This window comes from Bacillus sp. KS1 (genome assembly GCF_020075515.1).
Lineage (GTDB): Bacteria > Bacillota > Bacilli > Bacillales > Bacillaceae > Bacillus > Bacillus velezensis.
Genome location: NZ_JACAWW010000018.1, coordinates 1 through 56217, shown reverse-complemented (window position 1 = coordinate 56217; position 56217 = coordinate 1). Strand labels below are relative to the sequence as shown.

The 56217-nt window shown below is 46.0% G+C and carries 56 protein-coding genes, 2 tRNA genes, 1 rRNA gene, 3 pseudogenes and 1 riboswitch; of the genes and pseudogenes, 32 read left to right on the top strand and 30 right to left on the bottom strand.

Translation table 11 applies throughout. The features are described from left to right. Positions 1 to 54 precede the first annotated feature (54 nt). Both HWY38_RS12765 and HWY38_RS12760 read left to right on the top strand, forming a co-directional pair. Complete coding sequence (locus HWY38_RS12765) at positions 55 to 996, top strand: cation diffusion facilitator family transporter (protein ID WP_224181971.1); 942 nt, start codon at positions 55 to 57, stop codon at positions 994 to 996. A gap of 53 nt (positions 997 to 1049) precedes the next feature. After that, the gene (locus HWY38_RS12760) at positions 1050 to 2087 is read left to right on the top strand and encodes a flavin-containing monooxygenase (RefSeq protein ID WP_224181970.1); all 1038 of its coding nucleotides are present in this window, start codon (positions 1050 to 1052) and stop codon (positions 2085 to 2087) included. A 98-nt stretch (positions 2088 to 2185) separates the two neighbouring features. Here HWY38_RS12760 and HWY38_RS12755 read toward each other — a convergent pair whose 3' ends face one another. Further along, entirely contained in the window at positions 2186 to 2818 is a 633-nt protein-coding gene (locus tag HWY38_RS12755) for a hypothetical protein (protein ID WP_224181969.1), read from the bottom strand. A gap of 474 nt (positions 2819 to 3292) precedes the next feature. Here HWY38_RS12755 and HWY38_RS12750 point away from each other — a divergent pair, with 474 nt between their 5' ends. From HWY38_RS12750 to HWY38_RS12740, 3 genes are all read left to right on the top strand, one after another. Then, complete coding sequence (locus HWY38_RS12750) at positions 3293 to 3826, top strand: cupin domain-containing protein (RefSeq protein WP_044802987.1); 534 nt, start codon at positions 3293 to 3295, stop codon at positions 3824 to 3826. Between the two features lie 448 nt (positions 3827 to 4274). Beyond that, positions 4275 to 4658: a hypothetical protein gene (locus tag HWY38_RS12745; RefSeq protein WP_108654910.1), complete on the top strand. Its 384-nt coding sequence runs from the start codon at positions 4275 to 4277 to the stop codon at positions 4656 to 4658. A gap of 114 nt (positions 4659 to 4772) precedes the next feature. Next, a complete protein-coding gene (locus HWY38_RS12740) occupies positions 4773 to 5735 on the top strand; it encodes an arsenic resistance protein (RefSeq protein WP_224181968.1) in 963 nt (320 codons plus the stop codon). Positions 5736 to 5793: 58 nt separating this feature from the next. Here the strand turns inward: HWY38_RS12740 and HWY38_RS12735 are convergent, their stop codons facing one another. Continuing rightward, positions 5794 to 6843: an NAD(P)-dependent alcohol dehydrogenase gene (locus tag HWY38_RS12735; protein ID WP_007609682.1), complete on the bottom strand. Its 1050-nt coding sequence runs from the start codon at positions 6841 to 6843 to the stop codon at positions 5794 to 5796. 159 nt (positions 6844 to 7002) lie between these two features. Between HWY38_RS12735 and HWY38_RS12730 the strand changes: the two genes are divergently transcribed. Both HWY38_RS12730 and HWY38_RS12725 read left to right on the top strand, forming a co-directional pair. Then, positions 7003 to 7407, top strand: coding sequence for a MerR family transcriptional regulator (locus HWY38_RS12730; protein ID WP_224181967.1), 405 nt, complete (start codon positions 7003 to 7005; stop codon positions 7405 to 7407). A 225-nt stretch (positions 7408 to 7632) separates the two neighbouring features. Continuing rightward, a complete protein-coding gene (locus HWY38_RS12725) occupies positions 7633 to 8922 on the top strand; it encodes a Na+/H+ antiporter NhaC family protein (protein ID WP_101670048.1) in 1290 nt (429 codons plus the stop codon). 30 nt (positions 8923 to 8952) lie between these two features. On the opposite strand, the gene HWY38_RS12720 is transcribed toward HWY38_RS12725, so the two are convergent. Further along, a complete protein-coding gene (locus HWY38_RS12720) occupies positions 8953 to 10335 on the bottom strand; it encodes a PLP-dependent aminotransferase family protein (protein WP_224181966.1) in 1383 nt (460 codons plus the stop codon). Positions 10336 to 10453: 118 nt separating this feature from the next. Here HWY38_RS12720 and HWY38_RS12715 point away from each other — a divergent pair, with 118 nt between their 5' ends. Continuing rightward, positions 10454 to 11074 (top strand): FMN-binding negative transcriptional regulator, encoded by a 621-nt coding sequence (locus HWY38_RS12715; protein ID WP_224181965.1) that lies wholly within the window; start codon positions 10454 to 10456, stop codon positions 11072 to 11074. A gap of 47 nt (positions 11075 to 11121) precedes the next feature. Here HWY38_RS12715 and HWY38_RS19195 read toward each other — a convergent pair whose 3' ends face one another. Both HWY38_RS19195 and HWY38_RS12710 read right to left on the bottom strand, forming a co-directional pair. After that, entirely contained in the window at positions 11122 to 11484 is a 363-nt protein-coding gene (locus HWY38_RS19195; protein WP_317986221.1) for a hypothetical protein, read from the bottom strand. Positions 11485 to 11698: 214 nt separating this feature from the next. After that, positions 11699 to 12889 (bottom strand): MFS transporter, encoded by a 1191-nt coding sequence (locus tag HWY38_RS12710; RefSeq protein ID WP_130571567.1) that lies wholly within the window; start codon positions 12887 to 12889, stop codon positions 11699 to 11701. Positions 12890 to 13156: 267 nt separating this feature from the next. On the opposite strand from HWY38_RS12710, the gene HWY38_RS12705 reads away from it, so the two are divergent. Beyond that, positions 13157 to 13735 carry a TetR/AcrR family transcriptional regulator gene (locus HWY38_RS12705; RefSeq protein ID WP_021495037.1) on the top strand — a complete coding sequence of 193 codons (579 nt, stop codon included), beginning with the start codon at positions 13157 to 13159 and terminating at the stop codon, positions 13733 to 13735. A gap of 77 nt (positions 13736 to 13812) precedes the next feature. On the opposite strand, the gene HWY38_RS12700 is transcribed toward HWY38_RS12705, so the two are convergent. After that, complete coding sequence (locus tag HWY38_RS12700; protein WP_224181964.1) at positions 13813 to 14697, bottom strand: DMT family transporter; 885 nt, start codon at positions 14695 to 14697, stop codon at positions 13813 to 13815. A gap of 126 nt (positions 14698 to 14823) precedes the next feature. Here HWY38_RS12700 and HWY38_RS12695 point away from each other — a divergent pair, with 126 nt between their 5' ends. Continuing rightward, a complete protein-coding gene (locus HWY38_RS12695; protein WP_224181963.1) occupies positions 14824 to 16212 on the top strand; it encodes a PLP-dependent aminotransferase family protein in 1389 nt (462 codons plus the stop codon). Positions 16213 to 16277: 65 nt separating this feature from the next. On the opposite strand, the gene HWY38_RS12690 is transcribed toward HWY38_RS12695, so the two are convergent. From HWY38_RS12690 to HWY38_RS12670, 5 genes are read right to left on the bottom strand one after another with little or no spacing between them, the layout of a single operon-like run. After that, positions 16278 to 16577 carry a spore coat protein gene (locus HWY38_RS12690; protein WP_014417026.1) on the bottom strand — a complete coding sequence of 100 codons (300 nt, stop codon included), beginning with the start codon at positions 16575 to 16577 and terminating at the stop codon, positions 16278 to 16280. Positions 16578 to 16592: 15 nt separating this feature from the next. After that, positions 16593 to 16790 carry a hypothetical protein gene (locus HWY38_RS12685; protein WP_029974162.1) on the bottom strand — a complete coding sequence of 66 codons (198 nt, stop codon included), beginning with the start codon at positions 16788 to 16790 and terminating at the stop codon, positions 16593 to 16595. 18 nt (positions 16791 to 16808) lie between these two features. Further along, a complete protein-coding gene (locus HWY38_RS12680) occupies positions 16809 to 17945 on the bottom strand; it encodes a zinc-dependent alcohol dehydrogenase (RefSeq protein WP_003156072.1) in 1137 nt (378 codons plus the stop codon). Positions 17946 to 17963: 18 nt separating this feature from the next. Further along, positions 17964 to 18332 (bottom strand): spore coat protein, encoded by a 369-nt coding sequence (locus tag HWY38_RS12675; protein WP_032873082.1) that lies wholly within the window; start codon positions 18330 to 18332, stop codon positions 17964 to 17966. 17 nt (positions 18333 to 18349) lie between these two features. Continuing rightward, positions 18350 to 18595 carry a hypothetical protein gene (locus tag HWY38_RS12670; protein ID WP_015416919.1) on the bottom strand — a complete coding sequence of 82 codons (246 nt, stop codon included), beginning with the start codon at positions 18593 to 18595 and terminating at the stop codon, positions 18350 to 18352. A 412-nt stretch (positions 18596 to 19007) separates the two neighbouring features. Between HWY38_RS12670 and HWY38_RS12665 the strand changes: the two genes are divergently transcribed. The 3 genes from HWY38_RS12665 (at position 19008) to HWY38_RS12655 (ending at position 23105) form a co-directional block, all read left to right on the top strand. After that, entirely contained in the window at positions 19008 to 20225 is a 1218-nt protein-coding gene (locus tag HWY38_RS12665; protein WP_317986220.1) for a sensor histidine kinase, read from the top strand. After that, positions 20218 to 20853, top strand: coding sequence for a response regulator transcription factor (locus tag HWY38_RS12660; protein ID WP_224181962.1), 636 nt, complete (start codon positions 20218 to 20220; stop codon positions 20851 to 20853). The genes HWY38_RS12665 and HWY38_RS12660 overlap by 8 nt, the downstream gene beginning before the upstream one ends. 98 nt (positions 20854 to 20951) lie before the next feature. Then, positions 20952 to 23105 carry an MMPL family transporter gene (locus HWY38_RS12655; RefSeq protein WP_224181961.1) on the top strand — a complete coding sequence of 718 codons (2154 nt, stop codon included), beginning with the start codon at positions 20952 to 20954 and terminating at the stop codon, positions 23103 to 23105. Between the two features lie 33 nt (positions 23106 to 23138). Here the strand turns inward: HWY38_RS12655 and HWY38_RS12650 are convergent, their stop codons facing one another. The 6 genes from HWY38_RS12650 to HWY38_RS12625 all read right to left on the bottom strand — a co-directional run bounded on the left by HWY38_RS12650 (position 23139) and on the right by HWY38_RS12625 (position 29693). Further along, on the bottom strand, positions 23139 to 23861 hold the full coding sequence (locus HWY38_RS12650) for a gamma-glutamyl-gamma-aminobutyrate hydrolase family protein (RefSeq protein ID WP_045206881.1): 723 nt from the start codon (positions 23859 to 23861) through the stop codon (positions 23139 to 23141). 301 nt (positions 23862 to 24162) lie between these two features. After that, positions 24163 to 25581 (bottom strand): MFS transporter, encoded by a 1419-nt coding sequence (locus tag HWY38_RS12645; protein ID WP_224181960.1) that lies wholly within the window; start codon positions 25579 to 25581, stop codon positions 24163 to 24165. After that, on the bottom strand, positions 25581 to 26051 hold the full coding sequence (locus HWY38_RS12640) for an Rrf2 family transcriptional regulator (protein ID WP_224181959.1): 471 nt from the start codon (positions 26049 to 26051) through the stop codon (positions 25581 to 25583). The genes HWY38_RS12645 and HWY38_RS12640 overlap by 1 nt, the downstream gene beginning before the upstream one ends. Before the next feature lie 234 nt (positions 26052 to 26285). Continuing rightward, complete coding sequence (gene abc-f, locus HWY38_RS12635; protein WP_224181958.1) at positions 26286 to 27914, bottom strand: ribosomal protection-like ABC-F family protein; 1629 nt, start codon at positions 27912 to 27914, stop codon at positions 26286 to 26288. 277 nt (positions 27915 to 28191) lie between these two features. Further along, positions 28192 to 28719: a GNAT family N-acetyltransferase gene (locus HWY38_RS12630; protein WP_224181957.1), complete on the bottom strand. Its 528-nt coding sequence runs from the start codon at positions 28717 to 28719 to the stop codon at positions 28192 to 28194. A gap of 116 nt (positions 28720 to 28835) precedes the next feature. Further along, positions 28836 to 29693: a YitT family protein gene (locus HWY38_RS12625; RefSeq protein WP_007609718.1), complete on the bottom strand. Its 858-nt coding sequence runs from the start codon at positions 29691 to 29693 to the stop codon at positions 28836 to 28838. A gap of 282 nt (positions 29694 to 29975) precedes the next feature. On the opposite strand from HWY38_RS12625, the gene HWY38_RS12620 reads away from it, so the two are divergent. Together HWY38_RS12620 and HWY38_RS12615 are read left to right on the top strand one after the other, a co-directional pair. Beyond that, positions 29976 to 31109: a glycerol dehydrogenase gene (locus HWY38_RS12620; RefSeq protein ID WP_014304447.1), complete on the top strand. Its 1134-nt coding sequence runs from the start codon at positions 29976 to 29978 to the stop codon at positions 31107 to 31109. A gap of 146 nt (positions 31110 to 31255) precedes the next feature. Next, positions 31256 to 32467, top strand: coding sequence for a Bcr/CflA family efflux MFS transporter (locus tag HWY38_RS12615; RefSeq protein WP_224181956.1), 1212 nt, complete (start codon positions 31256 to 31258; stop codon positions 32465 to 32467). A 28-nt stretch (positions 32468 to 32495) separates the two neighbouring features. On the opposite strand, the gene fabF is transcribed toward HWY38_RS12615, so the two are convergent. Next, on the bottom strand, positions 32496 to 33731 hold the full coding sequence (gene fabF / locus HWY38_RS12610; protein WP_224181955.1) for a beta-ketoacyl-ACP synthase II: 1236 nt from the start codon (positions 33729 to 33731) through the stop codon (positions 32496 to 32498). A gap of 108 nt (positions 33732 to 33839) precedes the next feature. On the opposite strand from fabF, the gene HWY38_RS12605 reads away from it, so the two are divergent. Continuing rightward, positions 33840 to 34679, top strand: coding sequence for a helix-turn-helix transcriptional regulator (locus HWY38_RS12605; protein WP_014417044.1), 840 nt, complete (start codon positions 33840 to 33842; stop codon positions 34677 to 34679). Positions 34680 to 34720: 41 nt separating this feature from the next. Here the strand turns inward: HWY38_RS12605 and HWY38_RS12600 are convergent, their stop codons facing one another. Next, positions 34721 to 35464 (bottom strand): sulfite exporter TauE/SafE family protein, encoded by a 744-nt coding sequence (locus HWY38_RS12600; protein WP_015416927.1) that lies wholly within the window; start codon positions 35462 to 35464, stop codon positions 34721 to 34723. 158 nt (positions 35465 to 35622) lie between these two features. Then, positions 35623 to 36081, bottom strand: coding sequence for a GNAT family N-acetyltransferase (locus HWY38_RS12595; protein WP_224181954.1), 459 nt, complete (start codon positions 36079 to 36081; stop codon positions 35623 to 35625). 123 nt (positions 36082 to 36204) lie between these two features. Between HWY38_RS12595 and HWY38_RS12590 the strand changes: the two are divergent. The 3 genes and pseudogenes from HWY38_RS12590 to HWY38_RS12580 all read left to right on the top strand — a co-directional run. Beyond that, a pseudogene (locus tag HWY38_RS12590) lies at positions 36205 to 36303 on the top strand (MerR family DNA-binding transcriptional regulator); the annotation flags it as partial. 142 nt (positions 36304 to 36445) lie between these two features. Beyond that, positions 36446 to 37064 (top strand): annotated as a pseudogene (locus HWY38_RS12585) (NUDIX hydrolase). Positions 37065 to 37099: 35 nt separating this feature from the next. Continuing rightward, positions 37100 to 37882, top strand: coding sequence for a class I SAM-dependent methyltransferase (locus HWY38_RS12580; RefSeq protein ID WP_224181953.1), 783 nt, complete (start codon positions 37100 to 37102; stop codon positions 37880 to 37882). Between the two features lie 47 nt (positions 37883 to 37929). Here the strand turns inward: HWY38_RS12580 and HWY38_RS12575 are convergent. Further along, a pseudogene (locus tag HWY38_RS12575) lies at positions 37930 to 38085 on the bottom strand (tartrate dehydrogenase); the annotation flags it as partial. Between the two features lie 234 nt (positions 38086 to 38319). On the opposite strand from HWY38_RS12575, the gene HWY38_RS12570 reads away from it, so the two are divergent. Continuing rightward, complete coding sequence (locus tag HWY38_RS12570; RefSeq protein ID WP_022552677.1) at positions 38320 to 39006, top strand: GntR family transcriptional regulator; 687 nt, start codon at positions 38320 to 38322, stop codon at positions 39004 to 39006. Positions 39007 to 39146: 140 nt separating this feature from the next. Then, entirely contained in the window at positions 39147 to 40340 is a 1194-nt protein-coding gene (locus HWY38_RS12565; protein WP_224181952.1) for a macrolide family glycosyltransferase, read from the top strand. 57 nt (positions 40341 to 40397) lie between these two features. Here HWY38_RS12565 and HWY38_RS12560 read toward each other — a convergent pair whose 3' ends face one another. Continuing rightward, positions 40398 to 40652: a hypothetical protein gene (locus HWY38_RS12560; protein ID WP_224181951.1), complete on the bottom strand. Its 255-nt coding sequence runs from the start codon at positions 40650 to 40652 to the stop codon at positions 40398 to 40400. Between the two features lie 231 nt (positions 40653 to 40883). Between HWY38_RS12560 and HWY38_RS12555 the strand changes: the two genes are divergently transcribed. After that, positions 40884 to 41153, top strand: coding sequence for a hypothetical protein (locus HWY38_RS12555; RefSeq protein WP_224181950.1), 270 nt, complete (start codon positions 40884 to 40886; stop codon positions 41151 to 41153). Between the two features lie 136 nt (positions 41154 to 41289). Beyond that, positions 41290 to 42648: a beta-lactamase family protein gene (locus HWY38_RS12550; protein ID WP_224181949.1), complete on the top strand. Its 1359-nt coding sequence runs from the start codon at positions 41290 to 41292 to the stop codon at positions 42646 to 42648. Between the two features lie 52 nt (positions 42649 to 42700). Here HWY38_RS12550 and HWY38_RS12545 read toward each other — a convergent pair whose 3' ends face one another. Beyond that, entirely contained in the window at positions 42701 to 42874 is a 174-nt protein-coding gene (locus HWY38_RS12545; protein ID WP_224181948.1) for a hypothetical protein, read from the bottom strand. A gap of 196 nt (positions 42875 to 43070) precedes the next feature. On the opposite strand from HWY38_RS12545, the gene HWY38_RS12540 reads away from it, so the two are divergent. Then, the gene (locus HWY38_RS12540; RefSeq protein ID WP_224181947.1) at positions 43071 to 43637 is read left to right on the top strand and encodes a YdhK family protein; all 567 of its coding nucleotides are present in this window, start codon (positions 43071 to 43073) and stop codon (positions 43635 to 43637) included. A gap of 51 nt (positions 43638 to 43688) precedes the next feature. On the opposite strand, the gene HWY38_RS12535 is transcribed toward HWY38_RS12540, so the two are convergent. Further along, entirely contained in the window at positions 43689 to 44849 is a 1161-nt protein-coding gene (locus HWY38_RS12535) for an MFS transporter (protein WP_224181946.1), read from the bottom strand. A 54-nt stretch (positions 44850 to 44903) separates the two neighbouring features. Beyond that, a riboswitch (purine riboswitch) is annotated at positions 44904 to 45003 on the bottom strand. A 177-nt stretch (positions 45004 to 45180) separates the two neighbouring features. Here HWY38_RS12535 and HWY38_RS12530 point away from each other — a divergent pair. From HWY38_RS12530 to HWY38_RS12520, 3 genes are all read left to right on the top strand, one after another. Continuing rightward, a complete protein-coding gene (locus HWY38_RS12530) occupies positions 45181 to 45897 on the top strand; it encodes a GntR family transcriptional regulator (RefSeq protein WP_224181945.1) in 717 nt (238 codons plus the stop codon). 121 nt (positions 45898 to 46018) lie between these two features. Further along, complete coding sequence (locus HWY38_RS12525) at positions 46019 to 46705, top strand: FadR/GntR family transcriptional regulator (RefSeq protein ID WP_007609773.1); 687 nt, start codon at positions 46019 to 46021, stop codon at positions 46703 to 46705. Further along, positions 46695 to 47909: a CynX/NimT family MFS transporter gene (locus HWY38_RS12520; RefSeq protein WP_012116961.1), complete on the top strand. Its 1215-nt coding sequence runs from the start codon at positions 46695 to 46697 to the stop codon at positions 47907 to 47909. The genes HWY38_RS12525 and HWY38_RS12520 overlap by 11 nt, the downstream gene beginning before the upstream one ends. Positions 47910 to 47968: 59 nt before the next feature. On the opposite strand, the gene HWY38_RS12515 is transcribed toward HWY38_RS12520, so the two are convergent. The 6 genes from HWY38_RS12515 to HWY38_RS12490 form a co-directional block, all read right to left on the bottom strand. Next, entirely contained in the window at positions 47969 to 48283 is a 315-nt protein-coding gene (locus tag HWY38_RS12515; protein WP_003156024.1) for a DMT family transporter, read from the bottom strand. After that, positions 48283 to 48612, bottom strand: a complete 330-nt coding sequence (locus tag HWY38_RS12510) for a DMT family transporter (protein WP_003156023.1) — start codon at positions 48610 to 48612, stop codon at positions 48283 to 48285. Before HWY38_RS12510 ends, HWY38_RS12515 begins: the two co-directional genes overlap by 1 nt. Before the next feature lie 76 nt (positions 48613 to 48688). Next, positions 48689 to 49270 carry a TetR family transcriptional regulator gene (locus tag HWY38_RS12505; RefSeq protein ID WP_044803144.1) on the bottom strand — a complete coding sequence of 194 codons (582 nt, stop codon included), beginning with the start codon at positions 49268 to 49270 and terminating at the stop codon, positions 48689 to 48691. Positions 49271 to 49386: 116 nt separating this feature from the next. Next, complete coding sequence (locus HWY38_RS12500) at positions 49387 to 50949, bottom strand: APC family permease (protein WP_007409293.1); 1563 nt, start codon at positions 50947 to 50949, stop codon at positions 49387 to 49389. 237 nt (positions 50950 to 51186) lie between these two features. Beyond that, positions 51187 to 52041, bottom strand: a complete 855-nt coding sequence (locus HWY38_RS12495; protein ID WP_032873144.1) for a manganese catalase family protein — start codon at positions 52039 to 52041, stop codon at positions 51187 to 51189. Positions 52042 to 52152: 111 nt separating this feature from the next. After that, on the bottom strand, positions 52153 to 52620 hold the full coding sequence (locus HWY38_RS12490; RefSeq protein WP_224181944.1) for an SRPBCC family protein: 468 nt from the start codon (positions 52618 to 52620) through the stop codon (positions 52153 to 52155). 127 nt (positions 52621 to 52747) lie between these two features. Here HWY38_RS12490 and HWY38_RS12485 point away from each other — a divergent pair, with 127 nt between their 5' ends. The 5 genes from HWY38_RS12485 to HWY38_RS12465 form a co-directional block, all read left to right on the top strand. Continuing rightward, positions 52748 to 53749: an NADPH:quinone oxidoreductase family protein gene (locus HWY38_RS12485; protein ID WP_007409291.1), complete on the top strand. Its 1002-nt coding sequence runs from the start codon at positions 52748 to 52750 to the stop codon at positions 53747 to 53749. Positions 53750 to 54169: 420 nt separating this feature from the next. Further along, positions 54170 to 55588 carry a sugar porter family MFS transporter gene (locus HWY38_RS12480; protein ID WP_174738628.1) on the top strand — a complete coding sequence of 473 codons (1419 nt, stop codon included), beginning with the start codon at positions 54170 to 54172 and terminating at the stop codon, positions 55586 to 55588. A 302-nt stretch (positions 55589 to 55890) separates the two neighbouring features. Continuing rightward, positions 55891 to 55967: transfer RNA gene (locus tag HWY38_RS12475), tRNA-Arg, on the top strand. Between the two features lie 8 nt (positions 55968 to 55975). Further along, positions 55976 to 56049, top strand: a tRNA-Gly gene (locus HWY38_RS12470). 98 nt (positions 56050 to 56147) lie between these two features. Next, a 16S ribosomal RNA gene (locus HWY38_RS12465) occupies positions 56148 to 56217 on the top strand; the annotation flags it as partial.

Genomic DNA, 56217 nt, shown 5'->3' with positions numbered 1-56217 from the left:
TCATAACAGAAAAGAAATAATAAATGCAGTGTATGAGATAAGGAGGAGATTTTTATGGGGCACAATCACAATCACGCTGGCGGATCCAATAAGAAGGTTTTATTGATCTCTTTTATCGTGATTACAGGTTATATGATAATAGAAGCGATAGGCGGATTTTTAACCAATAGTTTAGCGCTTTTATCAGATGCAGGCCATATGCTGAGTGATTCAATCTCATTAATGGTTGCTCTGATTGCTTTTAAATTGGCCGAAAAAAAGGCAAGTCATCATAAGACATTCGGCTACAAACGATTTGAGATTCTTGCAGCTGTGATAAACGGTGTTGCATTAATATTGATTTCCCTTTATATCATTTATGAAGCAATCAAACGTTTCTCTCATCCGCCAGAGGTAGCAACAACCGGCATGCTGACGATTAGTATCATCGGGTTAGCTGTAAATATATTGGTCGCTTGGATTATGCTGAACGGCGGAGATACAAAGAATAACCTGAACATAAGAGGGGCTTACTTACATGTGATAAGTGACATGCTCGGATCTGTAGGTGCCATACTGGCTGCGATCCTTATCATCTTCTTCGGGTGGAGCTGGGCAGATCCAGCGGCCAGTGTCATTGTGTCTATTCTTGTTCTGAGAAGCGGTTACCATGTGACGAAAGACTCCATCCACGTATTAATGGAAGGAACTCCGGAAAATATCGATGTCACTGACATCATTCATACAATTGAAGAGACAGAAGGAATTCAAAGCATTCATGATTTGCACATATGGTCTATCACAAGCGGATTGAATGCTCTTTCCTGCCACGCTGTTGTTAACGATCAACTGACCATTTCAGAAAGCGAAAGTATTTTACGCAAAATTGAACATGAACTTGGAGATAAAGGCATTACACATGTAACCATTCAAATGGAAACAGCAGCGCATAATCACGACAATACGATTCTTTGTCAGGCCCAAACTGAGAATCCGCGTGACCATCATCATCATTAATAGGGGTTCACTTTGTCTGCTGACAATTAAGCTAAAACCGCGGGGGGATTCATATGTACGACACGATAGTAATCGGAGCTGGTCAGGCAGGAATCTCAGTAGGATATTATCTAAAGAAGTCGAAACAAAAGTTTATCATTTTGGATAAAAGTCATGAAGTGGGAGAAATCTGGAAAAACCGGTATGACTCATTGGTTTTATTTACTTCTCGAATGTACAGCTCTTTGCCTGGAATGCAGCTTGAAGGAGACAAGCATGGACTCCCTTCAAAAAATGAAATTGCTGCTTATTTGAAAAAATATGTTGAAAGATTTGAAATCCCGATCCAATTACGAACAGAAGTAATAAGTGTCCAAAAATTAAAGAACTATTTCTTAATAAGAACAAGCCGGGAAGAATATCAAACGAAGAATCTTGTGATGGCCGCAGGTCCTTTTCATACCCCTAACATTCCATCAATATCAAGGGATGTAGCCGATCATATTCATCAATTACATTCTTCACAATATAAACATTCAAAACAACTGGCGCCTGGGAATGTACTGGTAGTCGGCGGCGGGAATAGCGGGGCTCAGATAGCTGTTGAATTATCCAAAGAAAGAGTTACATATTTGGCTTGCAGTAATAAACCGGTTTATTTCCCTTTATGGATTGGAAAAAGAAGCATCTTTTGGTGGTTTGATAAATTAGGAGTTTTACATGCAAGTCATACATCAATATTAGGCAAGTTCATTCAAAAGAAAGGCGACCCCATCTTTGGGTATGAATTAAAACATGCAATAAGACAGAAAAAGATCATCTTAAAACAAAGAGTCATAGCCGGAAAGCAAAATGAAATCATTTTTAAAGACTCATCTTCATTAGAAGTAAACAATATCATTTGGGCAACTGGTTTTAAGAATCCGCTTTGTTGGATGAAAATAGAAGGTGTTTTGGATAAGGAAGGCCGAATTATACATCACCGGGGTGTTTCAGCTGTGGAAGGATTGTACTTTATTGGTTTGCCTTGGCAGCATAGGCGAGGTTCAGCGCTGCTTCAAGGTGTAGGAAATGATGCTGAATACATTGTAAAACAAATGAACGGTGGATAGACTGAGGAGAGCAGTAACTTATGGGTTTACTGCTCTTTTTTGTGTTGAATAAGTCCGGTTATGTGACTGTGTAAAGCCGAAATAATCTTTTGGCTTAATTAATAAGAAGATCCCTGACTCATTGATTGTGCAACATTCTGACGTACTTCCCGAGCTAACTGCGCGGCACGTAAGGAAGCCTGCCAAATAGCCGGACTCACTGCAGATTGACTGATAGATAATGCCTGTTGTGTAGCTGGAACCATTGGTCTTAGGAGATTTTCCGCCTCGTCTACAGATGACGCGTATTGGTGACCGGCTGCTCTTCGCAGGTCTGCTATCGCTGCGGGGAAATTTGACCATAGACGAAGTATTGAATTCATGCAGCCAATCATAAGAGGAAAATGAGGAGCCCGGCCTTGTCCGGAGGCGAGAAGCTCTGCCGCGCCTAAAGCGGAATAAACGTGATAGCTCAACGGAGTAAGGTATTTCGCGTGTACAATATGAAGTTCTCGTAATCCCCAAGTGTCTGGAAGAAATCTGAATTCTGAACTCATACCGCATCCCAGAGCGAGTGCTCTGCTGACAGCCTGCAAGTGTTTCACTACCGCAGCCATTGATTGTTGAAAGGAGGATGAGTGTATTGGAATTTGTTGAATCGCAGATAAATGGCTTCGCATTTTATGATTTGCCTGACTTAAATCAGGCTGCTGTCTGTAATCATATACATAATACGGATAATAATAATACATATCTAAACTCCCTTTATGAATGACTTTTAGGAGCAGGATATGCACCCAGATTGTTTTTGATAAGGGCATGTGCCTAAATTATCCATCAGTGCAACTATTTTAGTTCGCGCATATTCAGTTTGAACTAAATGGATTCACATGGAGCGCGTGCTTCACTCCTCGTTCAGACTCACTAATTTAATTCTTTCAAGCAAAAGTCGAAATAGCCCAAATAACAAGCCAGAAAACACACTATCTCTTGGTTGTCTGGACTGGTGAGTGCATACCCCGGGCAGGTTCAAGTTTCTCGGCTGCATCAGTGTTATCAAGAGTTGCAGACCTTTGGTATTTTTTATGCAAACGGATTTTGTGGCCAAAACGTTTCTGCTAACTTAAGTCTTTTAGGCTGAACAAGGGAATTCCTTAGTGTGGCACACTCTCATTACAAAAAGCATAGGATAATATCACAAAAATTTAAAATTGCGGGGATGAAAAATGTATTATATACCTTTTTCGCATCAATGTTATTATTGTGTGAATGTACCGATGTATAGCGATGGAAGATCTGTTTATTGGACTGTTCCAAATAACTATGATCCTTCATACGAAGATAGAAACCTTCTCTTGAAAGATTATGGACCAAAACCATTTGTCGTGAATATCAATAAAGCCGCAAAACAAAACAATACGTTCCGTACGGCCCTATGGACAGGAGAGCATTTCCAAATTACTTTGATGAGTCTTGGTATTGGAGAAGATATCGGTTTGGAGATCCATCCTCACGTAGATCAATTCTTACGGATTGAGCAAGGCCGAGGGATAGTTAAAATGGGCAAGAGTAAAAATAATTTAAGTTTCCGAAGAAATGTCTATGATGATTATGCCATTGTTGTCCCTGCCGGCACTTGGCACAATGTTATTAATACGGGTAATACGCCGTTAAAACTATATTCAATTTATGCTCCTCCCAACCATCCGTTCGGTACAGTTCATGTGACAAAGGCCGATGCAGCGGCTGCGGAAGATTAGTATAGGATTCCAGAGGGCTTTGCTGCTGCAAAGACTATAGAAAAAATGGTATTGGGACAGCATGATGAAATGGCTGAAACACAAAATATTAACGTTTCAGCTTGTCATAGTGCAGTTGATGCGATGCTTTATTCCACAACTTTTCAACAGCAAATGTGGTTTTTTGTCTGACCATTTTAATTGATTGGCAGTCAGTGAAAATAAACAATCCGCAGGGAATTTGCAGTGAATTCCTTTTTTATCCTGATAAGGCGGATAGGCGGATGTAATGTCAAGGTTTCTGTTTCTCTTCAAACCATTTGCTGATACGACTTCACGGAAGAAAATGACACGCTTTATTATGATTCATTCATCAATTGACTTCATATTATTTCATTTGATAACATAAAATGGTTATCGCGATTTTAAAAAAAGATACCCGTTTTTATAAAAAAAGGAGTCAAAAACGTTGCTGAAAAGGTTTTTTCTTGTTTTTCTTACGCTGATAATGTCTATATTTGCTGTATTTGCGGCTGCTGAAGAGTCTCCCGGCGATCGTGTCATTTCTTTTGACGAGCCTATGATTTTATTGATCTCACTCGGGATCATCTTATGTTTGTTCATTCCGCCATTCGTCATGTCCTTTTTTGGCAGCTTGGTTGTGAGAATCATATCCGGAGTCTATCAATGTTTTATCGTCCTCACGTTTGCGGGGCTCATTCCGATTGGATTTCTGATTCCCAATGGCTTTTTGACAATTCTTGCTGCCGTACTGGGGACTTTGGTCAGTTCAGCCAGTGTTGCGGCCACCTTATTCGTTGGCAGGACAGAGAACACAAGTAAACTTTCATAAGCGGTTTTGACAACAATAACACGCGTTCCAAAAACACCAAGTGTCACAGACCCTTGGTGTTTTTTAATTCCGGCAGAAAAGAAGGTATAATGGGCGGGGAAGAGGTGTCAGCCAATGAAAATAACCAGAGAGACATTAGAAAAACAGCAAATTTGGATATATGGTGTGACTCTTGTGATCGGAGGAATAGCGGGGATCGCCGGGAAAGATTCAGGACTTCGCTGGGGATGGACGATATCACCGCTTATCGCTGTTCTCATGTATGCCATGTTTGCCCAAATCCCATTCTTGAAGCTGAGGGAAGCCATGTCAAACCTCAAGTTTATGGCGGCTTTGCTGATCGGTAATTTCTTAGCTGTACCTGTTGTTGTATGGGGATTAACCGCCATTTTTCCTCAATCTCCTCCTATATTATTAGGGGTTTGTTTGGTATTGCTTACACCTTGTATTGATTACGTCATCGTCTTTACTCAGCTCGGCAAAGGAAATGAGAGATTAATACTGGCTTCCACGCCGGTTTTGTTCGCCGTTCAGATGGTATTGCTTCCGTTATACCTGTGGCTGTTTATCGGGAAAGAAGTGATAGGGGCTGTTCATGCGGGACCGTTTCTGGAAGCATTCTTATTGTTAATAGCAGTGCCGTTGCTGGCGGCGGTGATGACTCAATTATGGGCTGATAAGAAGCCGGCGGGAGAAAAGGTGTTGGAATGGACGGCGTGGCTGCCTGTTCCTTTTATGGCTCTGGTCTTACTGGCGGTCGTCGCCACACAAATCGGCAAGGTCATCAGTGATGCTGACATCATTATACGTGTGATCCCAATCTATCTGTTATTCCTGCTCATTATGCCGTTTGTTTCCCGGTTTATCGCATATGTATTCCGTCTGGATACAGGCGAAGGAAGAGCATTGATCTTCAGCACGGGCACAAGAAATTCTCTCGCAGTCCTTCCGTTAGCACTGGCCTTGCCGGATGCTTGGGCCTCATTAGCCGCAGCTGTTATCGTCACACAGACGATCGTTGAATTGATAGGCGAGTTGATTTATATAAAAGCGGTGCCCGGGTGGCTGCTGAAATAAAAAATAATCTAAACATAAAAAAACATACCAACAAATATTGGTATGTTTTTTATGTCGTTTATAAAGTTGAAATATCAATGACGAAACGGTAGCGGACATCGCTTTGGAGAACCCGTTCGTACGCTTCGTCGACTTGATTGGCGGGTATCACTTCAATTTTAGGAGCAATGCCGTGCTCGGCGGCGAAATCAAGCATCTCCTGAGTCTGCGGAATACCGCCGACGAGTGAACCCGCAATGCTGCGGCGGCCCGTGATTAAGGAGAATACACTGTATGAGTCCGGCTTAGCTGGCGCTCCCACATTTACCAATGTACCGTCAATTCGAAGCAGAGATAAGTAGGCATCTACGTCAAGGTTCGCGGATACTGTATTTAAAATAAGATCAAATCGTCCGGCCAGCTCAGTAAATGTATCCGGATCGCTTGTTGCAAAGTAGTGATCGGCTCCAAATTCAAGTGCTTCGTCTTTTTTGTTCATTGAGCGGCTGAGGACGGTGACCTCTGCGCCTAAAGCGTGCGCGAATTGAACGGCTAAATGTCCGAGCCCGCCCATTCCGACAATCGCCACTTTTTTGCCGGGGCCGGCATTCCAGTGTTTCAGCGGAGAATACGTGGTAATGCCCGCGCACAATAGCGGGCTGGCAGCATCCAAATCCAGCTGATCCGGAATCCGGACAACGAATCTGTCAGTGACAACTATTTTCTGGCTGTAGCCGCCGTACGTAGGGTTTCCGTCGTAGTCCAGGTTATTATAAGTTTGAACAACGCCTTTTGTGCAATATTGTTCGTCTCCGTTAAGGCAGTATTCACATTCCCCGCAGGAGTCTACAAAACAGCCGACACCCACACGGTCGCCGACGGCAAATGTGGTGACTTCTTCACCCACGGCTTCCACAACTCCGGCAATTTCGTGCCCGGGAACCATCGGAAAGATTCCGCCGCCCCATTCATCGAATGCGCTGTGGATGTCTGAGTGACAAATCCCGCTGTACTTAATATCAATCAGGATATCGTGCGGCCGTAATGCTCTTCTCTCAATCGTCGTCCGCTCAAATTTAGCTTTTGCATGCGGAGCGCTTAATACACGAGTTGGATGATTATTACACATGGTTATCTTCCTTTCCAAGATAAAGTGATGAATCCTCTGTTCGATTTTACTTTAAATGTTAAAGCGGACTTTAAGTCAAGGAGTTTGGTTTATTTTTTTATGAAATGATATTCTATAATGGCACGCTTATGAAAGGTTTGAAGGACGGGTGATAAGAATATGAAGATTGCGCAGGCTGCAAAGCAGGTTGAGTTATCCGCCGCAACACTTAGGTATTATGAAAGTATAGGACTGATTCCTCCGGTAAAACGCGATGAAAGCGGCATCCGCGATTATGATGAAGATGATGTGAATTGGATTCAATTTATAAAATGCATGAGAAGTGCCGGGCTGTCGATAGAGGCGCTGATTGAATATACCGCTTTATTTATTGAAGGAGCCGATCATACGATTGAACCGCGAAAAAACATCCTTATAAATGAAAGGAAAAGGCTGACGGAGAAACAGAGGGAAATTAATGAAACCATAAAACGATTAAACAGGAAGATTGAGGATTACGAAGATATCCTTGAAAATGAAGCGAAACTTAAAAACAGATTGAAAGCTGAATGTATTTCTGAATGAAGAGAAGGTGTCCCGGACGCCGGGCCGCATGAAATGTACCAAGGGAAACGAGCCTTGGTTTTTTTTATTTTCTAAAGAGAGGAAACAAAACAGCTTTTTCTATCTTATCAATCTTTACTTATCCTTTTTTTCAGCTTGACTTTTTTACTGCAGACTTTTAAAGTGTGAAATGTTGCTTAGACTGTGATTAGCGACTTTAATGCTGAAAAGAGGTGGTTTACCCAGATGAACAATAAAAAGAACCCGTGGGCGTTATTGCCTTTAGTCTTATTCGTAGGGCTTTTTGTCGGCTCTGGTCTGGTGACCGGAGATTTTTATAAATTGCCGATCTTGATTGCCGCGATCATTGCGTCAGCTTTTGCGCTGTTATTTAACCGGAAGAAATCGCTCAATCAAAAAATAGAATGGTTCGCTTCCGGTGCGGGACATCCTGATATTATCATTATGGTTATGATTTTTATATTGGCAGGTGCCTTTGCTTCAGCGGCTGAAGCGATGGGGGCGGTGCATTCAACTGTCAATCTTGCTTTGAGCTTTATCCCGCAGCAGTTTTTGCTGCCGGGGCTGTTTATCATTGCTTGTTTTATTTCTATATCGATGGGAACATCAATGGGCACGATTGCGGCGGTTGCGCCGATCAGCGCGGGTTTGAGCGGCGAGCTTGGCATCTCCGCCGCGATTCCGATTGCGGCTGTGGTCGGCGGAGCTATGTTCGGAGATAATCTTTCTTTTATTTCCGATACGACCATTGCGGCAGTCCGGACGCAAAAAACACAAATGAGGGATAAATTCAAAACGAACTTTCTGATTGTTTTGCCCGCTGCCATTGTGACTGTTATTATCTTATTTTTTATTCCGGCAGGCCACGCCGTCCATACGGGAACTGCATCTTACAGCTGGATTAAGGTGCTTCCTTATATCGCCGTGTTGGTTTTTGCGTTAATCGGTATTAATGTGATGGCTGTCATATTCGGCGGATTGATTTTGACGGGAATCATAGGGTTAGCGTGCGGCAGCCTGACGTTTGATTCTTATTTTAAGGCGATTACGGATGGAATTGCCGGAATGAGCGATCTGATCATCCTGTCCATGCTGATCGGCGGGATGGTCGGCGTGATGAAACAAAACGGCGGGATCGACTTTTTACTGGAGTTCATCACGAAACGAATCCGTTCGAAAAAAGGAGCCGAAGCCGGCATTGCCGGACTGGTCAGTGTGACGAATCTGGCTGCGGCCAATAATACGATCTCGATTATCGCAGCCGGGCCGATTGCAAAGAATATTGCTGATAAATTCAACATCGACAACAGAAAATCGGCAAGTATTCTGGATATCTTTTCGTGCATGATACAAGGATTGATTCCTTACGGCGCGCAGCTGTTATCAGCCGGGAAATTCGGGAATATTTCACCCGTCAGCATTCTGCCATACTCTTTCTATCCCGTTTTAATCGGAATCTGCGGCATCGCCGCCATCATATTTGGACTGCCGAAATTCACAAGAAATACGAAATAAAAAAAGGCGCCGTTCGGCGCCTTTTTTCTTTCATGACAGCCAAGCATTTCTCAAAAGCTGTACGCCCTGTGTGATCTGATCCGTATCGAGATGGGCGAAACCTAGCTTTATGATCGGCGGTTCGGGTTTTTCGGCAACGAAATAAACGGCGGTAGGATATACCTTCACTCCGTACTGAAAAGCGCGTTCGATTAATGTTTCTTCTGTATAATTCAGGTGAACTCTCACCAATATATACAATCCCGACTGCTCGCCGATGATCGTCACATGATCGCCGAACTGCTGCTTGATATGTGAAGTCAAGTGCTGCATCTTACGCTTGTAGACAATGCGCATGCGCTTAATATGGCGGGTCCATTCACCGGCCTTCATCAATTCAGCCATGGTCAGCTGGTTAAGCGAAGAAGCGGTGCTTTCGAAATGAATAAACCGTTTTTTATACCGGTGCAAAAGGCGCTGCGGCAAAACCATATAGCTTATGCGGATGCCCGGAAGAAAGGATTTTGAGAAATTCCCTAAATAAATCACCCGGTCTGATTGAATTGAAGCAAGAGCGGGAAACGGCTGCTGTGTATAACGGAATTCACTGTCATAATCATCCTCAAGAATATAACCCTCTCTATGATTCACCCAATTAATCAGAGTTTGGCGCTGCTGAATGGACATGCTTACGCCGTAAGGGCTGTGATGGGATGGGGTCACATAGATTAATTTTTCCTTCATTGCATGTAATTGAGAAAAATCAGCTCCGTTTTCATAGACAGGCATCGTTTCCAGAGAAAGCCCGTGAAATTGAAATGCCGCTCTGGCACCGTCAAATCCCGGGTCTTCAACGATCATTCCCGAAAAATCCTCTTTCAGAATCCGGCTGAGATATATCAGCATCTGCTGCGTGCTGCTGCCGATGATAATGGAATTCGCATCTGTTTTCACTCCGCGGGATTCCAAGAGATAAGCGGCAATTTGTTCACGCAGGTCTCTCTCGCCGAACGGTTCACCGTACAGGAAGCTTTTCTCTGATATCAAAACTTGATTGTATAATTTTCTCCATGTTTTCAGAGGAAAATGCTTTTGATCGACGGCTCCGGCGCGAAAGTCAATCAAGACTGGCTGAGTTGATTCGGTTTTCTCTGCGTGAACAATATCGTTTTCTTTTTGAAATATAGAAGGTTCTACTTCATTTGCAAAATAACCTTTGCGTGTTTCTCCGCGAATGTATCCCTCCGCTAAAAGAAGATCATAAGCCATCAGCGTTGTATTACGGCTTACCCGCAGGGAATCTGCCAGCTCCCGAATCGAAGGCAGCCGCTCATCTGCCTGAATATTTCCCTGCTCAATCAATGTTTTAAATTGCTCGTAAATTTGTTTGTATTTCGGGGTGTCGCTTCCGAAAGCGAAAATCATATTTTTCATCAGATGTTCTCCTCTGACATGTATATTTATTCAAAACTGTATCTTTTTAAATGTCAGTTGATACCTTATTATAGCGGAAAGCGCTTTATCAATCCATGTTCAGAGAGGAGAGTTTTGTATGTATATTCCGGCTCCATTTCAGCTGAGTGAAGCTGAAGCGTGTGATGTAATCAAAGAGTATGGTTTCGCAGCATTGTTTTCAACGGCGGGAGACATGCCGTATGCAACCCACCTGCCATTGATGATGAGTAAGAATAACGAATGCTTATACGGTCACTTTGCATTGCCGAACCCCCAATGGAAAGAGATTGATGGCCAAAACGTGTTAGCCGTTTTTCAAGGGCCTCATTGTTATATCTCGCCTAAATGGTATGAGACGAATCAGGCTGTTCCCACATGGAATTATGTGGCGGTTCATGTTTACGGAGAAGCGGAGCTTTTGGATGAGGAAGAAACCGTGCAGTCGATGAGTGATCTCGTATTGAAATACGAAAGCCCCGACAGCCCGTACAAATTAGAGGATGTCGATGCGAAATTGCTGGCAGGCATGAACAAAGGGGTAAAAGGCTTTAAAATCAAAATCAGCAAAATAGAGGGGAAAGCAAAGCTAAGTCAAAATCATTCAGCTGCAAGACAAGGGCTGGTCGTACAACAGCTCAAACAGATTCCTCATACAAACGAACAGCTCATTTCCGGCTTGATGGAAGAAAACATCAAACGGATCACTGCGAACAACTGACAAGCATATTAAAAACATACCGGCAGCATACGGTATGTTTTTTCAGGTTATGAAGCTTTTCTCAGGATGAATAACGACTCAAACAGCACATAAATCAACGGCGCTATTAAAATGAAGAAAGAATGAAAAATAGCATACGGTATGAGTAAGTAAACGATAAGTTTCAATAGAATGGTAGACGGTTTATTGAATGTCCAGCGGTTCTTCAAGATATCAGTCATACAAGCTAAAACAAGGCCGACCGTCAAATATCCGGCTGCTATGTACAGATAAATAAAAAGGTAAAACGGGTAAGAAGACAACGGCGGTGTGTCCTCTTGTGTCATTTTTAAACTCACGTAAAAGACTAATAAAAAGCAAACGGACGAAACGAGAGCTAACAAAAGGTGTTTATATAAATACTTCTTCATGTGTTCACCTGCCTATGGCGCAATTATTTCTTAACATATTATGACATGGTTTTACCGCTGCTGAAAGAATTGGAAGTCCGGCTATATGAGCGGGGCGTAAAGAATCAATATCATCTTTTCATGAATCCGGATTTTTTGTTCGGATGGATGTAAAGAAGAATACACCAAAAAAAGCTGTCAGCTTGGTCCTGACGGCTTATTTTTGGGGAAAGGCTTATTTCTCCGTGGTGAAATAAAGCAATGCTATGACCGGAAAAGCGATTCCAATCCATAATGTGATACTCCACCCGCCTGAGGCGTATGCCCATCCTCCGATTGATGATCCTGCAGCGCCGCCCAGAAAGAAGATTGCCATGAATAATCCGTTTAATCGGCTGCGGAATTCAGGTGCCAACGAAAAAATGGCACGCTGACTGAGTACGAGATTGGCAGATACCCCCATATCCAACAGGATAGCTGCGGCCACCAGAACTGCTATTCCGACGGGGGAGCTGCTCTGAATCATGAGCGGGAGTAATAAAGAAACGATGACAACACCGAGAGCGATTCCGGTGGCAAGCCGGGTCAAGCCGCGATCAGCCAGACGGCCGCCTATCGGTGCAGCCGCTGCACCCGCAATGCCCGCTAATGCATACAGCGCGATTGCCTTTTGAGAAAAATGAAAAGCAGGACCGGACAATAATAAAGGTACAGTCGTCCAGAACAAGCTGAAAGCTCCAAATACAAACGCATGATAAATGGCACGGCGGCGTAGGACCGGAGTCGTGCGCAGCAGCTTCCACATTGAACCGAGTAAGACGGTGTAGCTTGTGTTTGCTGTTGGTTTTCTGGCAGGAAGCACTTTTGATAAGACGATTGCCAGGACAACACTTAACGCGGCGGATAAAGCAAATATGGCATTCCACCCCCATATATCAGCGACCAGACTGGATATCGGACGGGAAAGCATAATGCCGAGCAGCAGGCCGCTCATCACATTGCCGACAACCCGGCCGCGTGCGGCGTCTGGTGCAAGGTATGATGCGAACGGGACTAGCACTTGGGCTGCAATTGATCCCAGTCCGATGAAAAACGCAGCGGCTAAAAACAGTGTTCCATGCTTTGCAAATGCTGTCAGTGTCAAAGCGGCTGCGCTTAGAAGGAGCGATACAACGACAAGTTTTTTGTTTTCGATAATGTCTCCCAAAGGGACGAGAAACAGTAAGCCGGCAACGTATCCGATTTGAGTCAGCGTGACAATCAATCCGGCGCTGCTTGGAGAAAGCCCGATTGCCGCACTGATGAATCCTGCCAAGGGCTGTGCATAATAAAGATTAGCGACAATGATACCGCATGCCGTTGCGAGAAGAAGGGTTAAACCAGGTGAAATTCCCTGATCTGCTGTTTGTTTGGTTTCTTTAGCCATATGAATGAACTCCTTTTTAAGTGGTTTTTATAATGCTTGATAAATGATTTGCTGATTCATCTCCTTTACGCAGCGGCTTTTGGAGTCTGCATTTCAACAAGACTTCCCTCAAGTAATTTTGTAAACTAAACGTTTAGTTTTTTGTTATAAGCAAATAATATACTAAACGTTCAGTTTTGTAAATGGGTTTCTGTTTTCTGTTTTCTTTTTTTATACAGGTTAAGTATACTGAACGTATCGTTTATAATTCGGGAAGGAATGATTCATGTGCAGAGTAAACGAGGACGGCCGCGCGATGAAGGAACACATAAGGCAATTCTTTCTGCAGCGTATGACCTATTGTTGGAAAATGGCTTTGACGCGGTGACAGTCGATAAAATTGCTGAGCGTGCCAAAGTGAGTAAGGCAACGATTTATAAATGGTGGTCAAACAAGGCTGCCGTTATCATGGACAGCTTTCTTTCGACCGCTACGGACAGATTGCCTGTGCCCGATACAGGATCAACAGTGCAAGATATATTGACCCACGCCACGAATTTAGCAAGGTTTTTGACGAGCCGGGAAGGAACCGTTATTAAGGAATTAATCGGTGCGGGGCAGCTGGATGCAAAATTGGCGGAAGAATATCGCACGCGATTTTTCCAGCCCCGCCGCCTCCAAGCGAAAGGCCTTCTGGAAAAGGGAATTCAAAAAGGTGAATTAAGAGAGAATCTTGATATTGACGTTAGCATCGATCTCATTTACGGACCGATTTTCTATCGCCTGTTGATCACAGGTGATGAGGTGAATGATTCTTATGTGCATGATCTGGTGATGAGTGCGTTTAAGGGAGTTCAGCCTGCCTGAAAAATACCCGGATCATGTGAAAGAGATGCAGACTTTTGCTGCCTATGGGCGGAATATAATGAAAAGGCCGAACAAGTTCATTGTTCGGCCTTTTCTGATTGACTTGCGAACCGCCGGGCGGCCGCCACGCAAGCGATAACGCCGGCATTCACCGCCGCAAGTTCCCATCCTGCTTTTTCATGGAGAATCATGGCGGCCAGTAACAGTCCGAAGAAAGGCTGCAGAAGCTGCAGCTGTCCGACCGCGGCGATGCCTCCCTGGGCGAGTCCGCGATACCAGAATACGAAGCCGATCAGCATGCTGAATATTGAGACATATGCAAGACTGAGCAGTGCGGGCGCGCCGATGTTTGACCATGAGTCCGGCATGAAGCAGAAAGACAGGACGAACATAAGGGGAAGCGATAAAACGAGTGCCCAAGAGATCACCTGCCAGTTGCCAAGCCGCCGGGAGAGGCGGGCGCCTTCGGCATAACCGAGACCGCACACGATAATAGAAGCGATCATGTACGTATCACCGAGCGGAGAGGATTCTCCTCCTTGCAGCAGAGCATATCCGGCTACGAGGATGCTGCCGGCAGCCGAGAAAATCCAAAAGACCGGCCTGGGCCGTTCGCCTCCTCGCAGTACGCCGAAGATCGCCGTCGCAAGCGGAAGAAGCCCGATGTAGACAATGGCATGAGCGGATGTGACATGCTGAAGCGCTAATGCTGTAAGCAGCGGGAAACCGATCACGACGCCCAGCGCTACTGTTATTAGTGAAATGATGTCGCTTTTGGCAGGGCGTTTCTCCTGAAAAATGAGGAGCAGAGCGCCTGCCAATATACCGGCTATCGCGGCGCGGCATACGGTGAGAAATACCGGGTCAAATTCCGCTACAGCCAAGCGGGTCGCGGGAAGCGAGCCGCTGAAAATGAGCACGCCGATAAATCCGTTAATCCAGCCGTTTGCGGCTTTATTCATTCCAATCACTCCAATATATATTTCTAAACCCATTTTCAAAGTTTATAATGACTATAAACTGAAATTGACCTTATACAAATGGCCAGTTTTTATAAAAAGAAGAATGCCAGTTTGGAGGGAGTAAAAATGGATATCACGCCATTTTTAAATAGAGATCTGGATATTCCGCTTTATCAGCAGCTTTATCGGCATTTTAAGGAAAATATGCATCAGGGCCGTCTTCCTAAAGGACTGAAGCTTCCTTCAAAAAGGCTTTTGTCAAGTCAGCTTTCCGTCAGTCAGACGACTGTGGAGCGTGCCTATGAACAGCTTGCCGCCGAAGGCTATATTGTCAGTAAGCCGAGAAGCGGATGGTTTGCCGATTATGACTCGGACGCCGTCTATGTGAAAAAGCCGGGCGCTTCGCCTGTTCAAACAAAGGCGAAGGAAGACCGCCATTGGATTGATTTTCACTACGGCACTGTGGATGCCGCTCATTTTCCTTTTTCGGCATGGCGCAAAAGCATGGTTGCAAGCTTAGATCAATACGGGCATGAGCTTTATCGGCCCGGGGATGATTTGGGCGAGCTTGAACTGAGAACGCTCATTTCGGAGTACTTATATCAGTCGCGCGGGGTGAATTGCCGTCCCGAACAAGTGATAGTCGGCGCCGGGAACCCTGCTCTTTTGCAAATGCTGTGCAACATATTTAAAGCAAATCTATCCATCGGATATGAAGATCCGGGTTATCCGAGAGCGAGGGAGATTTTTAAAGCCAATCACATGAAGATCATTCCGATACCCGTCGATGATGAAGGAGTCTGTATCCGGAAGCTGAATGAAGAGCGGCCGCGTCTTGTATATGTCACGCCTTCTCATCAATTTACGTTAGGAACGATTATGCCGGTAAACAGAAGGATTCAGCTGCTGAAATGGGCGAAGGAACATCAATCGTACATTATAGAAGATGATTATGACGGAGAATTTCGATACACCGGCCAGCCGATCCCATCATTGCAGGGGCTTGATCAGCATCACCGTGTGATTTATATGGGAACGTTTTCCCAATCTCTGCTTCCTTCGCTGCGCATCAGCTATATGATTCTTCCATTGCCGCTTATCGAAAAAGGCAGGGGAATCGCTTCTTTATATAAACAAACCGTCTCCTGCCACAGTCAGCTGACGCTGGCTCAATTTATTAAAAGCGGAGAGTGGCAGAAACATATTAACAGAATGAGAAAGCTGTACCGGAAAAAAAGAGCGGTATTATTAGAGGCCGTGCGGCGCGAGCTGGGACAATACGTCAGGATTCGCGGAGAAAATTCCGGGCTGCGGATTTTACTTGACGTTCATCTGCCTTTCAGCGAAAAAGAGCTGATTGGAAAGGCGGAGGAACAAGGCGTCAAAATCTATCCCGTGTCTCTTACCTATCAAAAACAGGTCCCTGAAAAAACAGTTTCCCTCGGATTCGCGGGGGTTTCTGAAACCGATATACAAGAAGGCATAAAAAAACTGAGAGCTGCCTGGGCGCTGTAAAAGGCAGCTCTCAATTTGAAATACTGAAGCTTGAGTCAGGGGTGCTGTCTCAGCAGCAAAACGATTTATAGGACGGGCAGGCGGAGCGCAGTATCAATATTTTGCAAATTGAGACGGACTTGTTCATTTGTGTTCCACGGGTGATACCAGCCTTTTTCCATCATATAGCGTGAGATTTGCTCGTGCATGTCAAGGGCTTCTTCTAAGTGCCGGGTGAGGATCGCTTTCACTTCAGGCGTTCCGGCTTCCGTCGCCGCCATCGCATAGTTTCTGACACCGCTTTTTGCCGAATTCAATAAATCCATTGCGACAATTTGGTCTGTCAGCGCATTCATTCCCGTCAAGTATTCAATAATCGGATTCATTCGTCATTCATCTCCTCATTCATGCTGTGCATCAGATAAAATTGAGGCAAATTCCTGCAATTGCCTTGTTGATGTATCCACATCCTGCTGCATGATTTCTTTCAGCTGCGGATCGGATACGAGCGCTTTCATGGTTTTAGATTTCGTCAGACAAAGTGACTTAAAAGAAGCCATCTCCTGAATTTCGAGTAATTCATGTAAGGCGCTGGTCATTTCTGCAGCCTCCGTTCTCTAAGGTTTGAGTACAACTTTAATACAATCATCTGTTTTCGTGTCAAACATCTCATAGCCGTGCTTCGCTTCACTAAGCGGAATGACATGGCTTACAACATCGCCCGGATCAATTTTGCCGGTTGACACCAGTTCAAACATATACGGCATATAGTGGATGACCGGAGCTTGTCCTGATCGGATATTGACGTTTCGCTGCATGATATCGCCAAGGGGAAACCCGTTGTATCTGCCGCCGTACACACCCGTAATCTGGATCGTTCCGCCTTTTCGCACCGCTTGGGACGCGATGACCAATGCGCTCATCGCCCCGCCCTGAAGTTTTAATCCGCTGGCGAGGAACTCAAGATCCGTCATTTTTCCGTCCATGCCGACGGCGTCAATGACCACATCAGCGCCGCCTTTGGTGATTTCCTTCAGGTAGCTGCCCGTATTTTCGTGGTCTTCGAAGTTCACGATTTCCACTTTATTCGTCCGTTTCGCATGCTGGAGACGGTAGTTGACATAGTCTACGGCTATTACGCGTTTCGCTCCCTTTAACCAGCAGAATTTTTGAGCGAAAAGGCCCACGGGCCCGCAGCCGAGAACGATGACCGTATCGCCTGCTTTTACGCCGGCATTGTCAACGCTCCAAAAACCGGTTGTCATCGCATCAGCAATAACACTCAATTTCTCATCCGGTTCTTCGCATGTTTCGGGGACTTTAAAATGGGTAAAGTTCGCAAAAGGGACGCGCAAATATTCGGCCTGGCCGCCCGGATAGCCGCCGGTACTCCCTGAATAGCCGAAATAAGCGCCCATATCGCCGTTTTCATTTGATTGATCACATTGGCTTTCCAGGTGATTTTTACAATAAGTGCATTCTCCGCAGGCGATATTAAAAGGAATAATGACACGGTCGCCTTTTTTGACTTTCGTCACGCCGGGACCGGTTTCTTCCACAATGCCCATCGGTTCATGCCCGATAATATAGTCTTCCTGCAAGTTCGGAATGAGTCCGTGGATTAAATGTAAATCTGATCCGCAAATTGCCGTACTTGTGACTTTTATAATCATGTCATCGTGTTTTTCAATCTTCGGATCAGGCACGTCTTTGACAACGACGTTTTTCACTCCTTGATACGTTACGGCCTTCATGCTGTAATACCTCCAGTGTTAGTGTTCATCAGGTGTGCGGTCAAACATCCCTTTTCTGTTTGTTTCAACGGGAAACAGGTTCATGCTTCCGACCATGAGGGTATTTTTCGCAGAGAGCTGATCCAATTTATACTGTTCGCTCAGATCATGCGGGTGAAACCACTTTTTGCTGACCATCAAGTCTGTTATCTCCTGATGCATCGCGATTCCCTGCATGAGCTGTTTGCGCAGCAAAGCTCTTACATCAGGTGAAGCGGTTTCTGTTAAAGCGACGGCGGTATTTCTGACGCCTTCTTTTGCCCGTAAAAGAAAATCCATTGCGAATGTCATATCTGCGAGTTCAGGGACGTGTAATGAATTGATCGGATCTAAATGGTCATGATTCAATGATGCTTACCTTCCTTTCAATTGATGATCGAAGTCGGCCGGTTTTGAGGAACGGGAGCCTGAAACGTTGCCCGTTCATAAACCGCTTGCAGATCAGCCAGGTCTTGAGAGGCTTGCTGAACGTCTTTTTCCATTAACGTTTTCAGATCCTGATCAAACACAAGCCCTTGCATGAGCTTGGATTTCGCGACACAAAGCGTCTTGAAGTTAATGATTTCATGTAAGTCCAGCGACTCGTGAGCCGCTAATTCACGCTTATCCATAATCGTCTGAAACCTCCCTTTGTAGAAATACGTAGTTAATTTCCCCTGAGAAAAGAGGTCTAGTCTTACAAATTTTGTTTATCAGAAAAAGCGGAGAAAAAGCCTGACGGTGCATCAAAAAAAGGAAGAAGCACAATCGCTTCCTCTTGTTCACATGGAATGGCTGTTGGTGTCCTGAACGTTTTTCTGATGCGGGCGGTTTTGCCGCGCGGGAGACGAGCCCGCTGAAACCCGGGAAAGGTCATAAAAAAGATATGAACAAAAGCAGCTTGCACACAATCCCGCAGGCTGCTTTTTCTTTCACCCGTCATGCAGGAACAGAAGGGGAAGGTGAGAAGAAGGCACTTATGGTATGATGACAAATAGAATAAAACCTCGTGAGGCCGGTCGGCTAAAAGGAAGTGGACAGAGATTGTTTGGTACAAAACATCAAGAAGACTACGTCTCCCGTGACAGACGCTCATTGCATATGCTTGCGCTTCGGGTGCCCGGTCTGGCGTTTATTTTTATGGTATATGCCGCATCAGTCTCTTTGCAGTACATTTATGAAAGCTGGACGGTTTTTTTGCTGCTGTTATTCACGATATTGATCGTCATTTTTACCGTGCTGCACTGGCATTCCCATCGCTGGGTCAAGAAAAAAACGTTTCTTTATTTCATCATACAGGGATTTATCATATATACATCGGCTAACTTGATGGCCGGCGGTTATATCGCGGTAGTCGTCGGTCTCTATGCCTTTTTAATCGGGCAGATTATCGGAATGGCGGATAAGGGAAAAACGCTGCTCATACTCTATCTTTTCATTTTAATGTCCATAGCAGCCCTGCACCAGGAGCATCCGCATCACCTGCTGCGTTTCATCGTTATCGCCGCTCCCATCATGATTGTGATTATCACGTATGCGGCCACATTTTTCGCGCAAGTTGATGAAAAAATAAAAACACAGATGACGCTTGAAAAATTAGAGCTCGCTCACCGGCAAGTGAAACAGCTGACGCTTCAAAACGAAAGGCAGCGGATGGCGAGAGACTTGCACGATACGCTTGCCCAAGGATTGGTCAGCTTGCATATGCAGCTTGAAGCGGTGCAAGTTCATCTTTCGAAAGATAACACTGACAGAGCGAAAGACATCATCAGCCAGTCAATGGACAGAGTGAAGGGCACATTGGCTGATGCGCGCTCGGCCATTGACAACCTTCGCAGCAAATCAGAAGAGATCGGCTTCTTAAAAGAAAGCATCACTGAACAAATCAACCATTTTACAGAAGCCTCCGGGCTGTCTTGTTTTTTAGAGTACAGCGTGCATCATGTGCTTGACGTTCATACGGCGGAGAATTGCCATTACATGATCGGAGAAGGCCTGACAAACGCCGCCAAGCATGCAGAAGCAAAGAATGTCTGGGTATCCGTTCAGGAAGAAGAGGGACAGGTCCGCATAACCGTCAAAGATGACGGGAAAGGCTTTGATGCCGGAACAGAAATGAGAAAAAGCGGACATTACGGGCTGCTTGGGATACAAGAACGCGTCAATATGATGAACGGCATTTTCCGTATAACAAGCGCCAGATCAGCGGGAACTCAAATTGAGATCATCATACCAATTCAAGGAGAAGCGGAACATGTATAAAGTGTTAATAGCAGATGACCATCTTGTCGTCAGAGAAGGTCTGAAGCTTTTGATAGAAACAAATGACCATTACACCATAACGGGAGAGGCGGAAAACGGGAAAACCGCCGTCCGCCTCGCAGAAGAACTAAAGCCCGATGTCATTCTCATGGATCTGTACATGCCGGAAATGAGCGGGCTGGAAGCCATTAAACAGATAAAAGAGCATTCTGATGTGCCGATCATTATTCTGACGACCTATAATGAAGATCATCTGATGATAGAAGGCATCGAATCAGGCGCGAACGGTTATCTGCTGAAGGACACAAGCTCAGAAACCTTATTTCATACGATGGATGCGGCGGTCAGGGGAGAAGTGCTTCTGCAGCCGGACATCTTGCGGCGTTTCCGGGAAAAGAAAATGGAACGGGCAAATGCCAATGAAACACAGCTGACGGACAAGGAAATCATAGTTCTGGAAGCCGTTGCGAAAGGACATAAAAGCAAAGCGATCGCCTTCGATTTAGGAATCTCAGAACGGACGGTAAAAGCGAGATTAACATCGATTTATAACAAATTAGGCGCTGATTCGCGGACGGAAGCCGTCACCATTGCCATGCAAAAAGGCATTCTGAAACTGAATATATAATGAAAAACTGCCCAAACGTACATGCCCCTATGTACGTTTTTTTTATGTGAATGTGAACTACAATTAGGCAGAAAGTAATGATTGGAGAGGAGTATTCGATGTCTGGTTTTTTATATAAATTAGGGGGATGGTCTGCCCGCAATCGATTAAAAATGATCAGTGCGTGGCTCGTGATACTGATCGCTTCGGTTGTGATCGCCATCTCGTTAAAACCTGCTTTTTCTGATGATATGTCAATACCTGACACACCTTCTGAAAAGGCAATGGATATGATTCAAAAAGAATTTTCAAAGGGTCCCGATAAAGGAAGCATCCGGGTTATTTTCGGAGCTGAAGACGGGCAGAAATTGACGTCAATATCGGAAAAACAAGCGATTGAAGAGACATTAAAGAAGATCAAAACAGATCATTCAGTCGCTTCGATTGCAAATCCTTTTGAAACAGGAACCATTTCTAAAGACGGATCAGTGGCATATGCCGATATTACGTACAAAAAAGCGGCGGATGACATTTCGGCCGCGTCTGTTTCACATATCAAACACAGTCTGTCTGCCGCAGGAGACAAGGGTCTGCAGACGGAGCTCAGCGGTGATGTGCCGGGGGCCGGTGTTGAAGTCGGCGGTGTATCAGAAATTATCGGCGTTGTGCTGGCATTCATCGTACTGGCTATTACGTTTGGTTCATTAGTCATAGCGGGGCTGCCGATTGTCACGGCTCTGATCGGATTAGGCGTAAGCGTCGCGCTGACGTTAATTGGAACACAGTTCTTTACGATCGCTTCAGTCAGTCTCTCATTATCCGGAATGATCGGACTGGCCGTCGGGATTGATTATGCGCTGTTTATCTTCACGAAGCATCGTCAGTTTTTGGGCGAAGGTTTACAAAAAAATGAATCGATCGCTAAAGCCGCGGGAACGGCAGGCAGCGCCGTCGTTTTTGCGGGACTGACCGTGATCGTCGCGCTTTGCGGATTGACCGTTGTCGGCATTCCGTTCATGTCTGCCATGGGGTTGACAGCAGCACTCAGTGTGCTGATGGCTGTATTGGCATCAGTAACGCTGGTGCCCGCAGTGTTATCGGTCGCAGGAAAACGGATGATTCCGACATCAAATAAGAAGAAAGAAAAGAAAAGCGCCGGCACGAATGCCTGGGGGCGCTTTGTTACAAAGAGGCCTATTCTGTTAAGCATTTTCAGCATTATTCTTTTAGCCGTCATCAGTCTGCCGGCCATGCATTTAGAGCTGGGGCTGCCTGATGCGGGAATGAAAGCGAAAGACACCCCGGATCGCCGCGCCTATGATCTTTTGTCTAAAGGATTCGGCGAAGGTTTTAACGGCAAGCTGACAATTGTTGCCGATGCAAAAGATGTTAAGGGCAATAAAAATGAAGCATTCCAAGACGCCGTGAAAGAAATGAAGGACTTGCATAATGTGGCGAGCGTCACCCCTGCCATGCCGAACGAAAAAGGGGACTATGCCATCATTACGGCAGTGCCTGAAACCGGGCCGAACGATACGGCAACGAAAGAGTTAGTGCAGGATATACGGAAACTGTCAGACAAAAACGGCATCCGTCTGCTCGTCACCGGGTCAACCGCGGTGAACATTGATATTTCAGATCGGTTAAACAATGCCATTCCGGAATTCGCCATTCTTATTGTCGGGTTTTCATTTGTATTGCTGACCGTCGTTTTCCGTTCTCTTCTCGTGCCGCTTGCGGCCGTTCTTGGCTTTTTGCTGACAATGACCGCAACACTCGGGTTATCGGTATTCGTCCTGCAGGATGGACATTTCACCGGCTTGCTGAGCATTCCGGAAAAAGGCCCGATTCTTGCCTTCCTGCCTATTTTAGCAATCGGTATTCTTTTCGGACTGGCGATGGATTATCAAGTATTCCTTGTCAGCAGAATGAGAGAAGAATATGTCAAAACAAAAAATCCGGTACAAGCCATCCATGCCGGATTGAAACATAGCGGACCTGTCGTAACAGCGGCGGGGCTGATCATGATTTTCGTCTTCGCGGGATTTGTTTTCGCTGGGGACTCTATGATCAAATCCATGGGATTGGCAATGACCTTCGGTGTTCTTTTCGATGCGTTCATTGTAAGAATGACCATCATTCCGAGTGTCATGAAGCTGATGGGACATGCGGCCTGGTACTTGCCGAAGTGGCTGGATAAAATCATTCCGAACGTGGATATCGAAGGCCATAAGGCGACACAAGGCAAAACACCGGAGAAACCGGAAGAATAAAATGAAAAAGCAGATCGTTTTGATCTGCTTTTTTTATGTGCTGACCGCATCCATGAAAAGAGAAAAAAGCTTTTTCATGTCCTCATGTTTTTTTGTCAGCATTTCGGGATGCCATTGCACGCCGACGACAAATAATTCACCCGTCCGTTCAATCGCTTCAATGGCCCCGTCTTTCGCATAAGCCGCGGCTTTAAACGAAGGCGCCGTCTCTTTTATGATCTGGTGATGGAATGAATTCACCCGCGCTGAATCGCCAAACAAAGAATGGAGACGTGTCCCTTTTTCAAAAGAAACATGATGAGTTTTTAACGGCGGATCTTTTTCTTGATCATGCTTAATGTCAGCAAATGAAGCGTGTGTCAGGTCTTGATATAAAGTTCCCCCGTAAGTGACGTTTAACATATGCATCCCCCGGCAGATGGCCAGAATCGGCTTTTCTAAAGCAACCGCCGTGAGAATCAGCTCCTTCTCGTAGGCGTCCCGATCAGGAAAGGTCTTTCTTAAAGCCTGTAAAGGTTCTTCGCCGTAAAACAGCGGGTCTATATCCTGGCCGCCGGACAGAATGATCCCGTCAACATGAGAGACCTGTTCCTTTAAAAGCGCCGTCTCTTGAATCACCGGCAATATAAACGGCACACCGCCGGCCTCAGAAACAGACTGAATATAATCATTATTGACATAAGCCCGATTATAACCCGGGAAAGGGCCGGATTGATCAGCCATAATGTTTCCCGTAATTCCAATGCGTTTGGCCATTCTTCGCCCCCCTGAACCATGCTCATAATTAATCTGAACGTAGGTTGTACAAATCAGTTTGAAATTATTCTTCTTAATTGCGGAATCATTGTTTTAGAAAAAAGATTGACCGTACTGATGTAAGGGTTTCAGTTAGGATGAGTCTCATTTGATTTTTGTTTATAAAAAACACACCGGTCCCGTTGAAGGACGAGTGTGTGATGTACCGTGGTTTCACCCAAGTTTCCGATAAACGCTATTTATCGGCTCGATGCGGTAACGCAGCATGACGGTATCGGATACTTGATTTCACCGATACGACTCAAAGGCGGTAAGCCGCTTTCCTTTTTTTCTGTCGGGCATTGCCGTTATGGGCCGTCAGAAACAGCCATACAAGCAATGCGGCGAGACTGTACGCCGCTCCCATCATCAAAAACGTAAATCCGGCACCGGCGTACCAAGTGGCGGACAGATGAATGATCACACCGGAAACTGCTACGCCGACCAAGGCTCCGATTTGCCGGTTTGCATTTAATGCGGCACCGGCGATATTCGCATGCTGTTGTCCGGCAGCCTGCATGATCACAGTTGTCATAGCAGGAACTGTAATGCCGGTGCCAAGGTTCATAACAGACATCAAGACCGCCAGCTGCCAATAAGGAAAATCAGGAGAAACAAGCACAAACAACATCAATGCAATAATACAGCTGGCCGCCATTGACATCAACATAAGCTGTCCGGCTTCAAACCGATTCGCCAGACGGGCAAACAGCATATTGCCGATCACGAAGACCGCCATCATCGGCAGCAGCTCAACACCGGCCATAAAGGAGCTTGCGCCTCTTGCCTCCTGCAAAAAAAGGCTAAGCATAAACATGCCGCCGAAAAGGGCAAAATTCAGTAAAAACCCGACGAATTGAGCAGCTGAGAATCGGCCGTTTTTATATAAGGACGCCGGCAGAATCGACGTTTCCGCAGAGATTTCCCGCAGTAAAAACAGCACAAATGCCAAAAGCGCCGCCGCGAATGCGCCAAGAATTACGGGTGAGCGCCAGCCCGCTGAAGGCCCCTGTATCAAGGCAAAGGAAAGAAATCCGAGCGCCGCCACTCCAAGCAGATGCCCTGTCATATTTACGCGGCTGCTTTTTCCCGGCACTCGGCCAAGTATTCGGTGAGCTGAGATGAGTGCAGCAGCCCCTAACGGCACATTGATCAGAAAAATACTCTGCCAGCCTGCGGTCTGTACCAACACGCCGCCGATAAAGGGCCCAAGGCCTGAAGCAGCGGAAACAAGGGCGGCCCATAGTCCAAATATTCTTGCCCGCACCCGCTCATCTGGGTAAGAGGCAGCCAAAAGGCTGAGTGAGCTCGGCATAAACAAAGCCGCGCCAATCCCTTGCATGAGACGTCCGGCAATCAGCATCTGGCCATTAATAGATACGGCGCATAGGCAAGAGGCCAGGACAAAAACGGCCAAGCCCAGTATGTATATCGCCTTCGAGCCAAAACGGTCTGCCAAGGCTCCGCCCGCCAGCAGAAGTGACGCAAACGTAAGGATGTACCCGTCCACAACCCACGTCACACCTGAAAGTGACATTGAAAGGGTGTTTTTCATATCAGCCATCGCCACATTCACGACGGTTACATCAAGAGTTGCCATGAGGAAACCAAGTGCGAGCACGATCAGCACGGATAGGCCTGTTGATGATTTTGATTTTTGAAAAGACCCGCTGTTTGTCATTACAATTGCCCTTTCACTTGCTTGTTTACCCAATCATCTATTTTTTCAAGATCATACAGTTCCCCGACTCTGTTCATGACATGCTGCAAGGATTCTTCTCTCATGAGATTGGTCCATTTATCCTCGATTTCCCCCATGACTGTCTCCAGCACACAGTTGCTTTCATCCTCGAATACGGATTGCAGAAGGCCCTTTCCTTGATACATCGAACCTCTGCCTTCGACCGCCTGATAAACATCATAGAGCGTAATGTCCGCCAAAGGCTTTGTCAGGGTAAAACCGCCCTTGGTCCCCGGTATGGATTCTGCCAAATCGGCCTGTACCAATGTTCTCATCAGCTTCTTCAAATAAGACGGAGACACGCGTAAACGCTGGCTGATTGCCTCTGACGTTAAAGAAGACTGTACGGGCAGCCGTGACAATAACAGCAGCACAGAAACCGCCTGCTCCATTCCTGATTTCATTTTCATCCTATTCACTCCCGATTCATTATGGATAACCATTATCCACAATAGATCTCTTAGCAGCTTTTGTCAATAAAAAAAGCAAAAGAAATGGATTATTTCTTTTGCTTGGTATGGTTAACAAATCTGCATGTATTGAAGCGATTCGTCACTATAAGTCATCTATTGAAACATTAAAACCTTCGGAACAAACCCGTAAAGAAAACTCAAAAAACCCGTGACAATCATGGGTTTTTACATTCATTTCAATTTCTTGATTTTTTCCGTCAGCTCTTTGAATTTTTGATCAAGCTCACGATATTGTTTATCAGCCGGAGTCATGAAGCTGAGTTTTCCGAGGACTTCCTGCCGTTCGGTTTCAAGCTTTAATCGCAGTTCTTCAGCATCGTCCCTGACGGAGGGAGATTCTTTCCATTGTTTTCGGACGCTGCCGTTTGAGATATCAAGCCGGATGTCCGTCGTCTTTTCGACAAAGTAACGATCATGAGATACGATGATGAGCGTTCCGTCGTATCGGGCCAAAGTGTCTTCAAGCTGCTCGCGTGACGGCAGATCAAGGTGGTTTGTCGGCTCATCCAGAATCAGCACATCTTTCTCCTCCAGAATAAACGCCATCAGTTTGCATTTGACCCGCTCTCCCATGCTCATCTTGCCGATGGGTTCCGTCCATTGCGCTGCGGTAAATCCTAAATGCTTCATGAGGGATTGAACATTTCCCCTTGCTTCGAACGTTTCTTTGTAAAAAAGCTGTTCGGGGGTTTTATCAAGCGGAAGGTCGAATACTTCCTGGGTTAGATATCCGACATTTGCAGACGAAGAAATCCATATGCCGCCCTGCGCTTTTTCTTGACCGAGGATGACCTTTAATAATGTTGTTTTCCCGCTGCCGTTCGGGCCTGTAATCGCGATCTTTTCACCGTGCATCACAGTGAAATTCACGTTTTTAAAAAGCGTTCGTCCGTCATATGACTTTGTGACATCCCTTACTTCTAAAAAACGCTTTCCCGCTTTTTTGCGGTGCTCAATGGAAAAACGGACTTCATACTCCGCTTCAACCGGTTCTGCTTTCGCTTTTTCAAGCTCTTTTTCAAGACGCTTCTGCTTTGATTTAATCTGGGCGTCCGTGCGTTTTGCTTTTACACGATGGTATTCTTTAAAGCCTTCTATTTTCGTTGATTGGGCGTGGGCTTTTTTCGACCAGGCGCTCAGCTCGTTCATTTGAGCTTCAATCCGTCTGATCATATGCTGCTGATTCTCATATTCCCGCTGCTGTGTCAGCCTTCTCTGTTTGCGGACCTCCATATAGCTTGAATAATTCCCTTTATGCTCAATGAGTTTCTTTTCTTCGATGGCCCAGATTTTTGTCGCCGCTGCATCTATAAAAGCACGATCATGCGAAACAAAAATAATGGTGCCTTTGTAATTCTTGATCTGATTTAGCAGTATTTCTAAACTGTGCTGATCGAGGTGGTTCGTCGGCTCATCTAATAACAAAAGGCTGCTTGAGGAGGAGAAACCTTTAGCAAGACGGGCTTTCAATTTTTCTCCGCCGCTTAATTGCGAAAAGGCGCGTGCGGGCACGTTCCACTTTTCTAACAAGGCTGCCTCCGCAGGCTCGGGATGGCCGGAATCATAAGCTTCCGTTTCTTGTTCCACCATATATATGTTCACATCTTGCATCATTTGGATCTGTCCTTGTGACGGCGCTTTTTGATTGCAGATCAATTGCAGCAATAAAGATTTGCCGGCGCCGTTTTTACCGATAACGCCGATGATGTCACCTTGCTGAACGCTCGCGCTGATCTGTTCAAAAAGGGGAACGCTGTTGATTTCATAACTGATGCCGCTTAACTTTAACATTTCTTTCATATGTCAATCCCTCGCTTTTAAGGGAGGACAAAAAAAATCCTCCCAATTGATTTGGAAGGATTAGCCGTACCTGTGCATGATCAAATAAGCTATTTTCACATAGCTTTCGTATCGTATAGAAAATGGGCAGACTAATCCTATTTTTTCTGATTTGAAATATTTGATTTCAAACGGTCAAAATAAGATTAGTTAATCATTGTCCACCCATCATCCCTTCGTATTTGTTACGAACAGTGTAGCACACACTTATCTGTAAAAGCAAAGGGTATAAGCCTTTTTATTCCAGATTGGAGACTTCCCACTCTTCTTTTAAAACGGCATAATAATATTCATCCCACCATTCATTATCATGGGGGATGCATTTTTTAAAAAAGCCTTCCCGTCTCATCCCGATCTTTTCCATCACCCGGTGCGAAGCCGTGTTTTCCGGCTGACATGTCGCAATGATCCGGTGTAATTTCATCTTGTTAAACCCGAATGCCAGCACGGCGCGCGCCGCCTCTGAAGCATATCCTTTGCCCTGATATTCCGGGTGAAACACCCAGCCGATTTCATACGTATGATCGCCAAAATACTGAAAAAAAACAATGTGGCCAATGACCGTTTTCTCATCCTTCAATAAAACGGGAAACTTCCCGGCATGTTCACCGCTGTTTTCAGTAACGAATTTCCTGGCATCATCTTCGGTAAAGACACCCTCTGGTATGTATTTCATGACATTCGGATTTGAGGTGTACGCATAGACATCCTGCCAATCTTCCGGTTCAAATGTGCGAATGACGAGCCTGTCAGTTTTGATATTCATTTTTTATGTTCCTCCATCAAAAAAGGTTTCATTTAATATTTCGATTGAAAGATGTAAAAACCTTTGAGCGGGGAAGAGCCGAATAAAAAAAGCCTGCAGCTATACACTGCAGGCGGTTATTTTTCATTTGCGGCGGCGGGCAGGTTTGTAAACCCGAATTGCCCTCCGACAGCTTCTTTTACTTCATGAATAACGATAAATGATTTCGGATCAATTTTTTGAACATGTTTTTTGATTTTCAGCAATTCGTTCTTTTTAATGACGACATAGATAATGCGCTTGTCTTTGCTGCCGTAATACCCGTATCCGTAAAAAATCGTCGCCGCGTTTCCGTACTCGGAGGTGATGGCTTTGGCGATTTCTTCGTATTGGTCAGACATAATGGTGAGGGCTTTTTTATTATGGAAACCCTCAATGACAATATCGACGATTTTGGCGCACAGATATACGAATATAAACGTATACAGCATATGATTGAGGCCGATCGCTAAAACGGATGCGAAAATGATGACACAATCCATATAAAACATGCTTTTCGAGATGTTAAAGCCCTTTGTGTAATTTAATAAATACGCCAAAAGCGTGGTCCCGCCGGTAGATCCGTCAGCGATAAAGATCAATGCCAGCCCCGCTCCCATCAGCAGAGCGCCGAATACAATCCCGAGCACCATATCGTGCACGCCGAATGGAATAAAGCTGACGATGCTGAGAAAAACAGAAGTCATTCCCGTACCGAGTATCGTGTATAAAATCGTTTTTTTCGTTAAAAATTTATAAGCCAGCCCGATAAAAATCAAATTTACAACCAGAGTCGTAATACTTGCAGGTATATGGAAAAGATAATATAACACGAGAGCGATTCCCACGGTGCTGCCGTCCCCTAAATGATTCGGGATGACGAAAAATTCCACGGACGCCGCGATAAGAAAGGCTCCGGCCATAATCATCAGTATATCCTTGCAAATGTTCTTCATGTGCAAACCTCCTCCGCAGTCAAAAATATATATAAAACAAAAACGCCTCAAAAATTATCCAGAAGAACTAAATAATTTTTAAGACGAATCATTCACAATCTCGTTTGTTCATTCAGTAAAGAATGATCAGCTTCAATATCGAAGATTATATAGACACCTTCACATCTTGTCAATGCCGTGAAAATTGATTTTTCTGCAGTGTATATGAGGTTTAAATCAAGTTAAAACGAGGAATTATATCAGAAGAGTTTTCATTTCTGCTCTATTAATAAGAGAAATGTAATGAGAGACAACGAAGAAGGGATGATGACATTGGAACGAATTTTTATCAGTCCGGCCAAATACGTGCAGGGGAAAAACGCCATTGAAACGATCGGCGGACATCTGGAGGGCGTTGGTGAAAAAGCCGTCGTCATCGCGGACAAAACCGTATGGGATATCGCGGGCCACAAGGTGACGGCTGAATTAAAGAAAAGCAATATCTCTTCTGAAGAGGCGGTTTTCAATGGCGAAGCCTCCCAGGAAGAAATGAAAAGAATTGCCGGCATCGCAGAAAAAGCAGGCGCGACTATTGTCATCGGAGTCGGCGGCGGTAAAACGCTTGATACGGCCAAAGCCGTATCAGATGAAATAAACGGCTATACCGTTATCGTGCCGACGGCCGCTTCAACGGATGCTCCGACAAGCGGGCTGTCTGTCGTGTATTCTGAACAAGGCGCGTTCGAAAACTATCGTTTCTATCATAAGAATCCTGACCTGGTTCTGGTCGATACGAAAATCGTCGCGGAAGCTCCGCCGCGCTTTTTAGCATCAGGGATTGCCGATGCGATGGCGACGTGGATAGAGGCGCGCAGTGTCATCGCCAATGGCGGTAAAACGATGGCAGGCGGAATTCCGACAATCGCCGGAGAGGCTATCGCGGAAAAATGTGAAGCGGTATTATTCAAATACGGCCGTCTCGCTTATGAGTCTGTGAAAGCGAAAGCCGTTACGCCCGCATTGGAAGCGGTGGTTGAAGCCAATACACTTCTGAGCGGACTGGGATTTGAAAGCGGCGGCTTAGCTGCGGCGCATGCCATTCATAACGGATTTACCGCGCTTGAAGGTGAAATCCATCACTTGACCCACGGTGAAAAAGTGGCATTCGGCACGCTCGTTCAATTGGCGCTGGAAAAACGTTCGCTTGAGGAAATTGAGCGGTATATCGCGTTTTATATCAGCTTGGGGCTGCCTGTCACACTTGAAGACATCAAATTGAAAGACGCATCTAAAGAGGACATTATGAAAGTGGCAGAAGCCGCGACGATTGAAGAAGAAACAATTCATGCCGCTTTTGACGTGACGGCTGACGACGTGGCGGATGCCATTATAGCGGCTGATCAATACGCAAAAGCATTTAAAGAAAAACACGCGTAAAACCTTTTATCGCGTGACCCGGAACCAAGGGCTGTTACAGCCCTTGGTTTTTTTTATGCCCTTTGAAAACTTTTAAAAATAAAGAAAAAATTATGATACAATATACAAATGTTTTGAGAGATTGACAAAGGAAAGGTGGGAACGATATGCTGCATAATCCGACCGGTAAGGAGCGGCTTGCGCTGGCTTTTCTTCTCGGAATGCTTGCGATACTGGGGCCGCTCAATATAGATATGTATCTGCCGAGTTTCCCTGAAATCGCTGAAGATTTAAGCGCCCGCGCTTCGCTTGTCCAGCTCAGTTTAACCGCATGTCTGATCGGACTGACAATCGGACAGGTTGTTGTCGGTCCGTTAAGTGACGCGAAGGGAAGAAGAAAACCGTTATTACTATGTATTTTTTTATTTGCGTTGTTTTCTCTGTTTTGCGCACTTGCACCGAACATTGCAACACTAGTGATTGCCCGTTTTCTTCAAGGATTCACCGCTTCGGCAGGACTCGTTTTATCCCGTGCAATCGTCAGAGATGTGTTTACGGGAAGAGAGCTTTCTAAATTTTTCTCGCTGCTGATGGTCATTACCGCCGTAGCGCCGATGGTGGCGCCGATGACGGGAGGCGCGATTTTACTGCTTCCGTTTGCATCATGGCATACGATTTTTCTCTTTTTAACGTTTATCGGTTTTTTGCTTGTAATCATCATTGCGCTCAAGCTGATAGAAACCCTGCCGCCGGAAAAGCGGATTCCGAGCTCCATCGGAAATTCCGTGCGGACAATGGGAAGCCTGCTGAAGGATCGGTCATTTATCGGCTATGCGCTGACGGTCGGTTTTATTCACGGCGGGAGCTTTGCGTATGTCTCCGGAACGCCTTTCGTGTATCAGGATATTTACGGAGTATCGCCTCAGGTATTCAGTGTATTATTCGGCATAAACGGTCTGGCGATCATTACCGGAAGCTTTATCATCGGGCGTTTCGGCGGGATCATTCACGAAAAAAGCCTGCTGAGAATCGGCGTGATTACAGCGATGACGGCGACTGCCGTTCTGCTCGTCATGACGATCATTCACGGGCCGCTTGCGGCACTGGTGATTTCAATTTTTATTTATATGATTACGATCGGCATGACGCTGACAAGCACCTTTACATTGGCGATGGAAAAGCAGGGACACCGCGCGGGAAGCGCAAGCGCACTGCTCGGCATGCTTCCGCTTCTTCTCGGTTCCATCGTGTCGCCGCTTGTGGGGATGAATGAAGCGACGGCCGTGCCGATGGGGGCAATTATGTTCACGACATCCGTTATCGGTTCCATCGCTTTTTTCGCCTTAACAACAAAACCGGAGAAAGCAAAAAAGGAGTGAAATGATTCACTCCTTTTTTTGATGCCCGCTATTCATATTTCTTCAGCACGATCGCCGAATTATGCCCGCCAAAGCCGAATGAGTTGGAAAGGCCGATCGTTAACGATTGATGGCGGAGTCCTTCTGACACATAGTCCAAATCACATGCCGAATCAGGGTGCTGCAGATTGATCGTCGGCGGAATGATGCCGTGTCTCAAGCTTTCTGTCAGAGCGATGGCTTCAACTCCGCCTGCCGCGCCAAGCATGTGGCCGAGCATTGATTTGTTGGCCGTAACCGGAATGTCATACGCAAGCTCCCCGAATAATGTCTTGATGGCCAACGTTTCAGAAAGATCTCCGGCTTTTGTGCTTGTCGCATGGGCGCTTACGACATCAATGTCTTCCGCTGAAACGTTCGCCTTTTTCAAAGCGTTTTTCATCGCCAGATATGCGCCCGTTCCTTCCGGATGGGAGGCCACCATATGATAGGCGTCAGAGCTCGCGCCGTAGCCGAGCACCTCACAAAGGATCGGGGCGTTTCGGCTGATTGCGCTATCCAATGATTCCAATACTAAGATGCCCGCGCCTTCACTCATGACAAATCCATCGCGATCCGCGTCAAACGGCCGGCTTGCCGCGGCGGGGTCTGCGTTTCTCGCTGACAGCGCGTGGGCATTGCCGAAGCTGGCTAATGACAAATTCGTAATCGCCGCTTCCGCCCCCCCGGCAAACATGATATCTGCGTCATCATTCCGAATGGCGTTGAATGCTTCCCCGATCGACGTATTGCCGATGGAACACGCGGTGACGGGAGAAAGTGAGGGGCCGAGCGCGCCTAATCTGATGCTGATTTGAGCGGCGGCCGCGTTTGAGATCATCATGGGGACAAGGCTCGGGCTCACTTTTCGCGCTCCCCGTTCATTTAAAGTATGAACGTTATCAATCAAAGTCGTGATGCCGCCGATTCCCGAGCCGACGTACACGCCGAGGCGTTCACGGTCAATCTGATCGAGCTGAATCCCGGAGCTTTCAAGCGCCTGTTCCGCTGCCGCTAGAGCAAATTGGCTGAAACGGTCAAGCCGTCTCGCTTCTTTTCTGCCCCATCTTTCTTCTGCGTCAAAATCACGGACGGTACCGGCTATTTTTGTCTTTGAGCCGGAGACATCAAACGAATCGATGAAAGAGATTCCCGATTTTCCTTCCGTCAGGTGTTTCCAAAATGTATGCACATCATTGCCGAGAGGTGAAATCACTCCCATTCCGGTGATCACAACTCTTTTCATGGTCATTCCTCCTTCGGTATGTATTTATTGTAACTCGCAATTATCCTATTACAAGTTGTAGATTATCCTAGTATAATGAATACCAGGGTAAGAGAGGAGAGATTCGGTATGATACCAGAAGGAAGATTGCAGGCGCTCTCAGAGTTTTTAAAAACGCAGCGGGCCAAAATTTCTCCGCAGATGGCCGGGCTGCCGATGGGCACACGGAGAAGAACGCCCGGACTCCGAAGAGAAGAGGTCGCGCAATTAGCCGGCGTAAGCACCACGTGGTATACGTGGCTGGAGCAGGGCAGAGACATTAAAGTGTCCGCAGCCGTATTGGACGCCGTTTCCGATGCGCTGCAGCTCAACAAAGATGAGAGAAATTATTTATACGCGCTTGCCATTGAGGAGGGCGTGAAGCAGCCGTTTACCGCGGAGGAAGAAGCGGTTATCAGCCCGTCGCTTTCAAAAATCCTACAGGAGCTCCGTTATTGTCCCACCATTATCTCGGACAGGCGGTGTCATATCGTGGGATGGAACCAGGCCGCGGCTCACGTGTTTTTAGATTTTGAACAAATTCCTCCTGAAAAACGGAATCTCATAGAGCTATTGTTTTCCAGAAAAGAATTAAGAAGTTTAGCCGTGAACTGGGAGCACTTTGTGAAAGGATTCATCGCCATTTTCAGAACGTATTACGGCCAGTATGTAGCTGATACGTGGTATTCTCAGTTTATAGAAGAAATGGAGAAAACGTATTCGGAATTTCATACGCTGTGGAATGAGAGCGAAGTCAGCTCGGCACCCGAAGTATTAATTGAGTTCCGCCACGCGAAGGCGGGAAAAATGGTCTTTAACCTGACTTCATTTCAGGTTCAGGGCAACAGTGATCTGCGCTGCAGTGTGTATACGCCGGTAGATCATACCGAAACGGAAGCAAAGCTGAAAAAGCTCTTCGAAAACAGATGAAGAACAGAAAAAAACGGGAGGCGGCCGCCTCCCGTTTCAGTTTAAAATAAAAGCATGAGACCGGCGATGGCCGGTGTTAAAAAGATGGCTGATTTCAGAATGACTTTCGGCACGAGGTTGGTGAATTTCGCTCCGACATATGCGCCGCACATCGTTCCGATCAGCACTTTGACCAACAGCATATAATCGACAAATCCTTCCGTCACATAACCGAGTCCTCCGCCGACCGCAAGCGGAATAATGACAAGCATGGTGGTGCCGACCGACTGGCGGATGGATAAGCGTAAAAGAATCATTAAGCCGATCTGGATAAAAGGGGCAGAGCCGATGCCGAACGTTCCGGACAAGATTCCTGCGATGACACCGAGTACAACGGCTTTCACCCATATATTCAGATTGCTTTGCTGTCCGGAATCTTCTTGTGTTTCTTTTACAATAAATAACCGGACTAAAATAAGCAGAGCAGATAAAAACAGCATGCCCGCCGTCAAGTAATGCAGCAAATCTGCGGGGATAAGGGAAGTAAGCCTTGCCCCGAAAAACGAACCGAATGCCGCAAAAACGCCGACGATGAGACCGATTTTCATCTGAATATTGCCTTCACGGTAGTGGCTGAAAGCCCCCGATAAACTTGTGAAAGCCATTCCGGCAAGGGAGGTGCCTAAAGCCGTATGAATCGGTACGTGAAACAGTATAGTTAAAAGTGCAATGACAAAACCGGCTCCCCCGGCGCCGATAAACCCGAGAATAATCCCGAGAAGAAACATAACGAGTATAATAAGCACAATCTTCTCCTCCATTTAGATGCCTGATCACCATGTTCCGCTCCGCTGTATCAGGTTCTAATAATCGACCGTAGTCCGTCGACCGTCGTCTAATATCTTTTATGTTACCTCAAATTTAAGGTATTGGCAAGAAGCCGAATCGCTTTTATACAGAGGGTTTACAGCTCTTTCACCATCACTTTTTCCCCGTTTGAGTCCAGCTCTCCATTGAATAAGAAGCCGAATTTTTGATAAAGCCGCAATGCGTGCACGTTATCTTCAAACAGGCTTAAATAAATCCGTCTGCAAGCATATATTCGAACGAGATGGCGGATAAGGGCATCAAGCAACAGCTTGCCCAATCCCCGTCCCTGATAGCGTTCATCAATAAAAAAACGATCAAGCCACACTCTGCCGTTTTCATTTTCCTCATCATATTCCGGAAACCATCCGTACATGGCAAAGCCGACCAATTCCCCGTTAACATAAAGACCGGCCGGCTGATAATGCCGGCAATCCTCAGCATCTTGTAAGCACTCTTCCGCGGTTTCAATAAATGAAGTCTGGCTTTCACTTACATGAAGCGCCAGTATATCGGCACGGTTTTCTTCTGTGACTGCTCTGATTTCAATCGTCATACTTGATACTCCTCTTCCGCTTTTTTTGAGACGGTAAAGCTTTCATTGCGTAAGCCATTTGTGAATCAGCCTTCTCAATGATCATCATAAAGGATATGGTTACCGTATAGTCAAGGAGGCATTATGAGCGAAGACGTCAGAAAATACTTCACAACGGGTGAATTTGCAAAACTGTGCCGCGTAAAAAAACAAACCCTGTTCCATTATGACGAGATCGGCCTGCTTTTTTCTGTTTTCCCGGCAGGATTCGCCCCTCCATAAACAGAAAACAAGGAGCAGAAACGGATCATGGGCACCGGTACTCTCAAGGTGCAATACCCGGACCCTCAGGGTTTCGTCAATTAACATAACGGGCGGTGAAAAAATGGAGCCAAAATGGCTAGATTGGGCAAAACAGCTTCAATCCGCGGGCGCAAGCGGGGCTGGCTTATTCCAAAGACATATATGATATTGAGAGATTTGAAGAAATAAGAAAAATAAGCGTGGATATCATGGCGCATTATACCGGCATCGACAAAAGAATCATTAAAGACGTATTCGCCGGTGACATGGGCTACCCCACTCCGAAAGTTGATATCAGAGCGGCAGTTTTTAAAGATCAGAGCATATTAATGGTAAGAGAGAAAAGCGACGGCAGATGGGCGCTGCCGGGCGGATGGGCTGATATCGGGATTTCTCCGGGCGAGACCGCTGTCAAAGAAGTAAAAGAGGAGTCGGGAATCGACGTAAAGCCCGTTAAACTGTTAGCTGTAATGGATAAGAAATGCCATTCGCATCCGCCGTCCGCCGTCCACGTTTACAAAGTGTTTATCAAATGCGAGATCATCGGCGGCCGGCTCAGGGAGGGAACGGAAACAAGCGCGGCAGGCTTTTTTGCGGAGACGGAACTGCCGCCGCTATCTGAAGCCCGCAATACGGAAAGGCAGATTGAAAGGATGTTTGCATATCTCAAACATCCGGACGAACCCGTTTATTTTGATTAAGGCAGCAATCAGAAAGAAAAGGGGGTCCGAGTATAATGAAGGATTCAATTAAACAGCAGGCGCAGCGGCAATTTGCCAAAAACGCCGCGAAATATGTGACTAGTCCAGGACACACTGCAGGAGAGGATTTGGCGTATCTCGTTTCAGCTTCCGGTGCCGAAAAGCATATGGACGTGCTGGATATCGCGACGGGAGGCGGACATACGGCTAACGCTCTCGCTCCTCTCGTACGCTCGGTTATCGCATATGACCTCACGGAAGAAATGTTAGCCGCCGCTGAAGCATTTATAACCGGAAACGGAAGGACGAACGTGTCATTCGAAAAAGGCGATGCTGAAAAGATGCCGTTTTCCGATGCTGCTTTCGATATCGTCACATGCAGAATCGCGGCGCATCATTTTCCCGATGTCAGAGCCTTTGTTCATGAAGCGTTTCGGGTTGTCAAACCGGGCGGCAGACTGCTTCTCATTGACAATACCGCACCTGAAAAGGATGAATATGACCATTTTTATAATGACATTGAAAAGAAACGGGATCAGAGCCACTTTCGGGCGTGGAAAAAAACAGAATGGCTCCGTTTTCTGGAGACAGCCGGCTTCCGGATTGAATCCGCTGTCTGCTTTTTGAAACCATTTCAATTTACCGGCTGGTGTGAACGGGCAGGCCTGACTGAAGAGAAAGCCGCATTACTGGAAAAACAGATGCTGGATGCTCCTCGTGATATACAGCGGTTTTTTTCTGTAGAAAAGGATCAATCAGGCCGTATTGCGGGCTTCACAGGTGAATCGGCCTGTTTCTGCGCGATCCGTCCCGTCTGAGACGAAAAAAACCGCTGTGCAGTTTTCCTGCCCGGGGTTTTTTCGTTTTATCCGTTCTTGATTTGAGAAATAATAGCGGATGTGACGTCTTCCGTTGAATGTTTTCCGCCGACATCAGGAGTCAGGATGCCATTGTTTGTGACCGTTTCAATGGATTGTAAGAGGAGATGGCCCAGTTCCTCTTCTCCGAATGAATCGAGCATTCATTTGAAATCAAAGGCAATGCCCATGTAATTCGGCGATCGCGTTCAACACCCGCTCCGCTTGCGGAACTGTTTCTGTCCCCACACCGTCCCCCGGTATGCTGGCAATCTAGTATATTTCATGTTTCCAGCACATCCGATATGCTGACAAGCTCGGGAATGTTGCTTCCATAGATAAACTGTTATATGATCTTGGTAACAATAAGGCCTAAATTGTATGAAGAGGTAGGAAAGATGGATAATTTTAAATTAGATAAGCCAATCCCGTATTATCTGCAATTTTATTCCCAATTGAAAAAAATGATATTTGACGGGATTTTTAAACCGGGTGAACGGCTGAATGAGACTCAGCTGGCCAAGGATTTCGGAGTCAGCCGGTCGCCGGTCAGAGAAGCCATGCGGCTCCTTGAAAAGGACGGGCTTTTGACGGCAGACGATCGAAACGGCTTTGTCATTTATTCTTTGTCCGTTAAGGATGTTGAAGAGATTTATAAAATCAGAATGTCACTTGAATCACTGGCGGTCGAACTGGTTATTGATGAAGCGGCTGAGAGTGAAATTGACCTCATTGAAAAACAGCTGCGGGAAACGGAAGAAGCCATCAATAAAGGCGTCAAAGAGACTGAGATTATTTCCTTAAACGAGTCGTTTCATCGGCTCCTTGTGGATTTCAGCCGCAACAGCCGGCTGGCCATGCTGCTTGAGCATGTCAATGTGCTGATTCATTTTTGCAGAGTTCTTAATTTTAAAGGCGATGACCGTGCGGAGGTTATCCTGCATGAGCACCGGAAAGTCTTTGAAGAAATAAAAAAGGGCGATAAAACAAAAGCCGTGCAATATATGACGGAGCATCTCAAGCATGATGAAGAACATCTGAAAGGCGTGCTCAAAGCGGGAGAAACAGACGAATCATCACGATAGACAAGGTGAAAAGCCTTGTCTTTTTTTGCCGATGTCATCGAACCGTCATAAAGACCTGACGGATGTTCCTTGCATGATTTTTTCCGCGTCATTTATGATGGATATGGAAGAGACGCAAAAAAGGCAAAGGAGTTTGAAAAATGGCGAAACATATTCTGATGATCAATTTTCCCGCAGAAGGACACGTAAACCCGACTTTGGGTATGACAAAGGCCTTCAGCGAACGGGGCGATCACGTTCATTATATCTCAACGGAAAAATACAAAAGCAGGCTGGAAGGAGTAGGGGCGAAAGTTCATCTTCACAGCGATCTCCTCAGAATGACACCCATTGATCCCGGCAGTCCGTCCGGCATACTTGCATTTTTAAAGGTTCATATCAAAACGTCACTGGAGATTTTACATATTGTGCAGCGGCTGGCAGAGGACATTCAATTCGACGCCGTCTATTATGATAAATTCGGTGCGGGAGAGCTGGTGCGGGATTATCTCAACATCCCCGGCATCTCTTCTTCTGCATCCTTCCTGTTCAATGAAGACCGTCTGAAAATACTGCCGCTCCATCCGGAATCGGGCGTGCCGTTTCAGCCGGACAGGGAATGTGAAGAGCTGTTGGCCGAGATGAAAGACAAATACGGTGTCGCCCCTGACAGCGTGGTTCAATTTATGAACAACACAGGTGAATTGAACGTCGTCTATACAAGCAGATATTTTCAGCCCGAAAGTGAGACATTCGGAGATGAGTATTTATTTATCGGCCCGAGTTTTCCGAAGAGAAAAGGGCGCGTCGACTTCCCGATTGACTCATTAAAGAATGAAAAAGTCATTTATATCTCCATGGGAACGGTGCTCGGGGACACGGAAGCTTTTTTCAATCTGTGCATAGACGCGTTCTCAGATTTTGAAGGAAAAGTAGTCATTGCCGCCGGGGAAAAAGCCGATCTGTCGAAAATCAAACAGGCGCCGGAAAACTTTATCATCGCTCCGTACGTGCCGCAGCTTGAAGTGCTGGAGCAGGCCGACGTGTTTGTCACGCATGGCGGAATGAACAGTGTAAATGAAGGCATTCATTATCAAGTGCCGCTGGTCGTCATCCCGCACGATAAAGACCAGCCGATGGTTGCGCGCCGCCTGACTGAATTGGATGCAGGCTATACAGTGCAAAAAGATGAAGTAAGCGCTGAAAAGGTAAGGCTTGCCGCGGAAGAAGTGCTGCATAACGGAAAATACAAACAAGGCATTCAAGCCATTAATGAAAGCTTTAAAGAATGTACGGACATGAAGGATGTCCTTGCCCGGATCGACCGGTTTATTGAACAAAAACATGCTCAATAATATATGGAAAAAGCCTGTTTCCTCTGCCAAAGGGAAACAGGCTTTTTATAATGGCTTTTAGATGATGTGATGTTCTTCATTTGCAAGTTTCACAAGAGTCAGAAGAGATTCTGCCTCACGTGCGTCGAGTGTTTTTGCCAGACGGTTTTTTTCAAAGATCTGCTGGCCGAAGACGTTCACTGACGCCTGGTCAACCGCCGTGTGCCAGTCCTTTTGTGAATGATTCTCAGAAAAAGAGAAAACGAACACGGCAAAGACCGTTATAAGCATCGCCATGACCCAAAATTTTTGCCGATTTCCTGCTGCTGACATAGGCCGCCTCCTAAACATTTTACTGGTATTAGATCATATATGAGCTGTTTTTAACAGAGTAAAGAAGTCATTATTTCATGTAGTCCAAATGAAACGGAGCACAGCCGAAAGCCCGCGGGTCAGGCCGATGAGCCAATTCATATTTTGTTCATATTTTATTAAAAGTTTATCCAAGCTTGTCCTTTACAGTAGATATAACCACAAAATGCCGCTGAAAGGAGCCTTTAAAAAATGCATATTCATATGATCAACAAAAACCAGTTTGAGAGTGACTTGGAGGCGGCCGGCTTCAGCCGTCAGGCAGATGATATTATCGGCAAAATGAAAGAGTACGTAACGGAATACGCGGCTTCATCCGAACGGTTCCTGATTGAAATTCAAACCGTCATGAACGAATACAAAGCCGTCGTCTGCGCCATGTTTTCGACCATGGAAATTGCCGGTGCAAATAAAGACGAGAAGCATGTTGAATTTGAAGCCTGCACAGTATTTTGTGAATAAAAGACATTCATCAAACCTCCGCGGCTGCCTGAATGGCAGTATACCGACTGGTGTTTTGAGAAGGGAAAATATTGAAACTTCTAAAGCGGCCGTTCGTATAAAAGAGTGAATCAGCTTGTATACGGAGGTTCGTGAAATGAACGATAAGAAAAAACAAGCTTTTGAACAGCTTTTCAGCACTTTAGACGAAAGACATGAAATAAACGGCGCTGTATTGGCAGCGGAAAACGGCCGCATCTTATACCAGGGTTCATTCGGCGCTGCAGAACTGAAAACAAAGAGGATGCTGAATGACCAATCGGTCTTTGAATTGGCCTCAGTATCCAAGCCGTTTACAGCTTTAGGCGTTATCATTTTAGAGCAGCAAGGGAAGCTGCGTTATGACGATATGATAGAGCGGTGGCTTCCTGATTTTCCTTATCCGGGCATTACCATTCGTCATTTACTCCATCATACGTCAGGATTGCCGGACTATATGGAGTTGTTCTTAACACATTGGGACCGGGACAGAATTGCCGTTAATCAAGATGTGATCAATATGCTTAAGCAGCATAAGCCGGAAGCTTATTTCCCGCCGGGCAAGGAGTGGCTTTACAGTAATACGGGGTATGTGGTGTTAGCGGTTATGATAGAAATTGTATCAGGCATGAGTTTTGCTGAATTTATGAAACAAGCCGTATTTCAGCCGCTTCGTATGCACGATACGCGGATTTATAACAGAAGGCTGAGTAAAGAAAACATTCCGAACTATGCATATGGCTATGTGTATGATGTTCATTCCGGAGAATATGTGCTGCCGGATGAACTTGAGGAAACCGATTATGTCGTCTTTCTTGACGGGATTCAAGGTGACGGAACCGTTAACTCCGCTATTAGAGATTTATATCTGTTTGATCAGGCTCTTTATACAGAAGAAATCATCAGCAAAGAGTCTAAAGATCAAGCGTTTACACCGGGCTATTGGAATGAAGAAGAGCAATTCGGATACGGATTTGGCTGGATGATTCAAAACAGCCGGCAAAAAGGGAAGGTTATCAGTCACGACGGAGGCTGGCCGGGCTATTCAACTCTGATGATCCGGTATATTGACCAGAACAAAACATTGATTTATCTAAGCAATATGGAACAATCGTATCAATTTGAACAAGCTGTGATTGCCGCGGCTGTAAACATCTTATTTGATCAGCCATACGTGATTCCGAAACGTCCGGCAGATCAGAAAAAAGCAGATATCGATCCTGCGATTTACAGCAGATTTACCGGCAATTACTCATTTCAGGATGACACACATGCATCGGTGGCGGTAAAAGAAAACCGATTGTATCTTACAATAGACGGGCAGACACCATTCGAATTATTCCCAATGACGGAAACCCGCTATTTTGTCAGGGCGCTGCCGCTTGAAATTGAATTTGCAGGTGATAAAGCACACAGAGCCCCGCATTTTGTTTTATATCAGGACGGCACAGAAGAAACGGCTGTGCGGATAGATTGAGTGACATGCAAAACAAAACCGCCGTCCTGAGAAGACGGCGGTAATAGAAAGGTCAAACCCCTTTGATGACGCGAAATTTTCTTTTCGGATCTGACATAAATATAGAAGAAAAAATCATAGCTCCGAGCATTGTGATGTATTCCATATAAAGCGAAACTTCTGCCAAAACCAACCCCGCAATCATTAAAACAGCGCCCAATACCACCGCAAAAACCTTCGTTTTCATGATGAGTTCCCCCTATTATCTGATAATTGAATTATACTGCATCTCCATTAATGTGTACATTTTGTGAACAATTTCACCTGATGAAAGGCAATAAAGAGAGATTTGAAGAATTAGGAGAAATGACAGGCCATCTTTTTGTTTTACTGAAGAAACGAAAGGGAAAGTGAAAAATCAAAAAGGCAAAGGAGTTCTTGAAATGAAAGCGAGACTATTTTTATTCAGCATGTTTCTCCTGATCCCCGTTCTGGCGCTTGCCGGATGCAACAGCCAATCTTCAGGAGGAAGCGAAAAAGCGAAAGACAAAGAAACGCACTCTCACGAAGACATGAATCACTCAGGTTCATCCGAGGTGCCGAAAGGTTTAAAGAAGGCCGAAAATCCGACTTATAAAGTCGGCAGTGACGTCATGATTTTAGCTTCTCATATGAAAGGCATGAAAAATGCACAAGGAACCGTAAAAGGTGCTTATGATACAACGGTTTACAGTGTATCTTACACTCCGGAAACGGGAGGAAAGCGCGTCGAAGATCATAAATGGGTCATTCAGGAAGAGCTGAAGGGCGCCGGTGATAAAACGTTAAAACCGGGTGACAAGGCTGTGATCGAGGCATCCCATATGAAAGGCATGAAGGGCGCCGAAGCCGTTATTGATTCAGACAAAAAGACAACCGTTTATATGGTCGACTATACACCGACTGACGGCGGCCAAAAAGTAACCAATCATAAATGGGTGACAGAAGACGAGCTTGCTGCCGCAAAATAAAAAGACCGCAAAAGCCGAAGGAACTCCTTTGGCTTTTTTGCGGTCTCACATTTATGCGGATTTTCTTTTCAAAGCGGGTCTCGTTAAAGAGAATACAGCTAACGCGACAGCGATAATGACAATCAAACCTCCGCACCAGGCTGTTGCTGTGACAGAACCGGTTTGTCCGATCACGCCGCCGCCGATGGCTGACCCGAGCGCGATGCCGATCTGCAAAGCGGACGTGTTGAAGCTTTGCTGAATATCGGAAGACTCAGGCGCAATTTTGATTAAATAGCTTTGCTGCGCCGGCGCAAGGCTCCAGCTGAGCAATCCCCAGATCACCATCGCAGGCAGGAAAATGATTAAAGAAACCGTTGTCAGCGGAAGAATAAACAGGATCAGAGCGAAAGAAACGGTCACAAGCATGATGCTTTTAAATGCTCCTAAACGGTCATACAGCCAGCCTCCGAACGGGCCGCCGCATACCGCTGACAGACCGAACAAAAAGTAGCATACACTGACCCAAACGGAACTCAAATGAAGCGTTCTTTCCAAAAAAGGCGCAAAGTAGGCATAGAGTGTGTAATGCCCCGCCAATGTAAACAAGGTGACAAGATGTGCGCTGGCAATTTTGGCGGACCCGATCGTCTTGATCTGCTCACGAAACGGAATCATTTTTTCAGCAGGTATTTTTTCAAAAAAGACGCTGATAATCAGCATGGAAACGAGAGATAATACGCCGATTCCCAAGAACAGAACACGCCATCCGAAGGCATTGCTGATGATAATGCCGACAGGCACGCCTAAAGCGATTGCGGAGCTGAACCCCATGAAAATGATGCCGATCGCCCGCGCTCTGTATTCAGGCGCCACGATTTTAGGAGCAATCGTTAAAGAAAGGACGACAATCAGCCCTGTGCTCATAGAAGCGAGAACCCGTGACACCATAAGTACGGCGAAATTGGGACTGAAATAAGCGACCAGATTACTTAGGAAGAAAATAAACAGTGCGATTAAATAAAGCCGCTTTCGTTCAGCCTTTGCCGTCACTGCCAAAAGCAGCGGGCCGGATACCGCGTAACCGAGCGCAAACACGCTGATCAGCTGCCCCGCGCTGACGATGGATATATCTAAGTCGGAAGCGATTTGCGGAAGAATACCGCCCACAATTAATTCAACCAATCCGACTGCGATGGTAGATGCTGCAAGCAGAAATACTTTGAAATTCATGTACAGATACTCCTTTTTTTATTTTTTAGAAAATAAAAAATCCTGATTACAAAAAGTGTACGGGACAATTTTTGTAATCAGGATTTTACGGTTCCTGGTAGACACCCTCAAACCATATCATTGAGGTTATACAATGTATGCAATATTCGGTTGTGTCCGTTTCTGCAAAAAATTCTACCATAATAGTGAGGGAGATTCCATAGAAAATTCGAGGAAATCCTTTCAATTTCAATATCGGCGGCTGTAACGTCATTGATGAAGCAGGGAAAAAAATTTATGATAACCGTAAGGAGTCTATACAGATCAAACATTATACAGCCGGAGGAAACCGATGAATAAGTACGAAAAAATCGCCAACGAAATGAGAAAGAGGATTAAAAGCAGTGTATATGACATAGATCAGCCGATCCCGGATGAAAAGACGCTCGCTGCGGAGTTCGGGTGCAGCCGGATGACGATGAAGCGGGCGCTTGATACACTTGCGGCTGAAGGGATGCTTTTCAGAAAAAGAGGGCACGGCACGTTTATCATTCAATCAGCCATGCAGGATGAGCACGTTCACGTAGTCAGCAACGAAATTCTCGGCTTGAGCAATTTGTTAAAAGGAAAGAATATCAAGAGCAAGGTCATTCGGTTTGAAGTGCAGTTTCCGTCTCAAGATGTCGCCGCACATTTGGCCATCGATGAAAAGACTCCCGTCTATTATGTAGTAAGGCTCAGAATTGTTGAAGGCGAACCGTACGTTCTTGAAAAAACGTACATGCCGGCGAGCCTTATACCCGGCATTAATGACGAGGTGCTCAACCATTCCATCTACGATCATATTACGCGGGAACTCCAGCTCAAAATCGCAGGCTCACACAGAAAAATCAGAGCGTGCAAGTCGGATGATATCGATCAGCAACATCTCGGCTGCCGGCCGGATGACCCGATACTTGAAGTCGAGCATGTAGGCTTTTTGGACAACGGCACTCCCTTTGAATATTCATTTTGCCGCCACCGTCATGACAAGTTTGTTGTGACCTCAGTCAATATAAAACGTTCATAAAAGCGCCGAAGAGTGAGAGAAAAACTCACTCTTTTTTTGTTGCCGCTGATTTACATCTTCGTTTCTTTTATGTTATATTACCCAATGATAGAATCATCCTACAAATTTCAGAGGTGTTTTGATGGAGATATCCAAAACAAGCAGACTGTCGCTCGTAGAACAAGTGGTGACGCAAATTGAATCGTTAATTCAATCGGATAAATGGCCGGTCGGGACGCGCATTCCCCCTGAGCTGGATTTAATGAAGCAATTTGATGTGAGCCGAAACACATTGCGTGAGGCCATTCGGGCGCTCGTACATGCCGGCCTGCTTCAGACAAGGCAGGGGAGCGGTACGTATGTCAGCTCATCCAGTGTTCTCGGCGCGGCATTTTACCGCCATATTAAAAAATCAAATTTGCTTGAAACATTAGAAGTCAGATACGCACTCGAAAGGGAAGCTGCACGATTGGCGGCGGAAAGGCGTAATGACGAAGACCTGAAAGCACTGAAGGCATGCTTGGATGAATGTGAAGCGGCCTTGCAAAATGAAGATCGAAAACGGTATGCCGAAGCCGACATTAAGCTGCACAAAACCATTGTACAGGCGGCCCATAACAACATGCTTTCTGATCTATACGAGCATATGACGGAGGCGCTTTGTGCGTCAGTCCATAACCTGTTGGAAATCACCCCTGCTATCCGGATCCACACCCAGCTTGCCGCCGCGATTATCGGACAGAAACCGGATCAGGCCATGGAGGCCGTCAACCAATACATCACAGTATTTAAAGATACAATACACATGGAGGATGAACATGAAAATTAAAGACGAACATCAAATTCTGCAAGCAAGTCAGCGTAAAAAACTGATATTGCTGGTCATCGGAGTCATATTGATAGGGGCCAACCTCAGAGCGCCTCTGACATCGGTCGGGCCGCTCGTTTCCTCAATTCGGGACAGCCTCGGCATGACCAATGCGGCTGCCGGCACCATTACGACAGTGCCGCTTTTGGCCTTTGCATGTCTGTCACCGTTTGTTCCTTTATTGTCCCGGCGTTTCGGGACCGAGATTGTGTTACTGTCATCATTAATTGTCCTGACAGCCGGAACTCTGCTGCGCTCCATCGCCGGAATCGGCACTCTCTTTTTCGGAACGATCCTGTTGGGATTGTCGATCGCCGTATGCAACGTCCTGCTGCCAAGTCTCATTAAACATAAGTTTCCCGGAAATTTAGGCATCATGACCGGCGTCTACTCGGTTTCTATGAATCTGTGCGGCGCGATTGCATCCGGCATCAGCGTGCCGATCGCCTCTTCAGCGGGGTTAGGCTGGAAAGGCGCGCTCGGCTGCTGGGCTATCCTTTCTTTCATTGCGTTCGTCATGTGGATTCCGCAAATGCGAGGACGCGAACTGCCCGTCCGCACGACTGGGACAAACGGAGAGAAGAAGAGCAGTCTGCTGCGGTCTCCGCTTGCTTGGAAGGTGACGATGTTCATGGGGCTGCAATCCCTTATTTTTTACACCGTCATCGCTTGGCTGCCGGAAATTCTTCAGCAGAATGGTCTCAGCTCAAGTAAGGCGGGATGGATGCTTTCATTAATGCAATTCTCAGTCCTGCCGATTACTTTTATCGTGCCGATCGCTGCCGCTAAAATGAAAAATCAGCGCGCACTCGCCGGACTGACGGCTTTATTTTTCCTTATCGGCATTGCCGGCGTTCTTTTCGGAAGCCCGGCGCTCACTCCGCTATGGGTCATTTTGATCGGAATTGCGGGAGGATGTGCGTTCAGCTTGGCGATGATGTTCTTCAGCCTGCGGACCCGGCATGTTCATGAAGCCGCGGCGCTTTCCGGCATGGCTCAGTCATTCGGATACCTGCTTGCCGCGTTCGGGCCGCTCGTATTCGGTTTGCTGCATGACATCACGCACGGCTGGACGGTTCCGTTATTCATGCTGATCGCAGTCTCCGTTCTGATCTTTATTTTCGGAGTCGGAGCGGGAAAAGCAGAACAGATCAAAACAGCATAAAAAAACAAAGGGCCCGCTTAGGGTCCTTTGTTTTTTATTTGAAAAGCTGTCTCAGGCCGTCAAGCTGTCAGTTTTAAGCCGATGACACCGATGAGGATAAGCCCCAGAGACACCAATTGTGACAGGTTGAATTTTTCTTTAAACCAAAGTATGCCCACGGCCGAAACGCCGATGCTTCCCATGCCGGTCCAAGCCGCATACGCGACACCTGTGGGAAGAACCTGCATCGCTCCGGAAAGGCAAAAGAATGAAAGCATAAAGCCTGTTACCATGACAATCAGCGGCCACTTTTTTTTAAAACCGTCAATATGTTTCATGGCAACGGCCGCTACAACTTCCTCCGCTCCGGCAATAAATAACAGCAGCCATGCCATTAATGTTCACCCCTTGTTTCAGTTTCTTTCGTAAATACCTTCATTCCTAAAATGCCGGACAACAGCAAAGCCAAAAAGAATATTTGCCCGATTGAAAACGATTCGCCTAAAATGACGCCTGTTACATATGTGCCGACGGTGCCTATTCCGACAAAAACGGTGTATGCGGCAGCCATCGGAATTTTTTTATAAGAGCGGATCAGCATCAGAAAGCTGACGGCAATCAGAAGGAAAATACCAATCCAATCAAAGAGCGAATCCGCATGCTTCAGGGCGGACGCCCAAACTACTTCTAACAGTCCGGCTATCAATACAAGCAGCCAATACATGATACAGTCACCTCAGTTAGTTATGAATGAATGTCAGTCATTTTTGCAGCAGTCAAAAATGATCGGTCTCCGCCAATCATTTCTGCAAGCTTCTTTTGAGAAAGCTGAATATTTCTTTTTTATATACTTCGAGATCGACATCCTGTTCACAGCCGATATAAAACCGTTCAGCCGCGTTCTCGACAACGTTGATAATCGTTCTGGCCGTCCATCTGACATGAATGCCGCTGTGGACCTCACCCTGTTCAATGGCCGTATTAATCACGCCTTCCAGCCAGGAATAATAAGGCTGATAAATGGCTTCCCATTTCTCCATTGAATGATCGATGGCAAGACCGGAATAACAGAGAACGATAATATCTTTATGAAGCCGGGTGATGTGAAATGTCTCATCTACCAAAATGTCCAGCAACGTCCAAAAATCTTCAGAACCGTCCGTTTTCCCTTTTATCCTGTCCAGCGTATTGTCGAGCAGGTTTTCTGCAATCGCGGATATCAGTGCGTTTTTAGAAGAAAAATATAAGTAAAACGTACCTTGGGCCGTTCCGGCTTTTTTGACGATTTCTGAAATGGATGCTTTGTCTAATCCTTTTTCAGAAATGACTTCAATCGCGGCTTGCAGGATCTTTTCGTATTTTCCCGAGCTTTGTTTTGCCAATAGAGGGGTTCCTCCTTTTATGAATGACTGTCATTCATTTTATCGCATGTTCGCTTTTTTGTCATCCTTTAAAATAAAAATACCGGAAAGAAGACCATACTTCTTTCCGGCATTCGTCATTTATCACTGTCGATCATAGCCTTCGGCAGTCCTGTATATTTTGCCCAGTAATAAATACCGAGCGAACCGATGGCGATCAGAATCAGGTCAAGCGGATTGCTGATAATGCCCAATCCGTGGCCGAACGAGCCGAGATAGGAGAAAATCAGCATCATGACATAAAAGCCGACGATCCACCATGCTGATTTCAGCTGCTGGCGTATGCTGACATCATCTTTGGGAGCATATTTACTGAAACAAAGATAGATCAGAAACATGACAATTTGAGAACCGAGAAGCCAGGATACGGTGCGCCATCCGGACCAATATACAATATAAGAGGTAAAAATAAACGACAGCGGTCCGATGATGCTCATCCCTTTTAAATAAAACGGTCTGTTAATATTCTTCGCGTTGACTCTCAGCGCCGCAGAAGAAATCGGCGCAATCGCATAAGACAGAATCAATGCGACGGAGCATACGTTGACAAGAGCGTTCCAAGAAGGGAACGGAAGCGTCCAAAAAACAGCCAGACCGAACGAAAGCCAAAGGGAGGCACGCGGTGTCCCGGTTTCTTTATTGACTTTAGAAAAAATGCTGAATAATGTTCCGTTTCTGGCCCAGGCATAGACGAGACGTGATGTCGTATTCATAAAGATATTTCCGTTACCGCCCGGTGATAAAATCGCATCTAAAATGACCAATGTCGCCAGCCACCCCAAACCGAGCAAAACGGCGATATCTTTGAACGGAAGGGAGAATTCAGTCCCGATAGCCGGCCATCCGTGTTTCAAGGTATCCGCCGGGATCGCCCCGATAAAAGTGAGCTGCAGCACGGTGTAAATAATAGTAGAAACGATAATACAGACAATCAATGCGATCGGAATGTTCCGCTTCGGATTCTGCACTTCACTCGCGACAGCCACAATCGGATGCAGCCCAAGGTATGCAAACATGACGCCGCCTGTGGAAATCGCGGCCTGAATTCCGGTGAAACCAAAAGGCGCGAATCCGTGAACGGTCATATTGCCTGGATGAAAATGAAAAATCAGTACCACAATTACCGTAATCGGTACGACATATTTAAAAATCGAAATAATGAAGTTTGCTTTCGCAAAGGTTTTGACACTCCAGTAATTGAGGAGGAAGAACAGGCAGAGCAGCGCAAATTGCAATATCCACCCGGCAATTGTCGGAGAATCGGAGCCTTTTACGGTCAAACCGGGAAACCAATACGCCACGTATTGGCGGACGGCCGTGACTTCTATAGAAATAAGACTCGTGTATGCCACAATGGTGACAAAGGAAATTAAATATCCGACCAGGTGTCCGTGTGAATATACGGGATACCGGATAATTCCCCCGGTCCGCGGCAGCGCGGCGCCCAGTTCCGCATAAACCAAGCCGATCAATAAGATGATTCCCCCGCCGATCAGCCAGGAAAAAACGCCTGACGGGCCCGCTTTAGAGGCGACGTTACTGACGGCAAACAGCCATGCCGAACCGAATATGGCTCCCATGCCGATTAAAATAAGATCAAAAAGTGACATAGTTTTCTGGAAGTTTCCTTGCTTAGACATTCGCTGCCTCCTTAGAAAAGACATTGTTCTCTTTACATAATTCCCATTATCATTCAAACATACCCAGCCGGCCGGCTGGAAAATTAGGACAACTTTCGAAACGAAGTATGTACAGCAATGTGCTCACATTATAATAACGGCCGTATGGCAAGATCTCCCGGCTTATATTCCCCGTTTTAAACACATTCAAACCTCATATTCAGAAAAACAAAAAACGCCCGAAACAGGCGTTTTTTGTTACAAGTTCATATCTTTCAGTCCGGGGCTGTGCTCATTCGGAAGCTCGGGAAGTTCCGGCACGGGGAAACCTTTAGGAGGCTCGGACACACTTAATTCGCCGCCGTTTCGGCTCGGCGTCGTTCCCTGCAGAATTTCTCCGATCCGTGTCGGATCCAGTCTGAAATTAAATTGGGTATTATGATAACCCATCTCAACGAATTTCCGGCATTCCGGGTATTTTTCAATATCATAATTCGGAACGGGAAATAATTTGCCCCATTCGACACCCAGTGTTTCCAACGCTTTTGTAAATGCATTTTGATGGGCGTTGTCACGGACGATCAGAAAACCGAGTGTTTCTCTGAACGTCTGATTTGAACTCATTTCATAAATGCGCGTCTTTTGCAGCACGCCGGTTGATTCCAGCACGACATTGTCCAATAAATCGGAAATCAGGTTCCCGTGGTTGTATACCCAAGACCCGTTCCATGGATTGCCGCCGGCGTCTACAGGAAGAGAACTTTGCGCCCCGATGATAAAATGGTGCGGATTGGCGTGTTTCACTGCTTCGTCAAGCGGCGCCTGATCTGCTGCCTGATTTCCAGGGCCCTCAGCGCCGCTTTCATCTAGCAGCGCATTGATCGTACTTTGGACGAGTTCAACGTGTGCGATCTCTTCTAAAAATACACCGCGAAGCAGGTCACGGAACTGTTTTTCTTTTCCTCTGAAATTAGAGCTTTGGAAAAAGTATTGCATCATCGTCCGCATTTCTCCGTAGTGCCCGCCTAAAATTTCCTGAAGCACCTTGGCTGCGGCCGGGTCCGGCTTGTCCGGTTTAATGATATTAATCAGCTCTTCTTTGTAATAATACATAAACAGCGCCCCCTGAAAGAAGTTTTCGGTTCTTCTGTTAGTGTCTTTGCAAAGTCAGTTTTTATGTATCGGCATCAAAAAAAGGACGGAAACCGTGTCCGTCCTTTTGTGTTAAGCCTCAACCGCCCCGCGAAGTTTCGTGTTGACAAGCCCGTTCCATCCTTGATCCATCGTACTGTGAATCTCGGAGCTTTTCCGATTGACTTTATTGATAACGGCTTCCGGCTCTTTCCATCCGCCGTGAATGAGAGTGAATTCCGTATCTCCGCTTTCCGTTTCCTTTAAGACAAAAGAAACGATCCAGCCTTCCGTATCCCACGAAAAAGAAAGGCGGTACGGCGCTTCAATATCCAGCAGCTTGCACGGAGACGGACCGAACGGAGATTCCAGCTGAAACTCACTGTCTTCTTGAGGTGTGAAATCATTCGGCATAAACCAGAGAGACAGGCCGTCCGCAGTGGAGACCGTATCCCAGACAACTTGTATCGGCGCCTTGAAAACGGCGGTATGAATAATGTCCGGTAATGGCTGATTGCCGCTGTTGTTGTTTTTGTTATCATTGTTTTGTTTATCAGACATGCTGCGTAACCACTCTTTCGCTGTTTTTACTTTTGATCATACTACACGGGGCAGGACATTTGAAATCAAATCAAACTTATTTTATGCTTTTCCAAAGGCATTCAATTCATTTTAAGGAGACGTAGTGATGACAGATCAATTTAAAGCGTTAGTAGTCGATCAACGTGAAGACCGGTTTTCAGTCAGCGTACGGGAGCTGGCGGTTCAGGACCTTCCCGAGGGTGAAGTGCTGATTAAGGTTTGCTACTCAGGGGTGAATTATAAAGACAGCTTGGCTGCCATTCCTGACGGCAAGATTGTAACGTCGTATCCTTTCGTGCCGGGAATTGATTTAGCGGGAATCGTCGTTTCCTCAGATGACGCCCGTTTCAAAGAGGGGGACAAAGTCATTGCGACAAGCTACGGCATAGGTGTTTCCCGCTTTGGCGGTTATAGCGGGATGGCCCGCATTCCGGCTGATTGGATCGTGCCGCTGCCTGAAGGTCTGACACTTAAAGAAGCCATGACGATCGGAACCGCCGGCTTCACTGCCGCATTGTCCGTCCAGCGTCTTGAAGAAAACCATGCCGCTCCTGAAAAAGGGAAGGTGCTGGTGACGGGAGCGACAGGCGGCGTCGGAAGCTTTGCCGTCTCCATTCTTTCAACCTTAGGTTACGAGGTCGAGGCCAGTACGGGAAAAGAAGACGAAAGCGGCTATTTGAAGAGCCTCGGAGCGAAGACGGTCATTCACCGTGATGAAGTGTATAACGGTACGTTAAAACCGATGCAAAAACAAAAATGGGCAGCGGCCGTCGATCCGGTCGGAGGTGAGCCGCTTGCTTCAGTTCTCAGCCAGATTCAGTACGGCGGATCAGTTGCTGTGAGCGGATTGACAGCGGGAACGAAACTCCCGGCTACAGTCTTCCCGTTTATATTGCGCGGCGTCAGTCTCTTGGGAATCGATTCCGTATTCTGTCCGATGGAGACTAGAAAGAAAACATGGCAGCGTTTAGCTGATGACTTCAAGCCTGCAGATCTGGAGGCCTTTATTCAAAAGGAAATTACACTTGAAGAGCTGCCGGATACGCTTCCTGCCCTTTTAAAAGGAGAAGCGAGAGGAAGAACGATTGTTACAATAAACGAAGAATAAATCAAAAACCCCCAACTGCTGATTGGGGGTTTTCAATATATAATCAATTATTGATTACAATCGGGGTAATTCATTGAGCATGTTACAAAAATGCATTAATGAAAAACGTAAATTGATTATGTTTGGGTATGTTTTATAAAATTTTCTGAAATATTTATTGACTGAAAGCGCTTTTAAAATTATGATAATAACATAAGTGCCAATAATATCATTATAACTTAACTACAAAGTAACTATAAAGTAACAATTTGGCGAGGGGGGAGAGCGAATAATCACTATAAATGATAACGCTTTCGGAGTATTTTCTTCTTATATAACTGTTTTGGACGGTCAGAACTTGTATGCAGACGTTATAGGTGTAAACGTTGATAACTGAATATTCCGATATTATCTCTGTGTAAAAACTAGGAGGATTTGAAGATGAATAAAAATAGCAGCCAGCATTCATTTTTGAGAACCATCATTTTAGTATCGACGTTCGGGGGTCTACTTTTCGGCTACGATACCGGTGTAATTAATGGGGCGCTGCCGTTTATGGCGGAAGCTGATCAGCTTAATCTTACCGCTTTGACTGAAGGGATGGTGGCGAGCTCCCTGCTCTTGGGGGCTGCGATCGGCGCGGTTTTCGGTGGGAGATTGTCGGACTATAACGGCAGACGTAAAAATATCCTTATTCTTGCCGTTTTGTTCTTTGCAGCGACGCTTGGATGTACACTGGCGCCTAACGTATCGGTTATGATCATCTCTCGTTTTCTGCTGGGGCTTGCCGTCGGGGGAGCATCCGTAACCGTTCCGGCATATTTGGCTGAAATGTCGCCGGCGGAAAGCCGAGGGAGAATGGTTACCCAAAATGAATTGATGATTGTAACGGGCCAGCTGCTTGCCTTCACGTGTAATGCTATCATCGGCAATGTGCTTGGTGATACCTCTCACGCTTGGCGTTATATGCTCGTTATCGCGGCCCTTCCGGCGGTATTCTTGTTTTTCGGTATGCTGAAAGTTCCTGAAAGTCCGCGCTGGCTGGTTTCTAAAGGAAGAAAAGAAGATGCTCTGCACGTTCTCCGGCGAATAAGGAATGAAGAGAAAGCGAAGTGTGAGCTCGCTGAGATTGAATCTGCTTTTCATAAGGAAGCTGAGATGGAGCAGGCCACCTTTAAGGATCTTGCCGTTCCGTGGGTGCGCCGCATTGTGTTTATCGGGATCGGAATTGCGGTAGTGCAGCAGCTCACCGGCGTGAATTCAATTATGTATTATGGAACTCAAATTTTAAAAGATGCCGGTTTCGAGACAAAAGCCGCATTGATCGGCAATATCGCTAACGGTGTGATTTCAGTGCTCGCAACTTTTGTGGGAATATGGCTTCTCGGTAAAGTCGGCCGCCGCCCGATGCTGATGACGGGGCTGATCGGAACGACTGCGGTGCTGCTTTTGATCGGAGTTCTGTCTGTCGTGCTGAAAGGATCGCCTGCTCTTCCTTATGTGGTTCTTTCATTAACAGTCACTTTCCTTGCGTTTCAGCAGGGGGCTGTCTCTCCGGTGACCTGGCTGATGCTGTCGGAGATATTCCCGCTTCGATTGCGGGGACTTGGTATGGGGGTCACTGTCTTCTGCCTCTGGATCGTGAACTTCCTTGTGGGTTTAACTTTTCCGATCCTGCTCGCAAACATCGGTTTGTCTGCAACCTTCTTCATTTTTGTCCTGTTAGGGGTAGCGTCCGTTATATTTGTGAAAAGGTTTCTTCCGGAAACGAAAGGTCTGTCGCTCGAACAGCTTGAACAAAACTTTCGTGCTTATGAAAAAACAGATCGTAATAGCGCAGAAGCTGAGGTGAGCGGGTAATCTGAATAGACGCGGGGTTCCTAGGAATCCTGCTTTTTTATTTATTATATAGAAGGGAATAATAAGTGAGAAAAAAGTTCCGTAAAAGTGTTGACCTAATTTAAAGTGCGTGGTATATTATTAAACGTCGCTGATGAACAAAGCGATAACGACAAATGAGAAAATGATCTTTTGAAAAAAGACTTTACAAATTCTCAAAAACGTGTATAATAAACGAGGTCGAGAAAAAGACTTCGAAAAGAAATAAAAAAACGCTTGACATCATAACTGATTGGTAGTATGATAGTTAAGTCGCCTGATAAGCGCCCGTAGCTCAATTGGATAGAGCGTTTGACTACGGATCAAAAGGTTAGGGGTTCGACTCCTCTCGGGCGCGCCAATTCAAACGCGGGTGTAGTTTAGTGGTAAAACCTCAGCCTTCCAAGCTGATGTCGTGAGTTCGATTCTCATCACCCGCTCCATTATAATGATCTTTGAAAACTAAACAAGACAAAACGTACCTGTTAAATCAAAGTTTTAAATAAATCGCACAGCAATGTGCGTAGTCAGTCAAACTACTTTATCGGAGAGTTTGATCCTGGCTCAGGACGAACGCTGGCGGCGTGCCTAATACATGCAAGTCGAGCGGA

Excerpts from the sequence above, each read along its gene's own strand:
- HWY38_RS12765 (WP_224181971.1), top strand. The coding sequence starts at position 55 with ATGGGGCACAATCACAATCACGCTGGCGGATCCAATAAGAAGGTTTTA.
- HWY38_RS12760 (WP_224181970.1), top strand. The coding sequence starts at position 1,050 with ATGTACGACACGATAGTAATCGGAGCTGGTCAGGCAGGAATCTCAGTA.
- HWY38_RS12755 (WP_224181969.1), bottom strand. The coding sequence starts at position 2,818 with ATGTATTATTATTATCCGTATTATGTATATGATTACAGACAGCAGCCT.
- HWY38_RS12750 (WP_044802987.1), top strand. The coding sequence starts at position 3,293 with ATGTATTATATACCTTTTTCGCATCAATGTTATTATTGTGTGAATGTA.
- HWY38_RS12740 (WP_224181968.1), top strand. The coding sequence starts at position 4,773 with ATGAAAATAACCAGAGAGACATTAGAAAAACAGCAAATTTGGATATAT.
- HWY38_RS12735 (WP_007609682.1), bottom strand. The coding sequence starts at position 6,843 with ATGTGTAATAATCATCCAACTCGTGTATTAAGCGCTCCGCATGCAAAA.
- HWY38_RS12730 (WP_224181967.1), top strand. The coding sequence starts at position 7,003 with ATGAAGATTGCGCAGGCTGCAAAGCAGGTTGAGTTATCCGCCGCAACA.
- HWY38_RS12725 (WP_101670048.1), top strand. The coding sequence starts at position 7,633 with ATGAACAATAAAAAGAACCCGTGGGCGTTATTGCCTTTAGTCTTATTC.
- HWY38_RS12720 (WP_224181966.1), bottom strand. The coding sequence starts at position 10,335 with ATGAAAAATATGATTTTCGCTTTCGGAAGCGACACCCCGAAATACAAA.
- HWY38_RS12715 (WP_224181965.1), top strand. The coding sequence starts at position 10,454 with ATGTATATTCCGGCTCCATTTCAGCTGAGTGAAGCTGAAGCGTGTGAT.
- HWY38_RS19195 (WP_317986221.1), bottom strand. The coding sequence starts at position 11,484 with ATGAAGAAGTATTTATATAAACACCTTTTGTTAGCTCTCGTTTCGTCC.
- HWY38_RS12710 (WP_130571567.1), bottom strand. The coding sequence starts at position 12,889 with ATGGCTAAAGAAACCAAACAAACAGCAGATCAGGGAATTTCACCTGGT.
- HWY38_RS12700 (WP_224181964.1), bottom strand. The coding sequence starts at position 14,697 with ATGAATAAAGCCGCAAACGGCTGGATTAACGGATTTATCGGCGTGCTC.
- HWY38_RS12695 (WP_224181963.1), top strand. The coding sequence starts at position 14,824 with ATGGATATCACGCCATTTTTAAATAGAGATCTGGATATTCCGCTTTAT.
- HWY38_RS12690 (WP_014417026.1), bottom strand. The coding sequence starts at position 16,577 with ATGAATCCGATTATTGAATACTTGACGGGAATGAATGCGCTGACAGAC.
- HWY38_RS12685 (WP_029974162.1), bottom strand. The coding sequence starts at position 16,790 with ATGACCAGCGCCTTACATGAATTACTCGAAATTCAGGAGATGGCTTCT.
- HWY38_RS12680 (WP_003156072.1), bottom strand. The coding sequence starts at position 17,945 with ATGAAGGCCGTAACGTATCAAGGAGTGAAAAACGTCGTTGTCAAAGAC.
- HWY38_RS12670 (WP_015416919.1), bottom strand. The coding sequence starts at position 18,595 with ATGGATAAGCGTGAATTAGCGGCTCACGAGTCGCTGGACTTACATGAA.
- HWY38_RS12660 (WP_224181962.1), top strand. The coding sequence starts at position 20,218 with ATGTATAAAGTGTTAATAGCAGATGACCATCTTGTCGTCAGAGAAGGT.
- HWY38_RS12655 (WP_224181961.1), top strand. The coding sequence starts at position 20,952 with ATGTCTGGTTTTTTATATAAATTAGGGGGATGGTCTGCCCGCAATCGA.
- HWY38_RS12650 (WP_045206881.1), bottom strand. The coding sequence starts at position 23,861 with ATGGCCAAACGCATTGGAATTACGGGAAACATTATGGCTGATCAATCC.
- HWY38_RS12645 (WP_224181960.1), bottom strand. The coding sequence starts at position 25,581 with ATGACAAACAGCGGGTCTTTTCAAAAATCAAAATCATCAACAGGCCTA.
- HWY38_RS12640 (WP_224181959.1), bottom strand. The coding sequence starts at position 26,051 with ATGAAAATGAAATCAGGAATGGAGCAGGCGGTTTCTGTGCTGCTGTTA.
- abc-f (WP_224181958.1), bottom strand. The coding sequence starts at position 27,914 with ATGAAAGAAATGTTAAAGTTAAGCGGCATCAGTTATGAAATCAACAGC.
- HWY38_RS12630 (WP_224181957.1), bottom strand. The coding sequence starts at position 28,719 with ATGAATATCAAAACTGACAGGCTCGTCATTCGCACATTTGAACCGGAA.
- HWY38_RS12625 (WP_007609718.1), bottom strand. The coding sequence starts at position 29,693 with ATGAAGAACATTTGCAAGGATATACTGATGATTATGGCCGGAGCCTTT.
- HWY38_RS12620 (WP_014304447.1), top strand. The coding sequence starts at position 29,976 with ATGAGAGACAACGAAGAAGGGATGATGACATTGGAACGAATTTTTATC.
- HWY38_RS12615 (WP_224181956.1), top strand. The coding sequence starts at position 31,256 with ATGCTGCATAATCCGACCGGTAAGGAGCGGCTTGCGCTGGCTTTTCTT.
- fabF (WP_224181955.1), bottom strand. The coding sequence starts at position 33,731 with ATGAAAAGAGTTGTGATCACCGGAATGGGAGTGATTTCACCTCTCGGC.
- HWY38_RS12605 (WP_014417044.1), top strand. The coding sequence starts at position 33,840 with ATGATACCAGAAGGAAGATTGCAGGCGCTCTCAGAGTTTTTAAAAACG.
- HWY38_RS12595 (WP_224181954.1), bottom strand. The coding sequence starts at position 36,081 with ATGACGATTGAAATCAGAGCAGTCACAGAAGAAAACCGTGCCGATATA.
- HWY38_RS12580 (WP_224181953.1), top strand. The coding sequence starts at position 37,100 with ATGAAGGATTCAATTAAACAGCAGGCGCAGCGGCAATTTGCCAAAAAC.
- HWY38_RS12570 (WP_022552677.1), top strand. The coding sequence starts at position 38,320 with ATGGATAATTTTAAATTAGATAAGCCAATCCCGTATTATCTGCAATTT.
- HWY38_RS12565 (WP_224181952.1), top strand. The coding sequence starts at position 39,147 with ATGGCGAAACATATTCTGATGATCAATTTTCCCGCAGAAGGACACGTA.
- HWY38_RS12560 (WP_224181951.1), bottom strand. The coding sequence starts at position 40,652 with ATGTCAGCAGCAGGAAATCGGCAAAAATTTTGGGTCATGGCGATGCTT.
- HWY38_RS12555 (WP_224181950.1), top strand. The coding sequence starts at position 40,884 with ATGCATATTCATATGATCAACAAAAACCAGTTTGAGAGTGACTTGGAG.
- HWY38_RS12550 (WP_224181949.1), top strand. The coding sequence starts at position 41,290 with ATGAACGATAAGAAAAAACAAGCTTTTGAACAGCTTTTCAGCACTTTA.
- HWY38_RS12545 (WP_224181948.1), bottom strand. The coding sequence starts at position 42,874 with ATGAAAACGAAGGTTTTTGCGGTGGTATTGGGCGCTGTTTTAATGATT.
- HWY38_RS12540 (WP_224181947.1), top strand. The coding sequence starts at position 43,071 with ATGAAAGCGAGACTATTTTTATTCAGCATGTTTCTCCTGATCCCCGTT.
- HWY38_RS12535 (WP_224181946.1), bottom strand. The coding sequence starts at position 44,849 with ATGAATTTCAAAGTATTTCTGCTTGCAGCATCTACCATCGCAGTCGGA.
- HWY38_RS12530 (WP_224181945.1), top strand. The coding sequence starts at position 45,181 with ATGAATAAGTACGAAAAAATCGCCAACGAAATGAGAAAGAGGATTAAA.
- HWY38_RS12525 (WP_007609773.1), top strand. The coding sequence starts at position 46,019 with ATGGAGATATCCAAAACAAGCAGACTGTCGCTCGTAGAACAAGTGGTG.
- HWY38_RS12520 (WP_012116961.1), top strand. The coding sequence starts at position 46,695 with ATGAAAATTAAAGACGAACATCAAATTCTGCAAGCAAGTCAGCGTAAA.
- HWY38_RS12515 (WP_003156024.1), bottom strand. The coding sequence starts at position 48,283 with ATGGCATGGCTGCTGTTATTTATTGCCGGAGCGGAGGAAGTTGTAGCG.
- HWY38_RS12510 (WP_003156023.1), bottom strand. The coding sequence starts at position 48,612 with ATGTATTGGCTGCTTGTATTGATAGCCGGACTGTTAGAAGTAGTTTGG.
- HWY38_RS12500 (WP_007409293.1), bottom strand. The coding sequence starts at position 50,949 with ATGTCTAAGCAAGGAAACTTCCAGAAAACTATGTCACTTTTTGATCTT.
- HWY38_RS12495 (WP_032873144.1), bottom strand. The coding sequence starts at position 52,041 with ATGTATTATTACAAAGAAGAGCTGATTAATATCATTAAACCGGACAAG.
- HWY38_RS12490 (WP_224181944.1), bottom strand. The coding sequence starts at position 52,620 with ATGTCTGATAAACAAAACAATGATAACAAAAACAACAACAGCGGCAAT.
- HWY38_RS12485 (WP_007409291.1), top strand. The coding sequence starts at position 52,748 with ATGACAGATCAATTTAAAGCGTTAGTAGTCGATCAACGTGAAGACCGG.
- HWY38_RS12480 (WP_174738628.1), top strand. The coding sequence starts at position 54,170 with ATGAATAAAAATAGCAGCCAGCATTCATTTTTGAGAACCATCATTTTA.